Origin of the sequence: Bacillus sp. HY001 (assembly GCF_007558965.1) — a bacterium.
GTDB lineage: Bacteria > Bacillota > Bacilli > Bacillales > Bacillaceae_G > Bacillus_A > Bacillus_A mobilis.
Genome location: NZ_VLTE01000097.1, coordinates 1 through 57671, shown reverse-complemented (window position 1 = coordinate 57671; position 57671 = coordinate 1). Strand labels below are relative to the sequence as shown.

The window sequence follows — 57671 nt, the reverse complement described above, 5'->3', positions numbered from 1 at the left end:
CAGAGAAACTAAGTAGATATGTAGAAGAATGGTTCGTAAAACATAAAGTTACTATTATACGAAACTCTAACATTACAAAAGTAGAACCAAACATTGTGTACAACCACGATGAACCACTTGAATGTGATGCAATTGTCTGGACAGCTGGTATTCAAGCAAATGAAGTTGTTCGAAACCTTCCAGTTGAACAAGATGGTAGCGGACGGGTTGTTTTAACAAAATATCACAATATTCCAAATAATGAGCACGTGTATGTTGTAGGAGATTGTGCAGCACTTCCGCACGCTCCATCTGCCCAACTTGCTGAAGGTCAAGGAGAACAAATTGTCCAAATATTATTAAAACGTTGGAATAATGAACCACTTCCTGACGAACTACCTGTTATTAAATTAAAAGGTGTTCTCGGTTCTCTTGGGAAGAAGCACGGCTTCGGTTTACTAGCAAACCAACCATTAATGGGACGTGTACCGAGATTATTAAAATCCGGTCTTCTTTGGATGTACAAGTATCATAAGGGTTAATACTTTACAGGCTGTCTACTACTAAGCAGGCAGCCTCTTTTATTCGTTACAATATAATTATCAGACACATCTTTCTCAATATGAATAATGATTTATTTTTCATTTTTATATTAAAAACTATTGATAAACAGTGTATGCTATTTATAAGTTGTTTTATTTCCTTTAAGACCGAAGTCATTCGGTCTTATTTTTTGTGTTGTAAATACTTTTACAGGAGGCATTCCATTTCACTTATGAACGTAACGAAACTAAACGATCGAATAGAAGCGAAGAAGAAAGAATTGATCTATCTCGTTGAAAAGTATGGATTCACTCATGATAAAGTGATTTCTTTCAGCCAAGAATTAGATCGTTTACTTAACTTATTAATAGAACTTAAGACGAAGAAAAAACGTTGCTCTTTATAACCGTTATCCTCCCTTTTTTGATACGATATAACTAGAATCAGAAAGGAGCCATCTATGTTTATATTAAAAGACGTTACATACAAAGATATACTACACATTCCTTATTTACAGATTCAAAAAGAAAAAATCACATGTATTATCGGTGAGAGTGGGAGCGGAAAAAGTACATTGCTTCGTATGCTAAATGATTTGCAATCACCAACCTCTGGTACAATTGAATATAACGGAAAATTAATTTCTGACTATCCCCCTATTCAATTACGACGTGATGTAATCATGCTTGGACAAACGCCACCTATTTTTGATGGAACGATTAAAGACAATCTATTAATGGGACTTCGTCTTTCTGAAAAACCATTTCCAAATGATAATGCTCTGCGAAGCGCATTAACGACTGTTAGCTTAGAAAAAAATTTAGAAGACAATGCCGATTCATTATCAGGCGGGGAAAAACAACGACTTGCTTTTGCACGTATCGTACTTATGGATCCACCTGTTTATTTATTAGATGAACCAACATCGGCGCTAGATAGCGATACAGAACGCCGCGTTATGAAACAATTTACTATACTAGCAAAAGAAAAGAAAAAAACAGTTATCTTCATCACACACTCACAACAACTTCCAGAAGAAATTGCAGACGATATTATTGAGATTAGTAAAGCAAACGGTGCAACTAGAAAGGAAGTGCTCTCAGTTGAAGGGCGTTATTGAACTCCAAATTTGGCAACTTGCCGCTGCATATATTTTTATTCTTATATTAATTGGACTTGTAAAATTAAAAGGGATTCCGCGTGAGAAACAAATTGCGCTCGCAACATTCCGTATGACGATTCAGCTCGTACTTGTTGCATATGTCCTTACATACGTATTTGAAAATAGTAATCCATTTTATACAATTGCTCTCATTACTTCTATTACTACCTTTGCCATTTTTAATATTTATAAACGAGTTAACATCCCAATGTCAAAAGACTTAAAACGAGTAGCCGCTCTTTCCATGGTTGCCGGATCGATTGGGCCACTTCTACTATTTATCTTTGTTATTATCGGTCACGACCCTTGGTATGCGCCGCAATACATCGTTCCGATTACAGGAATGTTAGTTGGGAACGCAATGACAGGCGTTTCTCTAGGTGCCAATACGTTCTTAAACAACATGAAATCGCAAAGAGGTCAAATTGAAGGTGCCCTTATGCTCGGAGCAGCACCGAAAGAAGCCATTGCTCCGCTCATCCGTGACGCTTTTGACTCTGCTATTTTACCAACGATCAACTCTATGGTCGGAATGGGAATTATAAGCTTACCAGGCATGATGACAGGGCAAATCTTATCTGGTGTATCACCATTTACAGCTATTCAATATCAAATTGCTATCATACTCGGTATTTCAGGAAGTACTGCCTTTGCTGTTATTATCTTTTTACAGCTTGGATATAAAACATTCTTTAATAAGCGGTGTCAGTTGAAAGAGATTGATTATAGTGCACGGTAAATGGTAAATGAAATTATATCGACGATTTTTCGAATATATCTATCGTAACTCAAAATATATCAACGATTTTTGAAATATATCGACGATTCGACAAGGAATATCGACTTACCGACAAAAAATGACAATAAAAAAAAGGAGGCTAATCGCCTCCTCTTTTTTATTACTTACGCCTTCTTAACGAATTGTGATTTTAACTTCATAGCTCCGAAACCGTCGATTTTGCAATCAATATCGTGATCGCCATCAACTAGACGGATACTCTTTACTTTCGTACCGATCTTCACAACTGAAGAAGTCCCTTTTACTTTTAAATCTTTAATAACAGTAACAGCATCGCCGTCTTGAAGAACGTTTCCGTTCGCATCTTTTACAACTTTTGCACCATCATTATTTTCAGCTTCTGCTTCTTGGCCCCACTCATGGGCACATTCTGGACATACGAAAAGAACGCCATCCTCATACGTATATTCTGAATTACATTTTGGACAATTTGGTAAAGTAGCCATAAATTCATTTCCTCCGTTCATTATTTATACGTAAAAATCAAAATTGATGTTTACATCTCGATAAATAAAATTTGTACAGCATTTCTTTATAGTGCCACAGTCTTACGTTATTGACAAGCCTACCTCAAATTCTCATTTTTTATTGTATTTTACAAAATTTCAATTCGTATGGTGTTTTATGTTCACCTTTTTCGTTAATTCGCTTATTCGACATGTACTTCTTCCATCCAACTGCTCGTCTTAGATTTCACTACTATTAAGTGCTCATTTTCCCATTTTAGTTTGCCTAAAAATCTAGAATAGACTACTTCATTCCCTACTTCTTCTACGAGCAATTTATTTACCACTCTTAGCCCTTTATCATTATACACTTCACACATTAGCTGAAATCCTTCCGAACGGTGAATTCCTTTTAATATAGCTGTTTTCTTTCGGCTTGGGCTCTTCTTCGGTGTTTTATCCACTAAAAACACAATCTCATAATTCTCTTTCTCTATTTCTTGAAGCGCTTCATTCACATACTCTTTAATCGTTTCTAATGATAGATTTGAATATTTTTCAATAGCTGGTACGACATAGAGGTAAACCAACTCACAAAAATGCTTATACTTCTCCTCAACTGATTCCAAATTTAAAAATTGCATATAATCATAAGGTACGAATATACAAATTTCTCCCAGTGTCTCATGTAGTTCATAAGAAATATCTTTATTAGGGTTTGCTAGGCAATATATATCTATATGTTCTACAGTTCCTAATCCAAGATTCACCCTACTTAATTCCTTTGAGAAAATCAATTCAAAAATTCTCATTTCATGTAATCGATTATAATGTTTTTTAGGACGTTTCTTAGCCCAATCATAAAAATAAACATCCATCATACGACCTTTCCCTCCTAACATATAAAATGAAGAACCTTCACAAGATTCTTCTTTCCAAAATGAACGAGTTCTCACTAGAACCCCCAACCATTCTCTTCAATGTAAAATTGATACTCTTCTAACTCTTCTTCACTTAACTTCTTATTATTCTCATATACCTCTTGCCACTCGAAATAATCTTCATCGAAATAAACAGCAAATTTTATTTTCACATTTTTCTTCTCTGTATAATCATAACCAGTAAATTCTACTACATCATAATCTTTTTCTTTCTTTACAAGCTTCCACGTTGGATTATCCGTCATAATCTCTAAAGTAAAACCTTCATCACTTGAACGAACAACATTTTTAATGTTCGGCTCAGTTGGTAAAAGGGAAAGTCCAAACATAGCTCCACCAAATACTATCGTCACTATAACTTGTAAACCAATCATGCCAGCAAAACTAGCGCCACCCTTTGATTGTAAGTAATACGCCTTCTCATGATCAGGCATATTTTCTCCCTTATGTAAAATACGGACAGCGTGCTTATAATATAAACGGTTTCCTTGCCATCCAGTAAATATCATCATTCCTAATTGAAAAACTAAACCAATTGATAAAAAAATCCCATCGGGAATGTCTATAAAAGGCGGTATAAGTATACTAGGAACCGAGAATAACATAAGTATAATAAACAACTTATACATTTTACGATAAGCTAACCAAAAAGGTGGGAAGAAAAAGGCTACCCAATTCCACGTATTCCCTTGCGCTGGATTTTCTACTTTGCCCCACTTAAAGTCATAATACGCCGTATTCTTTTGAACGACTGTATGTAACTGTTGCGGAGAAATTGTTTCTTGTAAAACAGTGTCCTTCACGTACATCATCCTTTTCTTCTTTCTATATACATGTATTTTATAGAAAGAAAAAGAAGGATTCTAACAAAAAGTACATATATTTCATAAAATTGAACAGAAATCGAATATATTCCGACAATTATCCGTTTATTATTCCATTTTACTTTTAAATATATTAGAATACTTATGAATGATAGGTTTAATACACTAAGTTAAACTTTTTATATATTTAATACTAAAAATGTTTCACATGAAACTATCTATATTTCTTATTATCTTGCTATCATTTTCGATTTGCTACAAACATCGATCCCATATAAAAAGCTAGTAGGAAACACAATATAATTGCACTTCCCGCTAGACCTTTATCACACTTTTTATATCCCCCTACAACGCCCAAGTAATATTCATCTCTTCAAACGACTCCTTACTAACTTCCAATCCTTCACTATCATCCGTTCCGATCATCACTACTTCTTCTTTAGATAACATAATTTCCTCGTTTGGATTTTTGATTTTTCTCTCATACACGAGTTGTAAAAGCTCTATTTGCTCTTCTGTCAGCTCATATTCTTCTTCTAATCTTTCTATTGCTGATTGCAGATCAAGTAGCGGAATTTCTAATAAGAATCCGCCATGCTCTTCCATCTCTTCAAATGAATCAATTGAATACGCACCACTATCCTCAATCCAAAATGCAGTTGTAATAAAAGGAACTGTTTCGCCTTCTACTTCTTCTAATACGTATTGAAGTGCTTCTTCTTTCGCAATGTCTATCACTTCCGAAGGTGCCCCTTCAAAATAATTTGCCGCATCAATCCATTCATCAATTCTTTCACTATTCACATCCTGCAGACATACGATCGTGTAATTCGGATGAAACGTAATTGTCCCTTGTCCGCCTTGAGTATCTTGCATACTATAGTTAAATCCGTCCCATGAACTTTCATGTGAGAAATCTGGACAATGCGCTACATTAATTGCATGGGCAATCGACTTTAAGATGCACCCTTTCCATAGTTGTTCTTTATTTATATGTAATTTATATTTACTCATCATCTTCCCCCATACACATATTTTTTCTATTATCTTTCCTCTACATAATACTTGTAAAGCCTTTTCTACCTACTACAAAATAAGAAAGACGCCCTTTTCAAAAAGGCGTCTTTTTATAGCTGGAAATTCACCAATAAATAAAATGAATTGTTTAATACATGAATTCCAATTGGAACGAGTAAATTATTTGTTTTTTTATATGTGTAGGCTAAACATACACCCATACCAAAAATATATAAAACACTCCCTACCGTAAGGGGATGACCTAAAGTAAATATAGAAGCACTTATAACGGCACTACTAAGTGTAGAAAAGCGCTGAGATAATTTCATAAAAAACATACCTCGGAATACAAGCTCTTCCCAAATCGGTGCAAAAATCGTGAGTACAACTACGTATAAAATGATTTCACTTTTAGTAGGCTCTATTACTATATTAGATTCATCCACACGAAGTCCATGTGGTAAAACTAAATTTAATACCGCAAGATATATAAGCAGTACGATCATCGTCATTACTATCGTTACATAATGTTTAAAATTATTGAACTGTATTGATTTTACTAACTGCACACAATAATTTCTTGCTGGTGAGTATATTAAAATAATAGTAAGAAATGTTAAAGGCGGAATAAGATGATCTACATACCATGGATATAAGGAAGAGTCATATGTAATGTTTAAAAAACCAATTCCATGCATGACCCCAAAAATAATTATTATCATGCTAATTACTTCGCGCATACTCATTACTACATTCTTTTCTTCATAAGAAGCTAATTCTGTATTCACCCTACCCCCTCCAGTATAATTAAACCTTTTAAACCATTATATACCAATTTCAACAGAAAAACAGACGATACAACCTAATGTATCGTCTGTTTTTCTCCTACCATTTCTCTCTACATGTTTCAATTAAATGCAGTAAGTACTTCCTCGTCATATCTGCTCTTCTCCATCTTGAGAGCATTCGCTTTTCTTTTGGATTCTGCCGTATCCTCGCTACTTCTTTTAATAAAATCTCCCATTCTTCCCCTGAACGTTCTAACAAGTATTGCAATCCTCTATCTTTTGAAACGATTGTTTTATGATCCAGTGTATATAAAATACGGCCCATCGTAACGACAGCTGATTCTACCCACTCTTCTACGAAAAATAAATATGGCTGCTTCGCTTTTTCATTCCAGTATTGTTCTACGTTGTATTTCATCGTATTGACTACATCATCCCACCTTATTTGAAACGGAAGATCTTCCGCTTCTTTCCCGGTAACTGTAATACCTTGATTTTTCAATGTCCACCATGTGACCGCATTAATATCCCAATGACCTATATCTGCTTTACCATCTGCACAATACACGTACTCATTCATTTCATCATTGTATTTCCCTAAATCAGCAAGCGGAATATACATACCATCCATTCTTTTACCTAACATACCATCACTAAGTTTCTTATGAAGTTCTACAAGTTGCTGTTTTTCAGCTTCATTCACAGAATCACTTATTACTGTAACAAAATCAACATCGCTCGTTTCTGCATGAAATGCACCGAGTGCGATGGAGCCGTAAATATATACCCCGACTATTTTTTCATCCAAAAAAATTTCTTTTAATTCTACGGTGTACCGCTCCATTAACTGTTGTACTTCTGTTGGTAAAGCATGTTTCACTCCATTTTTCACATCTATCCCTCCATTAAAAAAAGCCTTCGCAAATTCGCAAAGGCTTCCTGTTTTATAAATATTTCTCGATTTCTTCGTAAACATCCTTCAAACGAGGATTTCCTTCTCCAACAATTTCTCCATTTACAAGAACGACCGGATAAAATAGATCTTCCTCCACTACGCGCTCTGCGAATGCTTTTTTATCCTCATCTTCTTGTTTTTCTTGAAAATCAATATACTCGAAATTAAATTTATTTTCTTGTCCTTCATATTTACGACCAATCGCCGCTTGTAGCCACTCAAACGTTTCTGTTGAAGATGGCATTCCAACGCAGCTCGCACAAATTACTTTCGTCCCATACACTTGCACATTAACCATTTCTTCTCCCCCGCCTCTTGTTTCAACAGCATATTAAGATGTCTTATTACATAAGCACATCATTTTACAAACTTATTCCCTACCCCTATACTGAAAAAACACGATAAAATATTTCGACAATAAAACAAGAAGAGAAAAAATAGATTTTCCCCTCTATCTTGATTATAATAAAACTGATGAAAGGAGTCGATAAAAATGGAAAACCCACATATGGAAGAACAAGTATTAGAAGTATTAGATAAATTACGTCCATTCTTACTTCGCGATGGCGGAGACGTTGAATTAGTAGACATTGAAGAAGGTATCGTAAAATTACGCCTTATGGGTGCTTGCGGAAGCTGCCCAAGTTCTACAATCACACTAAAAGCTGGTATCGAACGCGCATTACTTGAAGAAGTACCAGGCGTTATTGAAGTAGAACAAGTATTTTAATTAAAAGCGGAAGCGGCTCGTTCAAAATGTGAGGAGGATGGAGCTTCTGACATAGAGGCGCTTTTTGCCTCGGCGGAAGAAGCGAAGCCACCGAACATTTTAGCCGCTGGAGCTAGATATTAATCTAAAAGCGGAAGTGGCTCGTTCAGAATCGCTTCCTAGAAAGAGACCCAAATGGGTCTCTTTTTTTATTCAAATAGCACCTCTCCTTTAACATCATAAAACAAAATTGGAAATCCTTCTCAAAAAGTGAGATAATTAATACTATAGAATCGTTCACACATATACAGAAAAAAACATAGGGGGACGACACATGCCAAGAATGGGAAACACTTTTTTAACAATTCAAGAACTAGAAAAGAAAAAAGAGTATTTATTAGATCTTTCATCCGTTATACCAACGTGGAATGCGAGCTACCAATTTTTATTTAAAGAAATCCAGCAAGAATTATTGAGTAAAGTAAATGAAAAAATCGAACAACATCAATTCATTTTAAATATATGTGCAGATCAACAGGTAGGGGCATAATGTATTACATACAATTGTAGTATAAAAAAAGAGACCTCAATCGGTCTCTTTTTTATTTTAAGATAGCCAATCTAATTTTTTAATCCCTAACTTATCAACTGGTAAACGAAGTGAGCCATAAAAGTGCTTCATAAATTGCTCAGAGCGGTTCACATCGTGTAAAATGGCTTCTAAGCGATCTCTATATATGCTTTTTTGTTCTTCATTTCCAGTTTGGTAATATCGTTCGACTGTTTCAAAGTAGTGAAGTGGGAACAGGAGCCTTGCAAATAATAAGCGCCAACCAAATGAGGATAGCGAATAATTTCGTTCGTAATCTGTAACAAATTGAACGATTGTTTGCTCCCAGTCTTTCTTTTTTTCTATCATCATATAGCGAATTAATTCTGCCATATCTCGAGTTGGGTGATCATACACCCAGTCAAAAGGAAGTTTGAGGCGCTTCGTTTGATGCCATAATAAGGGTGTGAATCGTTCTTGGCAAATTGTTGCCGCATCAGTTAGTTGAGGCGTATCATCCATCTCTGTATCGACAACATATTGAATTGCATTTTCTGCAACTCCTAAGTAATACGGGAAGGATTCAATAAACAATTGATCGAATACGTCTGTAGGGTGATTCATCACTTGTGATTGCCAGAACTTTTCTAATTGATCGAGCCTTTTTTCCCATAACGCTTTCCATTCACCGATGCGACTTAATTGCTCGATTTCTTCTGGAAAGAATGCGCCTCGTTTATGGAATATAGAAAGCTCACTTCCTAATGATGTAGCATGTCGTTCTAACGCACGCATACCTTTTAATAAGCAGTAATTTTGTTCTTCTATCTCGCTTACATAGTAGCCGTGTATAGTCGGAACGAAAGTCGCTACAGTTATATCCCCTTGCTGGTTCATATAGTCACTGAGCTTTTTCATCTCTACAAGTACTTCTTCCTCCATTTCTCCAATTGGAACAAGTACATAAATTTTGTTGCGAATCCAAAAGCTTTTATAGGGGCCAAGGGGGATTAATTCTTTAACATGCATGTGATAATGCTCATAAATATGATGAATCATCGCAGTCGCCACCTATGGTTTTTCTATATATATATGAGCTTGTGCTCGCCTTTCATTCCTATGCACATGATAAAGCAAAGAAACGTATACAAATACTAAAAAGAAAAAAAGGTGATAAACATGAAAGAATCAAATCAACTACAAGAAAGAGCATTACAACTATTACAAGAGCGCGGTGTAACAATTGACGATATTGCTGAGCTTGTTCATTTTCTTCAAAAAAAATATCATCCAAATTTAGAGATGTCAGAATGCCGTTATAACGTTGAGCGTGTATTATCAAAACGTGAAGTACAAAACGCACTGATTACAGGTATCGAACTCGATGTTCTTGCTGAAAAAGGAATGTTAAGTGAGCCGTTACAAGATATCGTAAAACGTGATGAAGGCTTATACGGAATTGATGAAGTGATCGCACTTTCTATCGTTAATGTGTACGGCTCTATCGGTTTCACGAACTTTGGATATATCGATAAATTAAAACCTGGTATTTTAGAATACTTAAATGATAAATCAACTGGAAAGGTGCACACATTCCTTGATGATATCGTTGGTGGAATCGCTGCCGCTGCTTCAAGCCGTTTAGCGCACCGAGCTGATCATTCGGAGTAAAATACGAAAGACCGTCAGTTTCATACTGACGGTCTTTCATATTCCATAATCATAAATTCTCTTCCTCGGCTCAAAAAAATAGGACCTTGCTGAAAACCTATATTTTTATATAGCGTAATCGCTCTTGTATTAAATGTCGCTACACTAAGTCGAAACGTCTTCGGCTTATATTCTTTCGCTGCAAAGGCTATCCCAGTTTGAAAAAATATTTTCCCCAGCCCTTTCCCTGTTAACGCTGGCTTCATGCCAAGTCCGATATCAATTACATCTTCTCCACCATATAAATGAGCATCTCTTCCCCCTGGTACTTGTGCATTTTCCCCAAAACAAAAATAGCCGATAAACTCCCTATTATCGTCACAACAACCATAATATGTTCCATCTATTAATTCTTCTATTGCTTCTTCCTCTCCTGAAAAACTATACAAATCATAAGGTTTCTCATACGTCCACGTATTTATCTCATTTGCTTCTTCTACCGTTAACTTATGTATATCCATCCTTCTCTCCCCTTATCAAATATTCTATATATAATCATTCATTTTTCAAACCTCATTTCCCTCCAATCGAAATATGCATAATTGCATACGCACACCTATGAAACAAATGGTACAATTTTATTTGAATCGCTGTTGCTACACTTCTTGATCAAAGAAAAGGCGTTAAAACGGATATTAGCGCCTTATCAAACTCAAGCAATTGGCACATTTTGTCATCATGAAAGACACTCGAAAGAGTGTCTTTTTTTTATATCTCACGAGGACTTACTCATTTCAAAATATAAACACATAAAATAATGTAACTCTTTACATGCATGAATCCTTTCCTCAAAGTTTTGAAGCAGATTCAAAATAAAAAGCACTCTTGGCTAGAGTGCTTTTTACTTTCACATAAGGAGGTTCCATAGTATGGATAGTACTCTCGTATTTAACTTCGGCATTGGTATTGTTATCATTTTATTTGTTTTCTTTGTTCTTTGTATGAGCGGGGTATAGAAAGACGTTTTTAACTGTCTTTTTATACATACATATGTATCATTTGACTTCAATAACAGAAGTAACCATAATAGTTACATAAATAAAAAAACTATTCACATATCCACAAATAGGAGGAAGAAGAATGAAACATGTAATCGTTTATGCACACCCAAATACAGAAAGCTTCAACCATGCAATTTTAGAAACAGTAAAAAGTGAATTAGAAGAAAAAGGTCATGAAGTACGCGTTCGCGATCTATACGAATTAAACTTCAATCCAGTATTAGGCGCTTCCGATTTCATCTCATTTTCTCAAGGAAACACACCAGAAGATATTAAAGAAGAGCAAGAGCATATCTCTTGGGCGGATAGCATTACATTCATTTATCCAGTTTGGTGGGCGGGGCTTCCTGCTATTTTAAAAGGATACGTTGACCGTGTATTTAGCCACGGCTTCGCTTATGCTTACGGTGAAAATGGTATTGAGAAGTTATTAAGCGGTAAAAAAGGCTTATTATTATCTACAATGGGAAATACAAAAGAGGCATACACAGCAGGCGGTATGTTTGAAGCAATGAAGAAAACAGCAGATGTTGGTATCTTTGAATTTACAGGCATTGAAACAATTGAGCATACATTCTATACAAGTGTTCCTTCTGTGGATGATAATGTGCGTAAACAATATCTTGAAGAAGTTAAAGATGTTGTGAATCGTGCATTCTAATAAAAAAACTCCGGTTGTTAAAACCGGAGTTTTTTATTTCATCATTAGTTTCGGAATATATCTTTGAAGAATGCTTTCTAACTCATTCATATCTTCCTGTCTAATAAGTAAATTCACATTGTCATTCATTTTTTCTCGCCCACGATATAAAAATATATTTTCTTTTGGATTTTCCCATGTCGATGTTTTATAGCCTTTTAATTCTTCATATGAATAAAAGTTTAATCCGTCTACTACACCTTTTTCATATATTTTTACACTTTTAATAAGATGGATAGCTATTAAAGTCATAAAACAACTTGCTACAACATAACTACCCGACTGAATAAGAAATTGTTCAGCTGTATCAATATCGTCATTTACGTACTGAGCATATATATACATACATTGTCCAAAGAAATATGCTGGCCCAAGTAACGCGATCCACCGTCTCTTCACTCGTGGATATGTTGCAATAAGTTTTCCCGCACTTTTTTTCATTTCATTTATTTTATATATCTTCCATAGAACAAAAAACAAAACACATAATGTAAAAACAAACATAATACATGACATCCAGTACACTCTTATTCCCTCCCCCTTTGCATCATTACATATAAATTTTACATTTTATATAACAACAACGAATATGCAATTATGCATAAAAAAACAGGTAACCTATTCCGGTTACCTGCATTTCATTACATCTTCTCAATCCACTCCGTCAAGTTATGCACAACTTGCGTTGGTTGTACTTCATATTCTGTTAACTTCTCCACAGTTGTGACTCCAGTGTGGACAAGAAGCGTATGCATACCAGCATTTACTCCCGCCAAAATGTCTGTATCGTAGTTATCCCCAACCATTAATGCTTCATCTTTTCCTATACCAAGCACTTTTAACGCTTGTTCCATAATGATTGATTCTGGTTTTCCGATAAAGATTGGATCCACACCTGTTGATACTGCTACAACTGATGTTAATGAACCGTTACCTGGTAATAATCCGCGCTCAGTCGGAATAGCAATGTCTCCATTTGTAGAAATAAATGTTGCGCCGTTACGTACAGCAAGACAAGCTTTTGCTAATTTTTCATATGTGATGTCACGATCTAAACCGACAACAACGAAATCAGGATTTTCATCCACAAGTTCAAATCCTTTTTCCACAAGCGCATCATGTAAGCCCTCTTCACCAATCATATATACAGTTGCGTCTTGTTTGCGTTCATAAATGAAGTTCGCAGTCGCCATGCTCGTTGTGAATATTTGCTCTGCTTTCGCTGGAATATCGAAACGAACAAGTTTTTCTGCCACCTGTTCTGGTTTACGCGTTGAGTTATTCGTAACGAATAAATAAGGAATGCCGCGCTCTCCTAATGCTTTTACGAAGTCGCTTGCTTCTTCAATTTGTTCTTCTCCGCGATACATCGTACCGTCTAAGTCAATTAAGTAACCTTTATACATCGATTATGTCTCTCCTTCTATGCTAACGTTCTCACCTATCATACCACTCTTATATTACCCGCTTTTTCCAAAGAAAAAAACGCTTTACCTTAAAGCGCCCCATAACGTTCATTTTTTCTCTTTTACTTGGTAAGAACAACTACAATCGCCCTCACACATGTTTGCTAACGTCTTTACATCTGCACCTGCAAATAAACGATTATACATCTCTTTTTCATCTTCACATACTTGCGGGAATCTCTCTGCAATTTCCTTTAACGGACAATTTTGTTTTTCAATTATGAAAGAGTTTTCTCCATCTCTCTTTATTTGAACCATATAACCATTTTTCTCTTGCATAGCTGCTATCTCTTGCACTTTATATGCTAAATTCTTTTGATTACTCACTCGCTTTTGCAACTGTTCTTCCATTCGCTTCGTTCTCTCTTTTAAAACGTGACGAAGTATTTTTTCATCACCCATCCGAGCTAAATCCTCTAGCATATCAATCGCAAATTGCTTATACTCCTTCGGGAATGTATCTTCTCCCTTTTCGCTTAATCCATACAAATAAGTTGGTCTTCCGACATGTTGCCTTACCATCTTGGAATAAATGAAACCATCTTTCTCAAGATTACTTAAATGTCTTCGGATCGCCATTTCTGTAATCTCTAAAACGTCAGCTAGTTCTGCTACTGTATGCTCTCCCTTTACTTTCAACAATTGCACAATTTCATCTTTCGTCGTACGTGCTTCCCCCATGTTTCAACCTTCTCCCTTTTCTTTCTCACATACAATATAAGATCCCCAAAAGATAGTCCCGGGGATCTTATAAGCATAATTATTCTGGTACAAATGCAGATACAGGTCCTAATTCCTTCTCTAAATAACTGCGAATATTTGCTGGGTATTTCTCTACCACGGCAATATGTTTTTGAATCGTCTTATATAATTCATCGTGATTCATTTGAATATAATCTTGCGTAAGCATTTTTCGAAGAAGAATCACTTCTTTCATGCCTTGTCCTTCTTCTGCACTTATCACTCGCTCGTCCATCAAAATATCGATAATATCTTCATAACTTCCTGGATCGCGCATAATAAATCCATCAATCATCGCATTCCCTACATCTAATACACTATCAATAATTAGATGAGTTATGCGTTCTAATGCGTAAAATTCAAACTCGGTTTCATATATCTTTTTCTCTTGAAATGTACTTGTTGCTCGTTCTAAACATACTAGCATTTGTTCTATTTTCTTTCTGTCTACAAAATACATGAATGTCACCTACCTGGAAATTAAAGCATTTACATTTTAATTGTAACGCTTTCTTCTGAAAAAATCGACAATTTTTCGAATTCACCTTTTCTCCGTTATTTGTTATAGTTATATTTGTATGATTTTTGAAATTGGAGGAATGGAATCTTGGAACGTGAACTCGCACTAGAAATTGTCCGTGTAACAGAAGCAGCAGCATTAGCATCCGCACAGTGGATGGGCCGCGGAAAGAAAAACGAAGCAGATGATGCAGCAACTACAGCAATGCGTGATATGTTTGATTCAGTAAACATGGCAGGTACAGTTGTAATTGGTGAAGGAGAACTTGATGAAGCACCGATGTTGTATATTGGTGAAGAACTAGGAACAGGTAACGGTCCAGAAGTAGACATCGCCGTTGACCCATTAGAAGGTACAAACATCGTTGCAAAAGGCCTTGCAAATGCAATGGCAGTTATCGCAATCGCAGATAAAGGAAACCTTCTTCATGCTCCTGATATGTACATGGAAAAAATCGCGGTTGGTCCAAAAGCAGCTGGTAAAATTAGCTTAGATGATCCAATTGAAAAAACAATTGAAATTGTAGCAGAAGCTAACAATAAAAAGATTCGCGATCTAACAGTTATCGTTCAAGAACGTGAACGTCATCAAGATATTATTGACCGTGTTCGTGCAAAAGGTGCACGCGTAAAATTATTTGGTGATGGTGATGTTGGTGCGTCAATCGCAACAGCACTACCTGGAACGGGTATTGATTTATTCGTAGGTATTGGTGGAGCTCCAGAAGGTGTTATTTCTGCAGCAGCATTAAAATGCCTTGAAGGTGAAATGCAAGCTCGCTTAGTTCCAATGAACGAAGAAGAAGAAGCTCGTTGTCGTGAAATGGGATTAGAAGACCCTCGTCAACTTCTTATGTTAGATGACTTAGTATCTGGGGATGATGCAATCTTCTCAGCAACTGGTGTATCTGCTGGTGAGTTATTAGACGGTGTGAAATTCCTTGGCGGAGATTTAGCTGAAACATATTCTATCGTTATGCGCTACAAAACAAGAACGGTACGATTCATTAAAACGCATCACCATTTAGATCATAAACCACACTTAAACTTAGATATTTAATAAAGGAGCCATGTGTATGGAAGAACGTTTCTTTCTGTACGACGATACAGTCGCTACAAGAACTCGTTTCGTTAGCTTTATGGGAGAAAATGAGCGTCATGATTTAGCGCTTTTATACTCCGATCGTCATTACGGTAAAACAATTGTCCTTGATATGCAGCGCAATAAATTTGCAATCATCGGTCCTGACGATTTAAACGAACCAGGCTACTTAGAGCATGCATTTTCTATGACTGAAGAAATTGCAGAAGAACTACGCTCATTTTTATTTGAACTTATATAATTTATCGTATGCACCAGCTATTTTAGCTGGTGTTTTTCCACTTTAAGTATTTTGAATTTTCAAACCAATATGTTATAATTAAGAATAAATCTATTTGGATAGAAAGGACGTTATCTACGTATGCCAACATTTACTTTGTAATGGACCAGCAATTGGATAGCATTACTCTCAAAAAAGCACCTCGCTTTTTCAAGGGAGTAGTCTGCCCATTCCCATTACAAAGGAACGTAACGCATCTGTAGTATGATGTTTACGGAGGTTCCTCTTTGGGGAACCTCCTTTTATTTTTATCTATTTCTCATGTCTTCATACTACAAGACATCCAAATAGCTGTATTACGTTTCTTTGCCACTACTATAAGAGGTGAAGAAAAATGCAGAAAGTACAACTTTCTTGGAGTTTATATGAAAATGAGCAAAACACAATCGAAAAGTATTGTAAAAATTGCAGACGCACTACCCTATTTACTGACACGAATATTCGTAGGCATAACGCCAATGGAAAAAATATATACCGCTTTGCCATTTACAAATGTCCAAAAGATCATACGTGGAATCAAAAACTTCGTATTTATAAAGCATTTACTGATCACGTTGAAACAGTCGATATGCCGCAGCAAGATCAAACAGAAACAACTACTACCATTTCCATTACGCAACATAAAGAAAACGGTATAGCCGAAATCACGATCGTATTAGATATCGTTTTCGGTTCACACCGAATGGATAAAGCTTTATCCACATATATTTCCGACTGGAGCCGTACACGTATTGTGGATAAAATTAAAAATGGGGATATTCAATTGAACGGGCAACACATGAAACCAAACGCACTACTTTCTGAAGGCGATTCTATTTCAATTTGTTTGTGAGCAAGTAAAAAAACCTCTTACAATCGTAAGAGGTTTTTTTATTTCTTCACTTTTCGTAATACGAAGTGTGCACAACCGAAGTTACAGTACTCGTATAAATACTCTGATAAAGTACTAATTTTCGTATCATATGTCGAACGTTGATTACTATCATCAAAGAAACCGCGCAATCTAAGTTGCTCATAACCCCAGTCCCCAACGATGTAATCATATTTATTTAAAATTTCTGCATAACGCTCTTTAAATGCTTCTTCACTAAAACCATCACGAAAGTTTTTAATTACTTCGTACTGAACATTATTAATGCTCACCGTAGCATGCATCTCTTGCTCTTGCTTTTGCTCCATCATTAACTTCCTCTCTAAGCATTCTTCTTTTTATCGTATCACAAAGCATACCAACCAACAATTTCAAATACAAAAAATTGAAAATTAGTGCATGCTATGGAGAAGGAGGTGATACATCGTGAAAAAACAAATTATACTCTCTCTCCTCACTCTTTCCTTATTTGCAGGCTGCCAATCAACGAATAAAGCCGAAATGGAACGTGAAGAAGGAAGCCGTGTTCTTGTTTCCAATAAAAACGACATGTATCATACGGAAAATACAAATACACGATTAACGAGAGTCGGTTATTCATCTAAACAAAAGCATGAAGTATCTAACAAACAAGTAGGAGCCATTAACCGTGAGAAAGTCGCTGAAATGATTACAAGCATGACAGTCAAACTTCCTGACGTTACAAACGCTGCTACGCTCGTTACCGATGATGAAGTATTTGTTGTATACCGTGCAAACACAACGGATCCAAAACTCGTAGCAGATCAAGTATATAAAGCTGCTTTGTCCATCGTCCCTCGCTATTATAAAGCATATGTATCAACAGACCAAAAGTTGATTTCTCAAATTCAAGGCCTTCAATCTGGCGCTTTAAATGATACAGAATATACACAGAGCCTCGACATGCTAAAACGAGAAATGAGTAAAAATCCTCATTTAAACAATACAGGGGATCAGACTTTGAGTGATATGATTAAAAAATAAAGAAGATGGAGAAAACCTCCACCTTCTTTATTTTTGACTATTTCTTACGATCCGCATAAACCTCCATCGCATCACACATAAACTGTGCTAATCCTTCGCCAAACTTATCAATATTTTTCGTGAAGCGCTCATCAGCGACGTACATTTGACCGAGTCCCTTAAAAGCATCTAATGAATATTCTCCGAAGTTTTGCAAGTAATCGTACCATACTCCTATTGCTTCCTGTGCCTCTTTAGAATCTGGTGCGTCGTGTCTAAGCGCCGCTAAATTTCTGTAAATCGTATTGAACTCTTCTTGATTATCTTTTGACATACCTTTCGCATATTCATTCGCTTTATCTACAGCTGCGTCTCCCCATCTTTCACGCGCTTCTTCTTCGTACGGATTATGGCTGAAATCGAAGCCTTCAAATTTCTCTTTGTTCGTCATTTCAATCTCTCCTTTTGTATGTTGAATTGTTTTATCAATCGTCGCAATCACTTTATCTAACCTGGCACGCTTTTCAATAAGCATTTTCTTATGAAGCTGTAGCGCTTCTTCTCGGTCAAATGATGGACTCATGATAATTTCTTTAATCTTCTTCAAAGGGAAGCCTAGTTCTCTAAAAAATAAAATTTGCTGCAATTTCTCTAAATTTTCATTGGAATACAGACGATACCCAGACTCTGTCGTCTCGTCTGGGGTTAACAACCCAATTTCATCGTAATGATGCAGTGTGCGCACACTAATTCCAACTAAATTAGCTACCTCTTTTACCTTCATTGTCATGTGTATCTCCCCCTTAGTACATACGATAAAGTATGACGCAACGTTAGAGTCAATAAGTACATTCATTTTTTGTTAAAAGTTTCATCTCCACTATATTTCATGCATAATAGATATGTACATATATTAGAAAGCGGTGAAAGTATGGTTTCAAATACTGTAATTGCCAGCATCACAATTCAACTTGTGCTTTCGATTCTGGTACCTATTATTGCGTTTGTTTATTTTCGTAAAAAATATCATATTAATTGGAAAGTAGTCGGCGTTGGTGTTCTTATTTTTATTGGGTTTACTCAAATTCTCGAGACACCGTTCCACCTATTTATGCGCGGAAATCCGGCAATCGCTCCAATTTTAGAAAATCCATTTGTCTTTGCGCTTTATGGCGGTCTAACAGCTGGTATTTTTGAAGAACTAGGTCGTTTCGTTGCCTTTTACTACTTATTAAAAAAATATCGTGAGTATACAGACGGTCTTGCATACGGAATTGGACACGGCGGTATTGAATCAATTTTAGTCGGCGGATTCGCCGGGCTTCAAAATCTTACCTTTGCAACATCGATTAACAACGGTAGCTTCGCTCAAATGGTTGATCAATATCCACAGTTAATCCACATTAAGGACTTGTTAATAGAGCAACCTGCCTATTTATACTTATTTGGTAGCCTAGAAAGAATTATGGCTCTTGTGTTGCAAATTGCCTTTACGATGCTTGTCTTATACGCAGTAAAACAGAAGAAATATATCTTCCTTGTTTACGCTATATTATTCCACGCATTTGTAGACTTTTTCGCGGCGCTTTACCAAACACAAACAATCAACATCTTCGTTGCAGAAGGAATCACCCTTCTCTTCACAATTGGTGCTATCATTCTTATTCGTAAAATGAAAGAGAACTTAATGAGTGTACCAGAGTAAAAAATAACCCACCAGTTGGTGGGTTATTTTTTATAAGGATTATCATAATGACGATAGTTTTTCCCCGCTTGCAGCTCCCTCTTTGTTTCTGCATCTATGACGATGTACTTATGAAACTCTTCTACTTCATTTTGAAAAAAGGACGCAAAAAAATAAACTTGGCGATCAGGGTGAATAAACGAATCTTGAAACACCACACTACCCCGACAACCAGCGGCTGTTTTTTGTAGGAAAGAAAATTCTTCATCAGGCACTTCTTTAAATAAGATCTTTTTTCGAACGCTATATGCTGCATTGTTGTATTCTTTATAGATTTTCTTATCTAACTGTTTATAAAATACATCTTCACTCACAAACGATTTATTTCGGTTGCTTGGATAATTTAATTTTGTATTCGATTCTGCATATGTTGTGGACAAGTGCAGAAAAAAACAAAGACTGAATATAATACATATCATTTTTTTCATAAGTGCACCTCAAATGTTCATTATCCACATTACTTTTCCACATAATTAAATCATTATGCCGTTTCCAATAAAGTGAAACTTTAATCAGTGGGGATTTTCTTCATCCCCCACTGATTATTAGCCCTCACCAATCGGACTTTTATGGGCAGTTGATCCCCCCTAACTTCTTTGCTTTCGCTGAATTTTGAGGTGGGGGTCTTACTGCCCATTAAAGCGGGATAAAAAGGAATTTTTTCCACATTTGTCGAAGTATATAGCGTCAACTTGAAAGATGGGGATGAATTATGAAGAAATTGATTGTAATACGACACTGTTCAGCAACTGGACAAGAACGTGATGCCGAATTAACGATTGCCGGAAAAAAACAAGCAAACACCCTTGCTACATTCCTCTTAGAAAACCAACTACAAATAGATCATATTATTTCAAGCCCATTTGTGCGAGCAATTGATTCTATCCGGCCCTATGCGCTCCAAGCTAACTTATCTATCCAAGAAGATGAACGATTAGCTGAACGCATATTAAGCGACGTTCCAATGGACGATTGGATGCAAAAACTAGAAACTACTTTTACAAATATAGATATTGCCTTTTCAGGCGGAGAGTCGACAAAACAAGCAACGGACCGTGCTATATCTCTTATCCAAGACGTTTTAAAATTAAATCATACTACAACAATACTCGTTACACATGGAAACTTACTTACGCTCATTTTAAAGCACTTTAATCATACGATTGGCTTTAATGAATGGCGAGCTTTAACGAATCCTGATATTTACGACATTACAATTGATAAAGAATGTACCCTAAAACGATTATGGGAAGCACCGTCCAAGTAATATCTCTTTCCAACACATTCAGTTGACGCCACGAGAAGAAACTGTACTAACAATAGAAAGGGGTATCACTCCATATGTACGAAGATGTACTTGCTTTACTACATAAAACAAATGCTTCTTACGAAAAGTTTGAACACGAACCAGTACTCGATTATGAAACAGATCGTATCGTACGTGAAAGGCTTGGCTTACACGGCACTCCAAGTAAAAGCTTATTTTTAAAAGCAAAGTCTGGAGATTATTACGTATTTTTTACGTTAGAGGGCACAAGGCTCAACCGAGGAGAGATGAAGGAAATAACAGGAGCAAGCTTATCTCTCTGTTCTCCTGATGAGCTAAGAGAAGAAACTGGCTGTACGCCAGGATGTGTCGCTCCTTTCGGTTATTCACAACATGTAACGATTATTGTGGATCGTGCAATTTATGCTTACGACAAAATTTTAATCACACCTGGTGTACCTGAATTTACAATTGAATTATCCACAGAGGAATTAAAGAAAATCTTATTAACATGCCCAAATGCTGTTTTAGAGTATAAGAAACAAGAGAGCTTATAATAGCTCTCTTGTTAATGTGCACCAGAACCTGACAAATTCAATACAACAACTCCGCCTATAATAAGTATTAATCCCGCTGCAGTTTGCCATGTAAAAGCATCTTTCCAAACAAATACACCAATGAGTGCTGTTAAAGCAGTTCCCACTCCTGCCCATATTGCATATGCCGTACTAAGTTGCATATGCTGCAATGATTTAGATAGGAAGAAAAATGCTGAAGCGAATCCAATTACTACCCCTATACTCGGTAACAATTTTGTGAATCCATTCGATACCTTTAACATTGATGTCCCGAATACTTCGCTTACAATTGCTATCGTTAAGAAGATAAAAGCTTTCACATTCATACTCCCCTTCTATCATTTTTAAAAGAAAAAAACTCCTTCCTAGTTTTAAACTAAAAAGGAGTTTTTTATTATTTTGCTTCTGCTGTTTTTTCTTTTGCAGAACGAACCTGCTCGTCCGCATGGTAAGAAGAACGCACAAGTGGACCAGCTTCACAGTGGCTAAAGCCTTTGCTAAGTGCAATTTCTTTAAGCTCTGCAAATTCTGCTGGTGGGTAATATTTAAGAACTGGTAAATGCTTCTTAGATGGTTGTAGGTATTGTCCAAGAGTTAAAATATCCACATTGTTTGCACGTAAGTCATCCATTGCTTCAATTAAATCTTCTCTCGTTTCACCTAAGCCCACCATAATGCTCGATTTAGTTGGAATATCAGGCTGCATTTCTTTCGCTCGACGTAAAAACTCTAATGAACGGTCATATTTTGCTCTAGCGCGAACTCGGTTAGATAATCGACGTACTGTTTCAATGTTATGGTTTAAAATATCTGGTTTTGCATCCATTAACATTTTTAAGTTTTCTTCTACTCCACCCATATCAGATGGTAATACTTCGATTGACGTAAATGGATTTTTACGACGTACAGCGCGTACTGTTTCAGCAAAAACAGCTGCTCCTCCGTCTTTTAAATCATCACGTGCAACCGCTGTTATAACAACGTGCTTTAAGCCCATCTGTACTACAGAATCTGCTACGCGTTCTGGCTCTTGTAAATCAAGCTCAGTTGGTAAGCCTGTTTTAACCGCACAAAAACGACAAGCACGTGTACAAACCGCACCTAAAATCATAAATGTTGCTGTTTTTCTTACAGCCCAGCATTCATGAATATTCGGACATTTCGCTTCTTCACAAACTGTATGAAGATTCTTAGAACGCATCATTTTCTTTAAGCCTGTATAGTTTTCATTCGTGTTTAACTTAATTTTCAACCATTCGGGCTTGCGCTTATATTCTGTTTGTTTTGTCATGGTTATCAACTCCGCACAATATGAAATAGTTTACCGTGTTCGCTTCTTTCAATGTAACATATCTATTCTAACGTATGAAAGCGATTTGCTCAAATGAAGATTCTAAGATTTTTTCCAATCGTTCCCTATAATGAAATACTCCGTATATCCCACACTAAAAAGAGTGATGTTGTGAAAGGAGTCTATTTCATGCTTCGAAAAATTTCTCTTTTGCTTTCGATTTGCTTTCTTCTCCACCAAAACATCGCTTACGGTGAAGATAATCAGCAAAGCATATACGAAAAGCGCATGGCACTATATAAAGAAACCGAGCAATCTTCAGGCATTCCGTGGTATTACTTAGCTGCAATGGATCAATACGAAAGAAATATACGGAGCGTAAGAAAAGATATTCCGAAAAAACCAGATGCCATCATTTCCCTTTATTTCAAACCAGAAATATGGGCTGGACCCGTTAATGGTAACGACACTCTCCCCCATACAATTTCTCTATTTGGCGGATTAGGTTTAGATGGTGACAAAGATGGATTTGCAAATGCAAATAACGACCGTGATCTTTTGCATACAGCAGCAACGATTTTAAAGAAACAAGGAACGTCCGAAGACCGTGTTCACATTATGCTTTGGGAATATTATAGACGTGCGAAAACAGTTGAATTAATTACCGAATACGCCCAAATCTATAAACATTATGGACGTATTAATTTAGAAGGAAATGCTTTCCCACTTCCAATTCGTAGCGACCATAGCTACCGTAGTACTTTTGGCGCTGGAAGAAGTTTTGGGGGAAGAAGAGTTCATGAAGGCACTGATATTTTTGCAGGCTATGGCGTACCAGTAAGATCCACTTGCTATGGCATCATTGAAACAAAGGGCTGGAACCGCCTTGGCGGATGGCGCATCGGTATTCGTGACCTTCATAACAATTACCATTATTACGCTCATTTAGGCGGATTCTCAAAAGAAATACAGCTTGGACAAATTGTCGAACCAGGAAAAGTAATCGGATTTGTCGGTAGCACCGGTTACGGACCTCCCGGCACAGCGGGAAAATTCCCTCCTCACTTACATTTCGGCATGTATAAAGACAATGGTTATACAGAATGGGCTTTCGATCCATACATGCATTTAAGTCTTTGGGAGCGAAAAGAACGCGCGAATACAAAACGATAACCGTAGCAATATGCTACGGTTATTTTTTATATTCGGCTAACTATCCGTTTTCTTTTTATCAGGTACAACAACACTCCCGCTTCCGTAATAAGTAGGCACTTCCCCTTGAACAATGCGCGTTGCAATCGGAACATCTTGTTTTACTTTTATTTCTTTCGTATGGAATGGAATAATCACTTGTAACGTGACTTCCATCTCCATAATAATTTGAATCGCTGTCGTATTGATTCCGTGCGGTTCAATTTTTTGTTTAATATCTGTATTCACATGACCAATCGTCGTGAAATCAATTGGAATATCAGGTCCTATATTTCCAAGAAGCGCATTATCCGTTACACGACCAAAAGGAACTGCCATCGTTGCTCCATTTTTTTCAGAAATACCTAGCCCCTTCAAATCACCTTGTTCTACTTGCTGTAAATATTTTTCTATGTATGTGGTCGTTGACGTTACGATTTCATTTACTTGCTTCGTATTTAAATTAATTGTGGATACTTTCCCGTTTTTATCATTTTGTACTTTCATTAATGAATCGACATCAAAACCTTCATTAATTCTATCTTTTACCGCCTTCGTCATAATCGCTGTCGCCATTTTATGCGTCTCTACTTCTCCATATTTAAGTAATGTCGGCTGAATGCTACTATTCACAATCCATAATCCTTGCACGAGTAATATAACAAAAAGAATAAACGACATAAGCAGTATATGCCGAAAGGAAATAGGCCCCCTTCGAAACCGCGAATTTTTCGAACGAAATATACTCATAAAAAAACCTCCTTCTTATATCATTTCTATGCAAGAAGGAGGGACGATATATGCTTATCTCATTTTTAATAATGCTTCTTTTCCGATTGTGCCGGCCGTAATACCTAAAGCTTCGGCTTCAATCGTTACTGATTCTAGCGGTGCTTCAAGAAGTTGTTCAATCGTTCTTACACCAACCGCGCGGCCAGCAATAATACCTCGATCCCCTAACTTCTCATTTAAAAGACCTACATCTAATGCACCACACATAATATATCCTTTATCGCTCATTACAGCTAGCAAATTTGTCTTTGGAAGTTTGACGCTAACCGCAATAAACGTATAATTATCGATTATAATTGGCTCCACATTAACCATAGTTCACACTCCTCTCTTTCTTATCTGTATGACAAGAGAAAAATGAGTGTTACAAGTAACTAGCCTATAGTTTAACGGAAGATGTATGAGTTATCAACACGTCTGTTAACACATCTCTGAGTAACTCTGGCATATAATATTGTTTGTCAGAAAGTGTGGATAGCTCTGGGTATAAGTAGCCGAATGTAAACATATCAATCGTTCCTACTGTATATACACGATCTAATTCCAGCGATTCCCCGTTAATCAATACATCTTCGAGTAAAATTTTATTCCCAGGAATCGTATCTGGAATGACCTCGACACCAGCGTAAATCATTTTCCCCATCACTTTCCCGCGAAATCCAAATCCTTTTACCTCAAGATTCTCCATATTTGGACGGCGCGCTTTCAAAATAACTTCTCGTAACGTTTTCCCTGGTACTTTTAATAAGCATGGATTAATGGGATGTGGACAAATTCTGTGAATATCTCCGCGCGTCACAACACCTTCATTTAATCCCTCTAATAGCACACCAGCGTTCACCATTCCAATTTCTGCACCACACCACGTTTTCAGCGCATTTGCTAACATGCGCGAAAATGATGTCTCCTGAAACCAATCGACCGGTAATGCTTCCTTTAAATGAACGACAGGCTCGGCCATAATCTGTTTACTTTCTTCCTGCAGCAATTCAATTGTGGATAACGGTTTGCTATAAGCACCTAAACGGTCTGTCTTAATCGCTCTACCGTCCTTTTTCAACAGCTTCTTCGTCTCTTTATCCACAGTAAGCTGAACGTGCCCAACGTAACGTCCCCACTTCTCACAACAACAAAGTAACGTATTATTCATCAGAACACCACGCTCAAATAAATGGTGCGTATGTGCACCTAAAATAACATCTATATCATAATGCTCCGCCATATACTCATCCATGCTTTTTCCAAGGTGAGAAAGGACAACCGTAATATGAGCTTCATCTCGCACTTCTTCTAAAATAGACTCTAAATGGATAAGCGGATCTTCAATATGCCAATCGAGCATATGATAAAACTCTGGATACGCTACCGTTAATCCGATAAAAGCAATCGTAATCCCATCTGTCGTTGTATGTAATTTATAAGGCTTTGCCCACTCCGGACGTACCCCTTCTTTTTCAAATAAATTCGCGACGAGCACCTCAAATCCAGCATCATCATATAGACGATTCAAATGCTCCTTCGCTAACGTAATTCCTTCATTATTTCCGATTGTTACATAATCATATAGCGCCTCATTCAAAAGCTCCGTATTGCCAAGTCCATTCGTCGCTTCCGAAATACTATGAAAACGATCCACATGATCGCCGATATCAACCGTCAAAACGGTCTCTCCCGCTTCCTGTCTTCGCTTTTTCTCTCCTTGTACAAACCGAGAAATTTGCGGCCAATTTTCAAAATGACTATGTATATCGTTTGTATGATAAAGGTGGATGATTGTTTCTTTATTTATATTCAGAGAAAAAACCTCCTCTCAGTTCCTTACTGCCATTTACGCTACGCGTACGCAATAATCCTGTAAATACTTTTCGTCTTTTCTTGCTATTTTACATTGTACTCGCATTGAGGGAAAAAGCAAAAGATTGCCCTTTTTGATAGGAAAACTTTTTCTAGTTTGTGGAAGGGTTTTAGGTGGGGGAGGTGTTTTTTTGTGGTTGGGGTTCGGGAGGGGGGGGATTTGTCAAAAAGTTTAACCGAGTTTTTTATGTTTGTTTTTCTGAGTGGTTTAGCGAGCAATTTGGTGGATTCTCCAATGGGGTTTGTCAGTATCTTCGCCTTACTTCCAGTCGTTCTCTTTTCATATAAAATGTTGCGGGGTATATGAAGAATTTCTTTTGTCTTACTTTGTCAATAAGTCGATATTCCTTGTCGAATCGTCGATATATTGAAATAATCGCCGATATATTCCGAGTTATCGTCGATATATTTGAAAAATCGCTGATATATTTAACTGAACACCCACCTGGGTATCCGACCCTGAACTAACCTAAACTGAACCCAACCCAAGCACAACATAAAAAAGCGCCCTGCATAGCAGGGCGCTTCCACTTTATATATTATCCAGTTCCAGCGGCTAGAATGTTCGGTGGCTTCACTTCTTCCTATGAGGCAAAAAGCGCCTCTACGTCAGAAGCTCCATCCCCCTCACATTCTGAACGAGCCGCTTCCACTTTAATTAAATATTAACCAATAGAACCTTCCATCTCAAACTTGATTAGGCGGTTCATTTCAACTGCGTATTCCATTGGAAGTTCGCGAGTGAATGGCTCGATGAAGCCCATTACGATCATTTCTGTAGCTTCTTGCTCAGAAATACCGCGGCTCATTAGGTAGAATAATTGTTCTTCTGATACTTTCGATACTTTCGCTTCGTGCTCAAGTGAAACGTAATCGTTTTTGATTTCGTTGTAAGGAATTGTATCAGATGTAGATTGGTTATCCATAATTAACGTGTCACACTCGATGTTAGAGCGAGAGTTTTTCGCTTTTGGTCCGAAGTGTACGATACCACGGTAAGTTACTTTACCACCATGCTTCGCAATCGATTTAGAAACGATTGTTGAAGACGTGTTTGGTGCTAAGTGAATCATTTTCGCACCAGCATCTTGGTGTTGGCCTTTACCAGCAATCGCGATAGATAATGTTAAACCACGAGCGCCTTCGCCTTTTAAGATAACTGCTGGGTACTTCATCGTTAATTTAGATCCGATGTTACCGTCAATCCATTCCATCGTTGCGTTTTCTTCACAAACCGCACGTTTTGTAACTAGGTTGTATACGTTGTTCGCCCAGTTTTGGATTGTTGTATAACGGCAATATGCATCTTTCTTAATGATGATTTCTACTACCGCACTGTGAAGTGAGTTAGTCGTGTAAACAGGTGCTGTACAACCTTCTACGTAGTGTACGTGTGCGCCTTCGTCTACGATGATAAGCGTACGCTCGAATTGTCCCATATTTTCAGAGTTAATACGGAAATACGCTTGAAGTGGTGTATCCACTTTAATACCTTTTGGAACGTAGATGAATGATCCACCAGACCAAACTGCAGAGTTTAATGCAGAGAATTTGTTGTCTGTTGGTGGGATTACTTTTCCGAAATGCTCACGGAAAATATCTTCGTTCTCTTTTAATGCGCTATCTGTATCTTTGAAGACGATTCCTAGAGCTTCTAGGTCTTCTTTCATGTTGTGGTATACAACTTCAGATTCGTACTGTGCAGATACACCAGCTAAATATTTTTGCTCAGCTTCTGGAATACCTAATTTATCAAATGTTGCTTTAATTTCATCAGGCACTTCATCCCAAGACTTCTCAGATTTCTCAGATGGTTTTACGTAGTACGTAATTTCATCGAAATCTAAGTCGTTTAAGTCGCCGCCCCATTGTGGCATTGGCATTTCATAGAACTTATCCAGTGATTTTAAACGGAAGTCTAACATCCACTGTGGTTCTTCTTTCATACGTGAAATCTCTTCAACGATCTCTTTTGTTAAACCGCGTCCAGCACGGAAAATCGAAACGTCTTTGTCTTTGAAACCATATTTATAATCGCCGATATCTGGCAGTTGCTTCGCCATGTTGGTGTGTCCCTCCTTAGATAACCTCGTTTTTAGGAACCTTTAACATTACTTATCTTCGTTTAAGCCCTTTTCTAACGCTTTCCACGCTAATGTTGCACATTTAATACGTGCCGGGAACTTGCATACGCCTTGTAATGCTTCAATATCTCCTAAATCAATGCTGTCATCGTACTCTTTTCCTAGCATCATGTCAGAGAAAATTTTAGAAAGCTGAAGTGCCTCTTCAATTTTCTTACCTTTTACTGCTTGTGTCATCATGGAAGCTGAAGACATTGAGATGGAACATCCTTCTCCTTCAAACTTCGCTTCTTGCACAATACCTTCTTCTACTTTCATCGTAAGTTGAATACGATCGCCGCAAGTTGGATTGTTCAAGTTAACTGTAACACTATCTTCTAACACGCCATTGTTACGAGGATTCTTATAATGATCCATAATAACTTGACGATATAACGTATCTAAATTATTAAATGACATTTGTGAAATACTCCTTTGTCTTAATTAGCGATTCAACAAATGTATCAATTTCTTCTTTTGTATTATATAAATAGAAGCTCGCACGTGCTGTAGAAGAAGCTTTCAGCCACTTCATAAGCGGTTGTGCACAGTGGTGTCCTGCGCGAACCGCAATGCCTTCTACATCTAATACTGTCGCTACATCGTGAGGATGTACGTCTTCAATGTTAAATGTAACAAGACCAGCGCGATGCTTTGGACCATAAATTGTAACGCCATCTACTTCTGATAGTCTTTCTAAAGCATATTGCGCTAATTCATGTTCATGCTTTTCAATATTATCAAGACCGATTTCTTCTAGGAAATCAATTGCCGCTCCAAGTCCGATTGCATTACCGATAATCGGTGTTCCTGCTTCAAACTTCCACGGAAGCTCTTTCCAAGTAGATTCTTGTAAATCTACGAAATCAATCATTTCACCGCCAAATTCAATTGGCTCCATATTGTTTAGCAATTCTTTTTTACCATATAATACGCCGATACCTGTAGGTCCGCACATCTTATGAGCAGATAATGCGTAGAAATCACAGTTCAAATCTTGTACATCCACTTTCATATGAGGTGTACTTTGTGCACCGTCAACGACCATAATTGCGCCATTTTCGTGTGCGATTGCTCCGATTTCTTTTACAGGGTTAATCGTTCCAAGCACGTTTGAAACTTGCATAATAGAAACGATTTTTGTATTCGGTGTAACTGTTTGACGAACATCTTCTAAAGAAATTGTACCGTCTGGTTGAAGCGGAAGGTATTTTAAAGTTGCACCAGTTTTCTTCGCAACTTGTTGCCACGGAATGATGTTACTATGGTGCTCCATGTAAGAAATAACGATTTCATCGCCTTCTTTTACATTTTCAAGACCATAGCTAGCCGCTACTGTATTTAATGCAGTTGTCGTTCCGCGCGTGAAAATAATCTCTTCCATTGATTTCGCATTAATAAACTTGCGAACTTTCTCGCGTGCACCTTCATACGCGTCGGTAGCTTTCGTACCGAGCGTATGAACACCGCGATGCACGTTAGAATTATATTCTTTATAGTAACGTTCTAACGTTTCAATGACTTGAATTGGTTTTTGAGAAGTTGCTGCACTATCGAAATATACAAGTTGTTTGCCGTTCACTTTTTGATCAAGAATTGGAAACTGTTTGCGTATTTCATGAATATTCATTAGCGAACTTTCCTTTCAATTACCTCAACAAGCTGTGCTTTTACTCCTTCAATTGGAAGCTCATTTACTACAGGTGCTAAGAATCCATGGATGACTAAACGTTCTGCTTCGCGTTTTGGAATACCACGGCTCATCAAGTAGTATAATTGGTACGGATCTACGCGGCCTACTGAAGCTGCGTGACCTGCCATTACATCATCTTCGTCGATTAAAAGAATTGGGTTTGCATCCCCACGAGCTTTCTCATCTAACATAAGAACGCGAGAAGATTGTTGTGCATTTGATTTAGATGCACCGTGTTCAATCTTACCAATTCCGTTAAAGATAGATGTTGCACTATCTTTTTGTACACCGTGTTTTAAAATCCAACCTTCAGAGTGTTTACCGAAGTGAACAACTTTAGTTGTAAAGTTTTGTGTTTGGTTACCACGGCCAATTGTTACTGTTTTCGTATCAGCATATGAACCGTCGCCCATTAAGTTTGTAACGTTCTCTGAAATTGTGTTTCCGTCATTCATAAGGCCTAAAGCCCAATCAATGCGGCCGTCGCGTCCTACAACACCGCGGCGGTTAACGTAAGTTGTTACGTCTTTTGCTAATAGATCAACCGCACCGAATTTCACTTGTGCGCCTTGTTCCACGATTACTTCTGCTACGATATTTGCAATACCTTTAGCATTTTCATTTGCAACGTAGTTTTCTACATAAGTTGCAGTACTGTTCGCATCAGCTACGAATAATACGTGGTTATATACGTTAGCTTCTTCGCCGTCTACTAAGAATACAGCTTGAAGTGGAGTTTCAAGAACAACGTTTTTCGGAACATATACGAATGCACCGCCGTTGATTAATGCAGCATGAAGTGCAGTTAAACGATGCTCGTCTACTTTCACGCCGTCTTTCATTAAATACTTTTGTAATAGTTCAGCATGCTCTGTTGCAGCTGTTACGATGTCTGTAAAAATAACACCTTTTTCTTTTGCTTCGTCTGCTAAAGAAACGAATGCAGTTGTACCAGTACGTTGTACCAATACGCTGTTATTTTCATCGATTAAGTTTTTCACTGCTTCTGGAAGCTCTGTTAAAGAACTTACAGGCTCTTGCTTAGCAGCGTCGCCTTTTCCGATAAAGTCCCATTTCTCAATTTTCGTTTTATCAGGCGTTGGCATTGGAAGTTCAGTTGCTTGTGCAAGAGCTTGTAAGCGGAACTCAGTCAACCAAGCAGCTTCGTTTACTTCGCTTGCGCGTTGACGGATTGTTTCTTGATCGAAAGGTAATGTACCGATTGTCATGTTTATGCTCCTCTCTTACGCTTCTTGCTCTGTTGTTTCGTCTTCAATACCTAATTCTTTTTTAATCCAGTCATAACCTTCAGCTTCTAGACGTTGTGCAAGCTCAGGGCCACCAGATTTAACGATACGACCGTTCATCATAACGTGAACGAAGTCTGGAGTGATGTAGTTTAATAAACGTTGGTAATGCGTAATCATTAGGCAACCGAACTCTTCGCCGCGCATTTGGTTAATACCTTTAGATACAACTTTTAATGCATCGATATCAAGACCTGAGTCGATTTCATCTAAGATTGCGATTTTTGGCTCAATCATCATTAATTGAAGAATTTCATTACGTTTTTTCTCTCCACCAGAGAAACCTTCGTTTAAGTAACGTTGTGCCATTTCTGGATCCATTTCTAGGAATTCCATGTTTTTATCTAATGTACGGATAAATTTCATAAGAGAAATTTCATCGCCCTCTTCACGACGTGCATTAATTGCAGAACGTAAGAAGTCAGCGTTTGTTACTCCGCTAATTTCACTTGGATATTGCATTGCTAGGAATAGACCTGCTTGTGCGCGCTCGTCTACTTCCATTTCTAATACATCTTCACCGTCGATGATGATGCTACCTTCTGTTACTTCATACTTTGGGTGACCCATAATCGCAGAAGATAAAGTTGATTTACCTGTTCCGTTAGGTCCCATAATTGCGTGGATTTCTCCACCTTTTACTTCAAGGTTTACACCTTTTAAAATTTCTTTGCCATCAATTGATACGTGTAAGTCTTTAACCGTTAATGTAGAACCAGCCATCTCAATACCTCCATTAATCCTATATATACATTTTAAAAATTCCTAAAACGTTCATATTCTCATTTTATTCTCATTCTAATCTTATATCAAATAAAATGATATCGCAAACGACGAAAAAAAGTAACAATTTTTTCACAAATGTATATAAGTATTTCCTTCACATCTTTCTATGATACACCTTTCTTCTTATTTATATAAAGAAAAAAGGACTGGTAATTTTCCAGTCCTTTCCTCATATTTATTCACTTACCGGAAGTACAGCACCTTTATATTCTTTAGTAATAAAGTCTTGAATTTCTTTTGAATGCAGTACTTCTACTAATTCTTGAATTTCTTTTTTCTTCTCGTCACCTTTACGAACTGCAATAATATTTGCATACGGAGAGTCTGATCCTTCAATCGCAATTGCATCCTTTGTTGGATTTAACTTCGCATCAATTGCATAGTTTGAATTAATGAATAAAGCATCGCCTTCATTATTTTCATACAGCTTTGGTGACAATCCAGGCTCTACATCTGTTTTAAACTTTAAGTTTTTCGGATTTTCTACAACATCTTTCACTGTTGCTTGAACAACATCTACGCCATCTTTTAATTTAATAACGCCGCCTTTTTGTAACAATGCGAGCATACGGCCGCGCTCCGCTACGTTATTACTCATAATAACTGTTCCGCCATCTGGAAGTTCTTTTAAACTTTTATATTTCTTAGAATAAATACCCATTGGCTCTAAATGGATTTTTCCTGCGTTTACAATTTTATATCCCTTTTCTTGAATTTCTTTATCTAAGTAAGGAATGTGTTGGAAGTAGTTCGCATCAATTTCCTTATCTGCTAACGCTTTATTCGGCAGAATATAATCCTGGAACTTTTTAATCTCTAATTTAATACCCTTTTTCTCTAGTATCGGCTGTGCCTTTTCTAAAATAACAGCATGCGGTACGTTAGAAGCCCCCACAACAAGCTTATTCTCTTCTTTCCCCCCGCAAGCAGCTAATGTAAATACAGACAGCGCTGTAACAACTGACAGTAGAATCTTTTTCATATGACGTCCCCTTCTTCCTATATTTATGTAGTAAAAAAGAGCCGGCATACACCAGCCCTTTTCAGCAATTATTCTTTTACAGGAACAACTGCCCCTTTATATTCTTTAGTAATAAAGTCTTCAATTTCTTTAGAATGTAATACTTCTACAAGCTCTTTAATTGCTTTTTTATCTTTATCACCTTTACGAACCACTAATACGTTTGCGTATGGAGAATCATCGCCTTCAATTGCAATTGCATCTTTTTCTGGGTTTAATTTCGCATCAATTGCATAGTTCGAGTTAATTAAAACAGCGTCGCCTTCTTTATTGTTATACACTTGTGGTAACAAACCAGGCTCAATATCCGTTTTGAACTTTAAGTTTTTCGGATTATCTGCAATATCTTTTGGAGTTGCACTAACTGGATCTACTCCGTCTTTAATTTTTAAAATGCCTTCTTTTTGTAAAATTGCTAAACCACGTCCATGGTCAGTAACGGAATTACTCATAATAATTGTCGCCCCGTCTGGAAGCTCTTTTAAGCTCTTATATTTTTGAGAATATACACCAATTGGTTCTAAATGAATTTTTCCTGCAATTTCAAAATCGTATTTTTTATCTTTTATTTCTTTTTCTAAATACGGAATGTGCTGGAAGTAGTTTGCATCTAAATCCTTATCCGCTAACGATTTATTTGGTAACACGTAGTCTTGGAATTTTTTAATTTCTAAATCAATTCCTTTTTTCTCTAATAAAGGTTTAGCCTTTTCTAAAATAACCGCATGCGGCACGTTAGAAGCCCCTACAACTAGTTTCTTTTCATCTTTATCTTTCCCGCCACAAGCTGCTAACCCAAAAATTGAAGTTGAAATAAGTGCTGTAAGTAATAATTTTTTCATTTGAAACATCCTCCCGTTTTTTATTATCGTTTATCTATTCGAACCGTTACACGATCACCAATCCACTGAATGAAAAATACAACTAGTAATACACAAATTGTCGCAACGATTGTTACATCGTTATTTCCTCGTTGGAATCCTTCTAAATATGCAAGTGTTCCAAGGCCACCAGCACCAACAACTCCCGCCATTGCTGTATAGCCTACTAAAGCAATTGTCGTAACTGTAATGCCAGATACTAATGCTGGTAATGATTCTGGAATTAGCACTTTTAAAATAATTGTGCTTGTTTTTGCTCCCATCGCTTTTGAAGCTTCGATTACACCTTTATCAATTTCACGAAGTGCAATTTCAACCATTCTCGCGTAGAATGGTGCCGCTCCAATAATTAAAGCCGGCAGTGCTGCACTCGCTCCAAGAATTGTTCCAAGCAGAATCTTTGTGAATGGGATTAATAAAATGATTAAAATGATGAACGGTATTGAACGGAATATATTTACGAACGCTCCAATCGCTGTGTTAACCGTCTTGTTTTCCCATAAATTATCTTTCGCTGTCATAAAGAGTAACAATCCTAAAATTAGTCCTAAAACAAATGTCGCAAGAGCTGCGATTGCCGTCATATATAACGTTTCACCAGTTGCTTCTAACATTTGATTCCAATCAACATTTGCGAGTAATTTATCCATGTGCAATCACCTCCAGCTCTACTTGATCTTGATGTATTCCCTCTATCGCTTGCTGGATCGCTGTTTCCTCACCATTTAAATGAACAACTAAAGTACCGTAAGAGCCGTTATTCGTTTGTGCGATATTTCCTTGCAAAATGCTAACTTCTATATCACTGCGTTGCATTAATCTTTGAAGTACTGGTCTTTCTACAGCCTCACCGATAAACTGCAAACGAACGACTTTACCATCTGGATACTTTTCAATTAAACTTTCAATCGTTTCATTTGTATCTTCAGAATCCGTTAACTGCTGTACAAATCGTTTCGTAATGTCTTTCTGCGGATTGCGGAATACATCAAGTACTGGACCCGTTTCTACAATCTTTCCTTTCTCCATTACCGCCACTCGATTACAAATCTTTCGAATCACATGCATCTCATGTGTAATAAGTACAATTGTTAAACCGAGACGCTTATTAATATCTAATAATAAATCTAAAATTTGATCTGTCGTTTCTGGATCAAGAGCTGATGTTGCCTCATCACATAAAAGCACTTGCGGGTTGTTAGCTAACGCTCTTGCAATACCAACGCGTTGCTTTTGTCCTCCGCTCAGCTGAGATGGATACGCGTCTCCTCTTCCTTCTAAACCAACGAGATGAATTAACTCATCAACGCGTTTTCTTCTCGCTGCCCTATCAACACCTGCAATTTCAAGTGGGAATTCAATATTTTCACGTACAGTTCGTGACCAAAGTAAGTTGAAATGCTGAAAAATCATTCCGATTTCTTGCCTTGCCTTACGAAGTTCACTTCCTGTAATTGCTGAAATCACACGATTTGCAATTGTAATTTGGCCTGAAGTTGGTTTCTCTAGCTGATTGAATAATCTGATTAACGAACTTTTCCCAGCCCCACTATATCCGATAACACCAAATATTTCGCCTTTCTCTATTTTTAAATTGGCATTATCTACAGCAGTGACATCACCGCTTTTTGCTTTATATATTTTCTTTACATTCTCTAATAGAATCATGGTGTATCACCCCTTTTTTATTTGGATCGACTCCGCAATTTTTTATGTTTAATGCGTGTAGTCCACCGTTATCACTACTTTTATTATTTGAATGTCCTCCACATTCAAACAATAAAAAAACCTTTCCGCTTTAGAGAAGCAGAAAGGTTTATATGCGTATATAACAACATTATCCCTCTCTCTCATCTCTCAAAGCATTTGCTTTGCAGGAATTGGCACCATTTCAACATAAGTTGACGGTTGCCGGGCTTCACAGGGCACAGTCCCTCCACCTCTCTTGATAAGAGAAATCAGATTACATTTTCGTCTGATTTGTAATTTATGAAATTGTCTATATTTTATGAATTGAATTGTATCAATATCCGCACACCATGTCAACAGAAATTTTCGTAAAAAATGAACCTTCAGAATTTTAAGCACCTACTGACATCGGTTTACATATATGAAACATCGATTCGACTAATAGCATCGTTCGGTATGTTCCCGAATATTGCACACGTCCATCGTTCATTAACATTTGCAACCTTACATTGCCGTTCACCAATTGTTTTACATCTTCTTCATCTACACAAACGATTTGCTCCGTTCCTCTTTCCTCATGTAGCAGCTCTATATAATCCCTTGAAATTTGTAGCGAACAACTTTCATCTCCAAAACGGAAATTAACCGTTTTTTCTCCTTGTCTTAAAAGCGGCTCTAAATGATATTGACCATTAGCGTAATTTACAAATGATTGTAGCAAAGAATATAATTTCACCCTAAATCACATCCTTCATATCACTTTCTATTACACATACCATTCCCTCTCACTAAAGAGCAATCCTGTTACTTTCGCTCGACAAATACTGTAACCACACTGCCTCTCGACATATTTCCCGAGAAATATGTCGAGGCGGCAAAAACTTTGCCGCCTACTTTAATTCCGTATATAAATATTCAACCGAATGAAATGCATATATCTTCTTCATGAGTGTCCCATTTTCAAAAACAAGTAAACACGGTACACTTTCGATTCCATACTCTTTCGCTAAATGCGGAGCATAATTTAAATCTAACATTCCAATTTGGAGGTCTCCAATTGTCATCTCAACGACTGTTAACATCTTTTTTGCTAATTGGCATGTTCCACACATTGGAGTATATACATATAACACTGTTTTTTCTTCGTTCTCTATTAGGGCTGTTGCTTCGGCTCCTGTCCAGTCAATCACTTCTATCATTCCTTACCGTAAATATTCTGTATAAACGTCAATGTCAGCTCCCCATAATACATTTGCTAAGTGTGAAGATGGCGCAGTTGCCACTTCTCGGTACGAGCGATCAATATAAATATGCTCTGCTTGCGGAAATTCTTTTCGAAACTGTTTCCTTAACTTTTCTCCAGCATCATCAGCATCCACTAGTACATACACTTCCTTATCAAAAAACTGATCAACGAGCTCATCCATTTTCGACAAACCAATTGTACCATTTGTACAAACAATTTCCACCGGTTCCCGAATAATAGATTCAATCTTTCTTCTATCTGATGTACCTTCTACAATAATGACTTTTTCCACATAAATCATATGTCATCACCCGATCACCATATACTATACAACCTTTAACTTAGTATATAGTATATTCGTTATTTTCATGTTGTTTCCTGTTTATTTTTGCAAAAGAAAAGCGGAAGCGGCTCGCTCAGATTGTGAGGGGGATGGAGCTTCTGACGTAAAGGCGCTTTTTGCCTTGTAGGAAGAAGCGAAGCCACCGAACAATCTAGCCGCTGGAGCTAGACAATGAAAAGCGCAAGCGGCTCGCTCAGAACAAGAGGGCATTGAAACTCCTGAACTAGAGGCGCTCTTTGCCTCAAGTGAAGGAGTGAAATGACCGACTGTTCTAGCCGCTGGAGCTAGATCAAAAAGAAAAGCGGAACCGACTGTTTAGCCATGAAGGGCTAGGAGATGGAGCTGGACAATAAAAACTTAGACGAAAAAGTTTTTTCAAAAAACGTTCTCCTACACAATAATTAGTATATGATTCTACATTCATTATTTTACATCAAATAAAAAAGGACAGCACAAAGGCTGTCCTTTAGTAGACTATAATTAGTCTTGGTTTGTCATTTCTGCATATTTTTCAGCAGTTAATAACTTCTCAACTTGGCTTGCATCAGAAAGTTCAACTTTAACCATCCATGCACCCTCGTATGGAGATTCGTTAACAAGTTCTGGTTGGTCACTTAATTCTTCGTTTACTGCTACAACTTTACCACTTACAGGTGCATATAACTCAGAAACTGTTTTAACAGATTCTACGCTTCCGAATGGCTCGTCAGCTTCGATTGTTGCACCTACTTCAGGAAGTTCAACGAATACGATATCGCCTAGCTCACCTTGTGCAAAGTGAGTAATACCGATAACAACTTCATTACCTTCAGTTTTTACCCATTCGTGTTCTTCAGAGTAACGTAAATTATTTGGAATGCTCATGACTGTACCTCCAGTGAATGTATTAATTATGTAAAAATACCTTATTGGTACTTTTTCCACACACTTTCAAACTGCTCTTCGTTAAAACCAAGTGTTACATTCGTTCCATTTGTTACGATTGGACGTTTAATCAACATGCCATCAGATGCTAAAAGTTCGTACATTTCGTCTTCACTTGCATCCTTTAACTTATCTTTCAGACCAAGTTCGCGGTAACGCATTCCACTTGTATTAAAGAATTTTTTTAATGGTAATTCACTTTTTTCATGTAAATTACGTAAATCTTCTTTTGATGGTGGATTTTCAACAATATGAATCATCTCATATGCTACATCGTTTGCCTCAAACCATTTCTTTGCTTTTTGACATGTGCCACACTTTGGATATGAATAAAATGTTACTGTCATAAATTCACCTACTTTTTTACTAACCTTTACCTTTATCATATAGAAAACGTTTTATTATTTCAAACGATTATTCGCTAAACTTTTACTTATTTCGTGATAATTTTTAATAATCCTGCAAATTTTTCTTATTTTTCCGCCATTTGTTAAGAAAAAATAAATATATAATTTTTTTGATTCTTCTCTTATCACTCGCCGAACATATATCTTAAACAAACGTTTGATTAACTCCCTATTTTTCTTTATTAGCCCTTGATCCGCATCGATTTCTTCCTACCGAACATACATCTTAAACAAACGTTTGATTAATCCTCATTTTTTCTTTGTTAACCCTTGAGCTGTATCGATTTTTCCCTATCGAACATACATCTTAAACAAACGTTTGATTAATTCAACATTTTCCTTCATTAACCCTTGGGCTATATCAGTTTCTTCCTACCGAACATATATCTTAAACAAACGTTTATTTAACCACTTCATCCTATAGTCACAAAATCTGGAAACACTTTACATGACAAAGGCGTACAGATGAAAGAAACTAACGATTTTGGCCGTAATAATGAGAGTATTCCATGATGTTGAAGAAATTACTGCAAAGAAAAGAGACGCATTTAAATGGATGCGTCTTTTGGCGATGTTTCTTTTGTAAAATCATATAAAGCAATTGCGCCTAAAATAACCAATATACTTTCAGGGGCATCTAACAAAATAGTTCTCCAAGTTTCTGAGACTACCCATTTAATACCTGCCGCTGATTCAAGATATGTTTGAAAATAACTAATTGTAAAATCAATTACAAATAAACATACAAGTAATGTTAGACCAAAACGAATTAATTTCTTGTTTTTAAACATACAACACCTCTCAAAGTTCATTGGATATTTCTGAGTTCAGTTCCCTACATATAAAAATCCTTATATTTAATTTTAACATACAAAATATCCAAATAAATACAATATGCATATTTGCATATTTCTTGCATATTGAGGAATTACTGTTAATAAAAAGGCCCTACTAGTAACCTCATAACAATGGAATCATTTGAACCACTATATAACCGATTCCTGCATGCGAAATAAAGGAGAAGCCTCGTTTACAGGCTCCTTCATCATCTATTCAAGTAATCGGCAATTGTTTGAAATACGACGATATACATATTATGAATACTTTCTTCCGTATTTCCACCATTCGATAAACCAACTGCCCATTGTTGTCCTTCACCACTTCCGATATTCGCAAAGCCTTGCGTATACATAGCATTTACATCTTTTCGTGCACTGTTATAATCTATCCCTTTTGTAATAAACGTTGAATATGATTTATCTTGCAAACCGATAAAAAACACTGGTTTCTTTAGCGATGAAAATACACTTTTATACTGCTCAGTTGAGGCCTCTTGAAAGTGATCTTTCATTATGAGAAAACCATCCACTTCCTTAGATTTCTTTTCCAGTTCCTCTAACTTTATTTCCTCAAACTTTATATTCCTAAACGTATCTTTCGGTTTCTCTCCAACAACTCCAATTACGAGTGCTCTTCCGTTATATTCTAATTTCTCTCCTTCTTTATCCTTTGCACACCCAGCACTCACTAGGCATATCAATATAAAAAATAAGAAATACGATAAACGCTTCATATAGCACCCTCCCCTTCTTTTCAGTCAAGTGACAAAAACGTAAGGTTCATTCAAGAAAATGTAAGTAAAATCGATAGCTCAAATTACGTTTCTATATTATAATCAATTGAATTTACTTACATTACTAAACATAGGAGATTATCATGAAGAAATTTAAACTTTCATCTTTTCTTCCGTTAAGTTATATACTTCTACTCGTACTCGTAAGTCCCCTTTACGATGTATTAAATAAATCGGCTGTTCACGCAGTAGATGTCACAACTGTAGTAGATGATTGGATTCCATTTGTGAAAGCATTTATTATTCCTTATTTACTTTGGTTCCCTTACTTATACGGCGCACTTATTTATTACTGCTTTGCAGATCGAAAACAATATTATGTCACTTTAAGTAGTATCATTCTTGGAAAACTTGCTTGTTTTTCTATTTATTATTTTTGGCAGACAACTGTACCACGTCCAACAGTCGTTGGATCAGACGTATTTTCCGAACTAGTCCGCTATATTTATAGTATCGATCAACCGGTAAACTGTTTCCCTAGCATTCACGTACTTACTACCTTCATCATTATGCTAGCTGCCTTTAGACGTAGAGAACAACATGCTTTTGAATATTATATCCTTATGTTCTTCGGTACGCTTATTATTTTATCAACACTATTTACGAAGCAACACGCGTTTGTAGACGCCATCTCTGGCATGACGCTTGCAAGCATACTTTACTTCGGCGTTCAGTTATTATTAGCAAAAGAAACTGTACGTGTTCCAGTAAAACAAAATCATAAAATGTAACATAACAAAAAAGCAGACTGTGGCTTCTACAGTCTGCTTTTCTCTATATAAAGGGAGATTTTCAATTTAAGATTGCGGTACAGTCATATCACCAGAGTGAATACGACCTGCTTTTTTAAGAGCAATGTAAAGTATATAAGAAACAGCTACTGGAATGATGATATAAGTGATTACCATCGCTGGGACAACTTCCCATCCTTCGCTGGAAATTAAATTAATTGGTGCGATAAGAGAGCTTAATCCAAGACCTGCAATTTCTTTTCCTGCTTCCAGTTGGAAAATTAATGCGGATACAGGACCAACTATAGCACTGGCGACAACAGTTGGGACGAGAATCATTGGATTTTTAGTGATATTTGGCAACTGTACTTTCGGAGTACAAAGAGCCTGAGCTAATATACCGCCTAAATTATTTTCTTTCGCTGAGATAACAGAGAATCCGATAAACTGAGCAACGCAGCCGGCAAGAGCAGCACCACCTGCAACACCGTCTAAGCTAAGTGCGATCGCTAACGCAGCTGATGAAGCTGGAGAGATAAGTAATAGTCCCCAAACGACTGCAATCACGATAGAAGCAATGAACGGGCTACCAGCTGAGCTATCTTTAATAAATGCTCCAATTGTATTTAAAACAGGAGTAATATTATGAGATAACCAAATACCGACTAAACCAGAACCTAATATGGCCGCAAATGGAACGAGCATCATATCTAATGCAGTTTTCCCGCTTAAACGTTTACCAATATATACAGCTAAAGTTGCTGTTAATAGTGCACCGATTGGCTCACCTGTTTTAATGATTAGACCTGCTTCAGTAATTGAAATGGATCCGGCACCAATCGCTCCAGCTACCATAGCCGAGAAGATTACAAGACCGTTTGCACCGAGCATAAAAGCAATTCCGGCACCAATGGCTGGTGCCATAAGTGATTTTGCAACAACTCCGATTGTAATCAGCAATGGAATATCAACAATTCTTCCTATATTTTCGATTAGTAAACCAATTCCAAGGGATACGAAAATACCTTGTGCGATTCCAGCTGATGCTTTAAATACACGAGACATTATATATTCCTTCATTTGTTTCACCTTCTCCTATAAGTTAGTAACCAATTGTTTTCATATAATCACGTAAAATATCGTTTGATTTTGCGAATCGAGATTCTTCATCCTCTGTTAAGTTTAGTTCTACAATTTCTTTTATACCGTCTCTAGTAATAATAGCTGGTACTCCTGTGCAAATATCGTATTCACCGTACTCCCCATCTAAAATGGCTGATACAGCAATGACACGGTGATCATCGTTAAAGATTGAGCTCGCAATATATGCTAGAGAATTTCCGATTCCGTAATAAGTAGTACCTTTTCGTTTATAAATTTCCCATCCAGCTTTTGCAGTCTTCTCAACAATTTCATCTAAATCTATTTCACCAAATTTGTCTTTTTTCTCTTCTAAAATTTGTAGAATTGGCTTTCCACCAACAGTTACGTGAGACCAAGCAACCATTTGGGAATCACCATGTTCTCCTAATGAATACCCATGAATACTACGAGGATCTACATGTAACATCTCAGATAAAATTGTTCTTAAGCGAGAAGAATCTAGTGATGTACCAGTACCGATCACACGATTTCTAGGTAATCCAGATAATTTCCACACTTGATATGTAATAATATCAACTGGGTTCGATGCAAGTAAGAAAATACCATCAAATCCACTTTCCATTACGCCGCCAACAATACTTTCCATAATCTTCGCACTCGCTCCTAAAGTATCTAAGCGACTTTGTCCAGGCTTTGGTGCCGGTCCTGCTGTAATAATAACGATATCCATATCTTTGCAGTCTTCATAACTTCCTGCATATACTTTTGTTCTTGTATTTGTAAAGTTAATGCAGTGTGATAAATCCATTGCTTCCCCAACTGCACGTTCATGATTTATATCAATTAATAATAGCTCTTCGCAAATGCCTTGATTCACAATGGAATATGCACAACTTGATCCAACTAATCCAGTACCGATAATTGCAATTTTTCTTGTATTTCGTTTCATAGCAATCTCTCCTAATTGATCATATAATCTATTTCTTTTGTTCTTTACACTCCTAATTATAGAGATTCCCACGATATAAACCATGGATACTTTGTGAAATATTGAGCAAACTTTTGTCCTTTTTGTGAATTGTTATATTCCATTTTCGTCATATTTGTTACAACTGGAAAAATATTTATCATGTATATATTGACATGCCCAAAACAAAAAAACGAGCGACTTCATTCGCTCGTTTTTTCATCCCATTATTCCGCACTTAATTGGCTTTTTAATTGCTGGACAATCATTGGATTCGCAGGTGCAGCTGGTTTATAATAACTTTTTTGCTTTGCGTACTCATACATATTACGTTGACGCATCTCATCTTGATTACGAATTTGAATTAACGTTTGATGCAACTGTTCGTTATCAGACTGAGAAATATAATTTGCATAACTTGTTAAACTTGCATTTAACCCTGCCAAATAATCATTTACCATATCTTTTTCATTCATCTGTCGCTTCCTCCTATCCTAGGAAAGTCATTAATTGTTGTTTCGTATTTCGTGCATCTTGCGCATCCTTTTGTAACATTTGTTTCAATTGTGGATCTGTACACGTCTGTGCATACTGCTCCAACTTGTTAATAATTGTTGCATGTCCACCGATTAAATGACGTAAATTTTCTACTTCAAGCTCTGTTAAGTTTTGCATAGAATACTCCTACCTTTCTTTGTTCGTTCACTGTTAGTATTTAGCTATTTTTTGATTGTATTCATTAAAAAATTTCTTACATTTCAAATCAATCACATCTATTTATACATACAAAAAATGTTATAATTACATAAAAATACAAATCAAAAAACATAGGAGGAAGGTATGCTTATGCAAAAATATTTTAAAGTTATCTTCTTTATCGTTTACGCAATCCTATATGTAAAATTATTAATTGATATATTAACTTCAAAACCACTGTTCACTTCTATACCTTTGCATATTTTATTTCTCGTTTGTTTTCTATTTATAGCACTTAACAATTATAAAAATCGTAACACTACCTTTTTCCTAGTATTTATTAGTGCCACCCTATTAGTAAGTGTTAGTTTCATTAAAAATATTCTTATATAAAGGAGCAATGAACATGAAAACACATGACTTCCTTACAGAAATCCAGAAGGGTTCTGAGCCTAGTCCATATCAAGATCCCATCGCATTCAGTTTCGTTTGCTTTTTCTTAGCGATATATACATTTTTCAAACCTGCAAAATGATATCCTTTAACGAGAAAAAGCCTACCGTTCTTTTAAAATCATATGTACTAAAAAACCTTAGAATCACTTCTAAGGTTTTTGTTTGCCTTGCTTCTTATTCACGTAATCCTTTAATAAACGTTTCCAATAATACATGTAAACTTGTATCTAAATCTAATGGCAGACCAAATCCACCTTGCTGTTCAATCGACGCAAATCCATGACAAATACTTCTGAATCCACGTGTCGCATGAAGTGCATTCTCTCCTTCTAAGCCGTACTGTTGTAAAACATGAAGACAAAGATTTACAATTCCGTCACCTGCTTTTCTTACTTCTTCATCTCGTAAAAAAGTTGCTTCATACAGTCCAGGATGTTTGCGTACGAATGCTACATACGCTTCTCCTAAAGCATGAATTGCTTCATCCATACGTTTACCCTCAGCCGCTTCTTCCAGTCTGTTATGCAGCTGTTTGATTCCGTACATACCAAGATTTTTCCGTACATCTTGTAAACCTTTCACATGATTGTATAGCGAGGGTGAACGTACCCCTAATCTTTGCGCTAATGAAGCTAACGTTACTTCTTGTATTCCATTTTCATCCGCAATTTCTACCGCTGTTTCTACAATTTTCTGTAATGTAAGTCCGATTCTCGGTGACATCAATTACCCCTCTTTTCTACTTTCTATATTTTGCTTAGCTTCCTTAATAGCAATTTTTATTGCAGTGCCTGGGTCCTTTATCATTTTTCCATGTCCTGCCGCAAGCAAGGAAGGCTCATATTCGCTTAACTTCTCTGCACTTTGTAATGATATTTCTTTGCTCCACGTTGCCATCGCAGGAAACGGAAACCAAAATTTCATTTGTCCCGAAACAGCCATACCTCCTCTTGTTTGGAATGCATCCCCGACAATAAGAACTTTATTCCGTACATCAAGAAACGACATGGAGCCTGGCGTATGTCCCGGTGTCATAATCGCAAGAAGCGATCCAACTCGGTCGCCATCTTCCAATAACACATCAGGGACCGTTTTTACTTTTTTAGGTACACCACCTTTTATCGGTATATTCGGTTCATCCTTTTGTAACGTCGTATCTCCTTCTAACAGCTTTGCGTCCCGCTTAGAAATATAGACTGGAACATTAGGAAGTACTTCCTTTAATGCGTCTAATGCACCGATGTGATCATCATGCGCATGCGTTAATACAATCTTAGTAATGGGTTTCCCTATGTTCTCAGCCGCCTGTAAAATACCTTTTGCGCTATATGGCAAAGCCGCATCAATTAAAGTTAAACCATCTTCTTCCTCCACAAAGTAACAATTCACAGGAAACACTCTTGGTAAAAATGACAATTGATATACCGTTTTTTCATGTATCATTCTCATATTTCCATCTCCCTTTTCACGAAAACTAATACCATTAGTTTTATTATACTAATGGTATTAGTTTTTTGTCACTAAAAATTTCATTTTTACAAAAAAAAGAAAAGTAGCCGTTTATACGACTACTTTTCTTTACAGCTATTAAACTGTGTAACGCTCATCTTCTAAAATTTTCGCAGCGATTTCACGTTTCTTCGGAATTACGTTAAGTGGTGTGTGGCGAGTTAATTTACGTAATGATGATAACATCATGCGCAGCATGTCGCCGTTTTCAACTGCGATAAGTGTTTCTTTCGCATCTGCTTCGATTTCGTTGAATGCTTCTTGGCAGAATACTTCAGTGTATAACACTTTTTGCTTATTCTTTTCAAGACCAGTTGTTTTAATCGCTTTTTCTGTACGAAGAACAGCTGACTCCATTGCGTATAGGTTGCTTACGATGTCAGCGATATTCACAAGAATTTCTTGCTCTTTATCTAATGCTTTACCGTATTTTTGAGCAGCTAATCCAGCTACCATTAAACCAATTTTCTTCGCGTTAGTTACTAAATATTTTTGAAGTGCTAATGGCTCATCGCCTACTTCTTCTGGCATCATCATCATTAACTCTTCTTGTAATTTTTGTGCTTTTTGAAGAAGTGGTAATTCACCTTTCATCGCTTTACGTAAGAACGTACCTGGTACGATTAGGCGGTTAATTTCGTTCGTTCCTTCAAAAATACGGTTAATACGAGAATCGCGGTACATTCTTTCAATCTCGTACTCTGCCATAAATCCGTAACCACCGTGAATTTGAACACCTTCATCTACTGTATAATCTAATACTTCAGAACCGAATACTTTATTTAAAGAGCACTCGATTGCATATTCAGCGATAGAAGCTGCTACTGCTTTACCGTCCTTTACTTCTTCTTCAGATAATGTGCTCATGCGGCTTTCAAATAAACCTACTGTACGGTATACAGAGCTTTCAGCTGCATATGTTTTCGCTGCCATATTCGCAAGTTTCTCTTGAATTAATGGGAAGCGAGCGATTGGTTGTTTGAACTGTTGACGTTGGTTTGCATATTGTGCTGAAATTTCTACTGCACGTTTCGCAGATCCAACTGTACCAACACCTAATTTATAACGGCCGATGTTTAAAATGTTGAACGCGATAATATGACCTTTACCGATTTCACCAAGTAAGTTTTCTTTCGGTACTAATGCATCTTCTAAAATTAACGTACGAGTTGATGAACATTTAATACCCATTTTCTTTTCTTCTGGGCTTGTAGATACACCAGCATATTCTTTCTCTACGATAAATGCTGAGAAGTGCTCTCCATCAATTTTTGCGTATACAATAAATACGTCAGCGAATGCAGAGTTTGTAATCCACTGTTTTTCACCATTTAATACGTAATGTGTACCTTCTGCATTTAAACGTGCAGTTGTTTTTGCACCTAATGCATCAGATCCTGAACCTGGCTCAGTTAATGCGTATGCAGCTAATTTTTCACCAGTTGCAAGTAATGGTAAATACTTTTTCTTTTGCTCTTCGTTACCGAATAATACGATTGGTAAAGATCCGATACCTACGTGAGCACCGTGAGTAATTGCAAAACCACCAGCGCGAGAGAATTTCTCTGCGATTAACGCTGAGCTTACTTTATCAAGGCCAATTCCGCCGTACTCTTCTGGTACGTCAGCGCCTAATAAACCAAGTTCCCCAGCTTCTTTTAAAAGACGAACAGAACGATCAAACTCGTGTTGCTCTAAATATTCAAGCTCTGGAAGAACTTCATTTACGATAAAGTCCTCTGTCGTTTTCGCAATCATTTTATGCTCAGATGAAAAATCTTCTGGCGTAAACACTTGATCAATTGTAATCTCATCAACTAAAAAGCTACCGCCTTTAACCGCACTTCCTACTGTTTTTTCCATGAAAATTTCCTCCTTCATATTTTCATGAGCTGCTTCTCTCATTTTGAAAGAAGCTAGCTCTCCCTTTTGTTTTTATAAACCTTTGTCGCTTCCATTCTTTATAGTCCAGTTCCAGCGGCTAGAATGTTCGGTGGCTTCGCTTCTTCCTGCGAGGCAAAGAGCGCCTCTACGTCTGAAGCTCCATCCCCCTCACATTCTGAACGAGCCGCTTCCACTTTTTTTCATAATCCAGTTCCAGTGGCTAAAACAGTCGGTCGTTTCACCCCTTCCTGTGAGGCAAAAAGCGCCTCTTCGTCAGGGCTTCCAACGCCCTCCTGTTCTGAGCAAGCCACTTCCACTTTTTATAGTAATTCAAACACTCCCGCTGCTCCCATTCCGCCACCGATACACATTGTTACGATACCGAATTGTTGGTTGCGGCGTTTCATTTCGTGAATAAGAGATAGTGTTAGTTTTGCCCCTGTACAGCCAAGTGGATGTCCAAGTGCGATTGCACCGCCGTTTACGTTTACTTTTTCTTCATCTAAACCAAGTTCGCGAATAACTTGGATCGATTGTGAAGCGAACGCTTCGTTTAGTTCGAACAAGCCAATATCAGATAGCTCTAAACCAGCTAATTTTAATGCCTTTGGAATTGCAGCGATTGGGCCGATTCCCATTACTTCTGGTGGTACGCCAGCTACTGCGAATGAACGGAATTTCGCAAGTGGTTTCATGCCATCACTCACTGCTTTTTCACGATCCATTAATAATACTGATGCTGCACCATCACTCATTTGTGAAGAGTTACCAGCTGTTACAGAACCGCGAACGTTAAATGCTGGACGTAATTTACCTAAAATGTCTAGCGTCGTTTCTGCTCTTACACCTTCGTCTTGTGCGAAAATGATTGTTTCTTCTTGCAGTTTGTTGTTTGATCCAACAGTACGTAACGTTACATCTACAGATACTGTTTCATCAGCAAAGTTTCCTGCAGCTAATGCTTGCGCAGCACGTTGATGACTTCTTACTGCAAATGCATCTTGCTCTTCACGAGAAATTCCATATTTCACAGCAACTTGCTCTGCTGTATGTCCCATGCCCATATAATATTCTGGAGCCGCTTCTACAAGGCGACTATTCGGACGAACAACGTGTCCCATCATCGGAACTAAACTCATTGATTCCGCTCCGCCTGATAATACCGCTTCCGAATGACCAAGCATAATGCGCTCTGCTCCGTAAGCGATACTTTGTAAACCTGAAGAACAGTAACGGTTAATCGTAATAGCTGGAACATCGTAAGAAAGTCCCGCTAATCCGCCGATATTACGAGCCATATTTAAACCTTGCTCTGCTTCTGGCATTGCACAACCGAAAATTAAATCATCGATTGGTCCTTCATAATTCGCACGCTTTAACGTTTCTTTTACTACTAACGCCCCTAGATCGTCAGGACGAACTGTTTTTAATGAACCCCTCTTTGCTTTTCCAATTGGTGTTCTTGCTCCCGCAACAATGACAGCTTCTCTCATGAACGATATCTCCCCTCGTTATTAGTTACGTAATGGCTTTCCTTTTACAAGCATGTGCTGCATTCTTGCTTGTGATTTCATCTCACTTACTAAGCTAATAAATGCTTCACGTTCTACATCTAATAAATACTGCTCATCAACTTCTGTTCCGTACGGTACTTTTCCGCCCGCAATGACATATGCAAGTTTCTTCGCAATGTGAAGATCATGTTCAGAAATGTAACCTGATAAATGCATTGCTTCTGCACCAAGTACAAGCGTTGCATAGCCTGTTTCACCAACAACTGGTATCTTTTTGCGAATCGGTGCTTTATAACCCGCTTCATATAAAGAAAGTGCTTTTTGTTTCGCATCATATAGTAAGTGATCACCATTCACACTAATACCGTCTTTATCGCCTAAGAAGTTGTTCGCTACAGCTTCTTGTGCTGATGTAGAAACTTTCGCCATCGCTACAGATTCGAATACTTTATTCGCAACTTTTTGCAGATCAAACTCTACACCGTTTGGCATTTTGTTTAAGTGTTTAATGTATAGCTCTTTATTACCGCCTCCGCCAGGGATTAAGCCAACACCAACTTCTACTAAGCCCATATATGTTTCACTAGAAGCTTGAATGCTCGCTGCTGGTAAGCATACTTCTGTACCTCCGCCAAGCGTCATACCATATGGAGCTGCTACAACTGGCTTAGAAGAGTATTTAATTTTCGTCATTGCATCTTGGAAGTTTTTCACAACCCACTCAATTTCAAAGTAGTTGTCATCTTGTGCTTCCATTAAGATCATTGCTAAGTTCGCACCAACGCAGAAGTTCTTCGATTGGTTACCGATAACAAGACCTTTATAATTTTTTTCTACTTCATCAACAGCGTAGTTAATCATTTGCGTAATATCCATACCAATTGCATTGCTCTTCGAATGGAATTCTAAGCAAAGGATGCCGTCACCTAAATCAATTAAGCTCGCTCCGCTATTTTTCTTTAATACACCATTTTTCGCTTTTAATTGTTTAAGCGAAATTGCCTTTTTATTACGTTCGATTAGCTTATATTCGCCATTATCGTAATAGTAGCTATCTCCGTTATCATGTTTGTAGAAAGTAGTGAAACCTTTCTCTACCATTTCTTTCACCCAAGTCGGAACAACTACGCCGTTTTCTTCCATCTTTTGAACGGACTTTTCAACGCCGATTGCATCCCAAACTTCAAATGGTCCTTGCTCCCAGCCGAAGCCCCACTTCATCGCTTGGTCAATTGCAACGATATCGTCAGCAATTTCTTTATGAAGTTTTGCAGAGTATAAAAGAGTCGGTGTAATGATATTCCATAACAACTCTCCTGCGCGGTCTTTCGCGTATACAAGCGCTTTCAATTTATTCGATAAACCTTTTTCTTGTTTACTTAACTCGATAGATGCAGCTTTTAATTTTTTGCGTGCTTCATATTCCATCGTTTCAGGATTTAATTCTAAAATTTCTTTTCCTTGTTTTAAGAAGAAGCCTTGACCTGTCTTGCTTCCAAGCCATTTTTTATCAAGCATGTCATGCATGAAAGCTGGTACTTTAAATACATCACGCTCTTCTTCTTGTACGTTTTCATATACGTTATTTGCAACGTGTACGAATGTATCTAAACCAACAACATCTAATGTACGGAACGTTGCGCTCTTCGGACGACCAATAAGTGGGCCTGTTACAGAATCAACTTCCCCAATGCTATAGCCGCGTTTTATCATCTCTTGAAGAGTTACTAATAAACCGTACGTACCGATGCGGTTTCCAATAAAGTTTGGTGTGTCTTTTGCGATAACAACGCCTTTTCCAAGAACGTCTTCGCCAAATAATTTCATGAAGCTTAATACTTGTGGATCTGTTTCTTTCGTCGGTATTACCTCTAGAAGTTTTAAATATCGTGGTGGGTTAAAAAAGTGTGTACCTAAGAAGTGTTTCTGGAAGTCGTCTGAACGACCTTCTGCCATTTTTTCTACTGAAATGCCTGACGTATTCGAGCTTACAATAGAACCCGGTTTACGAACAGCATCTACTTTTTCAAATAGTTTCTTTTTAATATCTAAGTTTTCAACTACTACTTCAATAATCCAATCAACATCAGCTAGACGCTCAAGATCATCTTCTAAGTTACCTGCTTCAATCAGTGCTAGATTTCCTTTCACTGTCAGAGGAGCTGGTTTTTGCTTTAATAGTTTTTGTACAGCCGTATTACTAAAACGATTTCTCACACTTTTATGTTCTAATGTAAGTCCCTTCGCTTCCTCTTCTTTTGTTAGCGCAGGTGGTACAATATCAAGCAATAATGTCGGAATACCAATATTAGCTAAGTGTGCCGCAATCCCTGAACCCATTACGCCTGAACCTAGAACAGCAGCCTTTTTAATTTGGAACATCCAATTCTCCCCCTATTCTTGAATGAATGCTCATTCAATTTTTCGACATAAGTCGCAATCAATGAGTGAGCCTCTACTAATAAATATATGATACAGTTTGAATTTTCGCAATATATTTATTGATAAAATTTTCTGAAATAAATATTTTTCTTTTATTTGCCCATGCTATATGTATGTATTTTCTTCACTCAAATACACTTTTCCTTTTTATAATCTGACGAAACTGGAGGAATATATATGGCAAAACTTAAGAAGAACCCTTCAAAAGCTGGAATTAGCGCAGCAAGTGTAACCGGAAATGCAGGTCCTCATAATCACGGTGTGGAAAAGGGCCGTCAAGGTAATAACCAACAATACAAGAAGCATAATATGGGCGAAAAATAACGGTATATTTTTGGGCAGAAAACGTGGCATAATGGGTAATGGCTGCTTTTTCTGCCCAATTTATTTGTACATATGGAAAACAAAAGAGGGAACGATGATGAAACGAACAATAGTTATGATTGTAATGATTGCTACACTATTTACAGGGATGATTTTCTTCTCTTACGCCCAAAGACAACAAGCTGTAAGAGCCGATCAACCTAGCATCACTGGACAATACGCCATTACAATCGATGCAGACACAGGTGAAATTTTGTATGGAAAACGAGAAGACGAACGCTCTTATCCGGCTAGTATAGCCAAAATGATGACAACCCTTCTTTTACTAGAGAATGTAAAAGAAGATGAAGAAATTACGATTACAGAGAACGCAATAAAAACAGAAAGTCAAAGTAAGAAAATTAAACTTCGTGCTGGGGAAAGGTTAAAGCGTGATGAGGCATTAAAACTGATGCTTATCATTAGTGCAGACCCAATAGCCGAATCCATCGCAGAACATATCGCAGGATCAAAAAATGAATTTGTAAAAATGATGAATGCTAGAGCGAAGGAACTTGGTACAAAGCATGCGACTTTCAAAAATGCAAGTGGCGCTGATGCACTCGGAAATAAAGTATCACCATATGACATTGCTATGATTACGAAAGAAGCATTAAAGTACCCAGTTGTTTTAGAATATATGAATTCAACACGTACAACTCTACATACTTCAGAACGCTCTCCAAACATCGCAAACTATGGACGGGAAGAACTATATGACGATCCATATGCAATTGGAAGTAAAAGCGGTCTGTCAGCACTCGGAAAATATACGGTCGTAACAGTGGATGAAAAAGACGGTAAACGCGTCATTAATGTTGTATTATCTTCTACTCGTACGCAACTATATCCCGATACGAAGAAAATGGCACATTACGCATTTCAGCAATTAAAATAACCAAGGAGTATTTTCTCCTTGGTTATTTTTTAACCATACCTTTTAATACGAACGCAACGTTTGCTGGACGCTCTGCTAGACGACGCATGAAGTAGCCATACCAGTCGTTTCCATAAGGTACGTAAACACGCATCTTGTAACCTTCTTTTACTAGCTCAAGTTGACGCTCATTACGAATACCATATAACATCTGGAATTCAAATTGGTCTCTTGGAATATTGTGTTCTTCGGCAAGTTTTTTCGTATATTCAATAATCGCTTCGTCATGTGAAGCAATTGCAGTATAATTTCCATTTAATAAGTGCATTTTAATAATTTTTTTATAGTTATCATCTACATCTTTCTTATCCGGGAACGCTACCTCTTCAGGTTCTTTATAAGCTCCTTTTACAAGACGTAAATTCGGACTATAAGCATTTAATTCTTCCATATCTTTTTCTGTACGATAAAGGTAGGCTTGAATAACTGTACCAATATTATCGTATTCAGATTTTAATTGTTTAAAGATCTCAATTGTTTTCCCACAGCGCGTATAGTCTTCCATATCAATTGTAATAAACACACCATTTTCTTTTCCAGCTTCTAAAATACGGCGCATATTGTTCATTACGATTTCATCAGAGATATCTAATCCCATAGAAGTCATTTTTAAAGAAAGCTGTGAATTAAGACCTTCTCTTCCAATTGCACGAATCGCTTCAATCGATTCGCTAGCCATTTCATTTGCTTCCGCTTCGTTATCAACGAATTCACCTAAATAATCGATCGTTACACAAAGACCTTGCTTATTTAATGCTTTAATTGCAGCTGTCGCTAATTCAATCGTTTCCCCTGCGACAAAGCGACCTGCACCAAAGCGTAAACCGTACTTTTTAGCCAGTTTTGTTAGCGCTTTATTTTTTGACAAGAAAAGAAACGAATTTCGCATTAATTGTTCCATGTAATTCACCCCTATGACTGTGATTTATCTGTTTTTTACCCCTCTTCAAAATTATATCATTGTTTAAAATTATTGGATACAAATAATTATTTAGATAATTTATAAAATACTATAAAAACATTTAAAACCCTATATTTTCGCTTATAAATATGTAGGAAATATTTTTCGACATTTAGAAAAAACGAATTTACTAGGCACAAAATAAGCATGTCGAAAATATTCGACATGCTTATAAAACCCTTTATATTCCATGTAAATTATATAAGGATATTAATGCAGAAAACTTAAGATTATATTTATCTCAAGTTTTTTTATTGCTCATTTCTCTTCTCTTCATTCAGCCTTTTAATATCTGTAATTAACTGTACCATCTCTTCTTTCGCATCAGGGTAAGTCTCATTCCAATGCTTCACTAAAGCCGGCATCGTCTTAGCTATGTAAGAATACAGTGCCCACTTCTGCACCTGTTCTTTTCTCTCTTCATTGCTCTCTCCAAGTAATAGTTCCGTGTATTTCTCTAACAACCCATCAAATTGTTCGTTAAATTTTTCACTCATCTTATCTACCTCCTATATGAAAAAAGCAGCGGAGGTCGCTGCTTTTTCTTATAATTTTGATCGAACAGAGTTTAATTTCTTCTCCATTGTGCTTACTTTATCACGACGATCATCGATACGAATTGTTGTCGCAACGCGCTGTGCACCTTTCGTATATGGAACTTCATGCATTTGTTGAATAACTTCTAGAATGACAGGAAGATCTCCTTCAATAATTGTATTCATTGGTGTTAATTGATATTTCACGCGATCTGCATTTTTCTCTAACACCTTTTGTACTTCTGCTACATATTCACTAACACTTGGATTACCCGTTCCTACTGGAATAATCGATACGTCAACAATTGCCATAGTAGTCTTCCTCCTATTACTTGCTTCTTATATATCCATTGTCTATTTTACCGAAATACTCATCATTTTACTAATTTGTTATTCCTGTATTTTAAATTGCTCAACTAATCTTTCTAAGTCTCTCATGTGCTCCGTCAAACTTTCCATCGTATGAGCTACCTTTTCTAGATGATTCACTTGAGATTCAGTTGCAGCATTTACCTCTTCCGAAACAGCTGCGCTTTCTTGACTCGTACCAGCAATTGTATGCATTACCGTTGTAATTTCTCCTTGCTCATGACCAATGTTATATACCTCTTCTACAATTTGTTCCACTGAAGTACTAATTGTATTTACAACTGACATAATTGTACGGAATTCCGTTTCTGCCTCTGTCGTCACTTTATTTTGTATATCCGCAATGTCTTTCAACTTACTTACAACTTCTACAACTCGTCTTACCTCTACTTGTACATCACCAATCATCGTCGCAATTTCTACTGTTGCATCTTTTGATTGTTCCGCTAATTTCCGAACCTCTTCAGCAACAACAGCAAAGCCTTTACCTTGTTCACCTGCACGTGCCGCCTCGATTGAAGCATTTAAAGCAAGTAAATTCGTTTGATCCGAAATACCTTTTATAAGCTCTACAACATTTTGAATCGATCCAACTCTTTGCTCTAACTTTCCGGAGGCTTCCTCTGTATGAACAACAATCGAAGATGACTGGCCCCTTGTACGAACTAAATTACGCATCGTATTTAATCCTTGCTTAGATGCCTCTTCAGCTTTGCCAGCCACTCCTTTTATTTCACCAACGGATTGATTCATTTGTTCCACTGACTGCGCCATATTCTCGAGCTGCTCTGAAACTTCATCTACACTATTAGCAAGAGTAGACGCTCCTCCGCTCACATCATCCATTGCACCTGACACTTCTCTACTAGCAGCTACAGTTTCAGTCGTTAAATAATGTAGATTATTCGTTGATTGCTGCACTGTTGATACACTATTTTTAATTTTGCTTACCATTTCATTCATTTGCTCAACCATATGATTAAAGTGATTCGTCAGCTCTCCAACTTCATCCTTACTAGTCACTTTCATTTGCAACGTTAAATCACCTTCTGCTACTTTTTGAACGTGATTCGTTAATAGTTGCAACGGTCTTGCTAACCTTCTTGAGAACAAGTATGAAGCTATGATTCCAACTAATAAGCTAATACATGCCATTATAAGGACTGTATTTCTCGTACTATTTAATAGCCCATCAATCGTTTCTTTCGGATAAAAAATTCCTATTTTCCATTTCATCAAATCAAATGACTGGCTATAAACAACTACATCTTCACCCTTTAATGTAGTGACAGCATATTTTGTTACCTCTTTATTTAAACTCTTCACAAGTGGCTCTTTCGAAACATCTTTCCCTATTTTCTCTGGGTAAACAAGAGCCATACTTTTATCATTTATAATAAACATTTCTCCGCCATTATTGTATTGAATATTATGAAGTAACTTCTGAATTGTTCCAAGTGATACATCCATCGCAACAACACCTAATACAGATCCATCTTGAGCTGTAATTGCTTTAGAAACTCCCACGCTTAACTTACCTGTTGCAATTTCATACATAGGTTGTCCCCAGTGAACCTTTTTCACATCAGCTTCTGAGTCTTTATACCATGGTCTTGTCGTTGGATCATATCCTTCTGGCACTTGTCCACCTTCAGCAAGATTGGCACTTAATGTTTTTTTATCTTTCGTACCAATATATAAGTCTAAAATGCCAGGATGATTCTTTTTGTACTCCGAAAACTCTTTCGTCAAAAACGCTTCTTCTTCTGGAGTAACTCCGTCTTGAAGTATATTACGAACCATCTCACTGTTCGCATAATATCCCATATCTTCATCCGTTCTTTGAACAAATGTCGTAAGTTGCTCTGTCACAAGATCCATCGTATTTTGAGAATACTGGTCTAAGGAGCGCACTTCCTTCTCTTTCTGTAATTGATACATAGCTGTACCTAATATTACAAACATCATAGAAATAAGCACCGAAAATACTACCGCAATTTTTAAACGTAAACTTCTCAACATCTTCCCCCAAGCATCCCGATACGATAAACTTAACTAAATCTATACAATTCAATCAAATTTACACAAGTTAGTGCTTCAAAGTGTTCTCGCAACCCCGAAGGGACGAGGGGTATAACACTCCACACGAGGCAGTATCGTTACCTCCTATTATCAAGCAATTATTTTACCCATCTTGATAAATTTATCGAAGCATTCAAATCTCTATCGTGATGGCTATTGCAGGAAACACAACACCACTCACGTATTTTTAAACTCCACTGTCCTTCTGGTTGAACTGAATGGTCGTATTTTACTCCGCAACATGAGCAAATCTTGCTTGAAGCG

General features: G+C 37.1%; 70 protein-coding genes and 1 riboswitch (1 of these 71 running past the window's edge). Of the genes, 19 read left to right on the top strand and 51 right to left on the bottom strand.

Going from position 1 to position 57671, the window contains the following annotated elements:
• The 4 genes from FOT98_RS28015 to FOT98_RS28000 all read left to right on the top strand — a co-directional run.
• On the top strand, positions 1-521 hold the end of the coding sequence (locus FOT98_RS28015) for an NAD(P)/FAD-dependent oxidoreductase (protein ID WP_060488143.1). 550 nt of this gene lie to the left of the window's left edge; the window shows 521 of its 1071 coding nt (coding positions 551-1071); the start codon falls outside the window, past its left edge; its stop codon occupies positions 519-521.
• Between the two features lie 233 nt (positions 522-754).
• Entirely contained in the window at positions 755-928 is a 174-nt protein-coding gene (locus FOT98_RS28010; protein WP_063260526.1) for an aspartyl-phosphate phosphatase Spo0E family protein, read from the top strand.
• 54 nt (positions 929-982) lie between these two features.
• Positions 983-1642 carry an ABC transporter ATP-binding protein gene (locus FOT98_RS28005; RefSeq protein ID WP_063260525.1) on the top strand — a complete coding sequence of 220 codons (660 nt, stop codon included), beginning with the start codon at positions 983-985 and terminating at the stop codon, positions 1640-1642.
• Positions 1626-2423, top strand: a complete 798-nt coding sequence (locus FOT98_RS28000; RefSeq protein ID WP_063260524.1) for an ABC transporter permease — start codon at positions 1626-1628, stop codon at positions 2421-2423. Before FOT98_RS28005 ends, FOT98_RS28000 begins: the two co-directional genes overlap by 17 nt.
• Before the next feature lie 164 nt (positions 2424-2587).
• On the opposite strand, the gene phnA is transcribed toward FOT98_RS28000, so the two are convergent.
• The 7 genes from phnA to FOT98_RS27965 form a co-directional block, all read right to left on the bottom strand.
• Positions 2588-2929 (bottom strand): alkylphosphonate utilization operon protein PhnA, encoded by a 342-nt coding sequence (phnA, locus tag FOT98_RS27995; protein ID WP_000212737.1) that lies wholly within the window; start codon positions 2927-2929, stop codon positions 2588-2590.
• Between the two features lie 203 nt (positions 2930-3132).
• Positions 3133-3810 (bottom strand): hypothetical protein, encoded by a 678-nt coding sequence (locus FOT98_RS27990; RefSeq protein WP_063260553.1) that lies wholly within the window; start codon positions 3808-3810, stop codon positions 3133-3135.
• 74 nt (positions 3811-3884) lie between these two features.
• Entirely contained in the window at positions 3885-4679 is a 795-nt protein-coding gene (locus tag FOT98_RS27985) for a DUF2628 domain-containing protein (protein WP_063260523.1), read from the bottom strand.
• A 360-nt stretch (positions 4680-5039) separates the two neighbouring features.
• Positions 5040-5708: a hypothetical protein gene (locus tag FOT98_RS27980; RefSeq protein ID WP_063260522.1), complete on the bottom strand. Its 669-nt coding sequence runs from the start codon at positions 5706-5708 to the stop codon at positions 5040-5042.
• 113 nt (positions 5709-5821) lie between these two features.
• Positions 5822-6499, bottom strand: a complete 678-nt coding sequence (locus tag FOT98_RS27975) for a CPBP family intramembrane glutamic endopeptidase (protein ID WP_063260521.1) — start codon at positions 6497-6499, stop codon at positions 5822-5824.
• 97 nt (positions 6500-6596) lie between these two features.
• On the bottom strand, positions 6597-7391 hold the full coding sequence (locus FOT98_RS27970; protein WP_063260552.1) for a nucleotidyltransferase domain-containing protein: 795 nt from the start codon (positions 7389-7391) through the stop codon (positions 6597-6599).
• A 52-nt stretch (positions 7392-7443) separates the two neighbouring features.
• Complete coding sequence (locus FOT98_RS27965; protein ID WP_061679584.1) at positions 7444-7752, bottom strand: YuzD family protein; 309 nt, start codon at positions 7750-7752, stop codon at positions 7444-7446.
• Between the two features lie 195 nt (positions 7753-7947).
• On the opposite strand from FOT98_RS27965, the gene FOT98_RS27960 reads away from it, so the two are divergent.
• Both FOT98_RS27960 and FOT98_RS27955 read left to right on the top strand, forming a co-directional pair.
• Positions 7948-8184 (top strand): NifU family protein, encoded by a 237-nt coding sequence (locus FOT98_RS27960; protein ID WP_000431158.1) that lies wholly within the window; start codon positions 7948-7950, stop codon positions 8182-8184.
• Positions 8185-8497: 313 nt separating this feature from the next.
• Positions 8498-8713, top strand: a complete 216-nt coding sequence (locus tag FOT98_RS27955; RefSeq protein ID WP_001137787.1) for a hypothetical protein — start codon at positions 8498-8500, stop codon at positions 8711-8713.
• Positions 8714-8770: 57 nt separating this feature from the next.
• Here FOT98_RS27955 and yutH read toward each other — a convergent pair whose 3' ends face one another.
• Complete coding sequence (yutH, locus tag FOT98_RS27950; protein ID WP_063260520.1) at positions 8771-9772, bottom strand: spore coat putative kinase YutH; 1002 nt, start codon at positions 9770-9772, stop codon at positions 8771-8773.
• Positions 9773-9892: 120 nt separating this feature from the next.
• On the opposite strand from yutH, the gene FOT98_RS27945 reads away from it, so the two are divergent.
• Positions 9893-10384 (top strand): phosphatidylglycerophosphatase A family protein, encoded by a 492-nt coding sequence (locus tag FOT98_RS27945; RefSeq protein WP_000665102.1) that lies wholly within the window; start codon positions 9893-9895, stop codon positions 10382-10384.
• Between the two features lie 20 nt (positions 10385-10404).
• On the opposite strand, the gene FOT98_RS27940 is transcribed toward FOT98_RS27945, so the two are convergent.
• Positions 10405-10884, bottom strand: a complete 480-nt coding sequence (locus FOT98_RS27940) for a GNAT family N-acetyltransferase (RefSeq protein WP_063260519.1) — start codon at positions 10882-10884, stop codon at positions 10405-10407.
• 619 nt (positions 10885-11503) lie between these two features.
• Between FOT98_RS27940 and FOT98_RS27935 the strand changes: the two genes are divergently transcribed.
• Positions 11504-12085, top strand: coding sequence for an NAD(P)H-dependent oxidoreductase (locus FOT98_RS27935; protein ID WP_063260518.1), 582 nt, complete (start codon positions 11504-11506; stop codon positions 12083-12085).
• Between the two features lie 33 nt (positions 12086-12118).
• On the opposite strand, the gene FOT98_RS27930 is transcribed toward FOT98_RS27935, so the two are convergent.
• The 4 genes from FOT98_RS27930 to FOT98_RS27915 form a co-directional block, all read right to left on the bottom strand.
• Positions 12119-12649, bottom strand: a complete 531-nt coding sequence (locus FOT98_RS27930; RefSeq protein WP_063260517.1) for a hypothetical protein — start codon at positions 12647-12649, stop codon at positions 12119-12121.
• Between the two features lie 116 nt (positions 12650-12765).
• Complete coding sequence (locus tag FOT98_RS27925; RefSeq protein ID WP_063260516.1) at positions 12766-13530, bottom strand: TIGR01457 family HAD-type hydrolase; 765 nt, start codon at positions 13528-13530, stop codon at positions 12766-12768.
• A 108-nt stretch (positions 13531-13638) separates the two neighbouring features.
• Positions 13639-14271 (bottom strand): helix-turn-helix transcriptional regulator, encoded by a 633-nt coding sequence (locus tag FOT98_RS27920; protein WP_063260515.1) that lies wholly within the window; start codon positions 14269-14271, stop codon positions 13639-13641.
• 79 nt (positions 14272-14350) lie between these two features.
• Complete coding sequence (locus FOT98_RS27915; protein ID WP_061678031.1) at positions 14351-14791, bottom strand: DUF86 domain-containing protein; 441 nt, start codon at positions 14789-14791, stop codon at positions 14351-14353.
• Positions 14792-14938: 147 nt separating this feature from the next.
• Between FOT98_RS27915 and glpX the strand changes: the two genes are divergently transcribed.
• The 3 genes from glpX to FOT98_RS27895 all read left to right on the top strand — a co-directional run bounded on the left by glpX (position 14939) and on the right by FOT98_RS27895 (position 17064).
• Positions 14939-15910 (top strand): class II fructose-bisphosphatase, encoded by a 972-nt coding sequence (glpX, locus tag FOT98_RS27910; protein WP_000439090.1) that lies wholly within the window; start codon positions 14939-14941, stop codon positions 15908-15910.
• Positions 15911-15926: 16 nt separating this feature from the next.
• The gene (locus tag FOT98_RS27905; protein WP_000392615.1) at positions 15927-16193 is read left to right on the top strand and encodes a DUF3055 domain-containing protein; all 267 of its coding nucleotides are present in this window, start codon (positions 15927-15929) and stop codon (positions 16191-16193) included.
• A 373-nt stretch (positions 16194-16566) separates the two neighbouring features.
• Entirely contained in the window at positions 16567-17064 is a 498-nt protein-coding gene (locus tag FOT98_RS27895) for a hypothetical protein (RefSeq protein ID WP_063260514.1), read from the top strand.
• Positions 17065-17102: 38 nt separating this feature from the next.
• Here FOT98_RS27895 and FOT98_RS27890 read toward each other — a convergent pair whose 3' ends face one another.
• A complete protein-coding gene (locus FOT98_RS27890; RefSeq protein WP_002003766.1) occupies positions 17103-17414 on the bottom strand; it encodes a YutD family protein in 312 nt (103 codons plus the stop codon).
• 115 nt (positions 17415-17529) lie between these two features.
• Between FOT98_RS27890 and FOT98_RS27885 the strand changes: the two genes are divergently transcribed.
• The gene (locus FOT98_RS27885) at positions 17530-18108 is read left to right on the top strand and encodes a YhcN/YlaJ family sporulation lipoprotein (RefSeq protein WP_063260513.1); all 579 of its coding nucleotides are present in this window, start codon (positions 17530-17532) and stop codon (positions 18106-18108) included.
• Positions 18109-18145: 37 nt separating this feature from the next.
• Here FOT98_RS27885 and FOT98_RS27880 read toward each other — a convergent pair whose 3' ends face one another.
• Positions 18146-18877 (bottom strand): MerR family transcriptional regulator, encoded by a 732-nt coding sequence (locus tag FOT98_RS27880; protein WP_063260512.1) that lies wholly within the window; start codon positions 18875-18877, stop codon positions 18146-18148.
• A gap of 99 nt (positions 18878-18976) precedes the next feature.
• Between FOT98_RS27880 and FOT98_RS27875 the strand changes: the two genes are divergently transcribed.
• Positions 18977-19792 carry a YhfC family intramembrane metalloprotease gene (locus tag FOT98_RS27875; RefSeq protein WP_063260551.1) on the top strand — a complete coding sequence of 272 codons (816 nt, stop codon included), beginning with the start codon at positions 18977-18979 and terminating at the stop codon, positions 19790-19792.
• A 23-nt stretch (positions 19793-19815) separates the two neighbouring features.
• Here FOT98_RS27875 and FOT98_RS27870 read toward each other — a convergent pair whose 3' ends face one another.
• Positions 19816-20259, bottom strand: a complete 444-nt coding sequence (locus tag FOT98_RS27870; protein ID WP_063260511.1) for a hypothetical protein — start codon at positions 20257-20259, stop codon at positions 19816-19818.
• A 284-nt stretch (positions 20260-20543) separates the two neighbouring features.
• On the opposite strand from FOT98_RS27870, the gene FOT98_RS27865 reads away from it, so the two are divergent.
• Both FOT98_RS27865 and FOT98_RS27860 read left to right on the top strand, forming a co-directional pair.
• On the top strand, positions 20544-21098 hold the full coding sequence (locus FOT98_RS27865; RefSeq protein WP_063260510.1) for a histidine phosphatase family protein: 555 nt from the start codon (positions 20544-20546) through the stop codon (positions 21096-21098).
• Between the two features lie 74 nt (positions 21099-21172).
• Positions 21173-21655: a YbaK/EbsC family protein gene (locus FOT98_RS27860; protein ID WP_063260509.1), complete on the top strand. Its 483-nt coding sequence runs from the start codon at positions 21173-21175 to the stop codon at positions 21653-21655.
• 11 nt (positions 21656-21666) lie between these two features.
• Here the strand turns inward: FOT98_RS27860 and FOT98_RS27855 are convergent, their stop codons facing one another.
• Positions 21667-21996, bottom strand: a complete 330-nt coding sequence (locus tag FOT98_RS27855) for a DMT family transporter (protein ID WP_063260508.1) — start codon at positions 21994-21996, stop codon at positions 21667-21669.
• A 74-nt stretch (positions 21997-22070) separates the two neighbouring features.
• Entirely contained in the window at positions 22071-22967 is an 897-nt protein-coding gene (lipA, locus tag FOT98_RS27850; RefSeq protein WP_000166375.1) for a lipoyl synthase, read from the bottom strand.
• A gap of 189 nt (positions 22968-23156) precedes the next feature.
• On the opposite strand from lipA, the gene FOT98_RS27845 reads away from it, so the two are divergent.
• Positions 23157-24140: a M23 family metallopeptidase gene (locus FOT98_RS27845; RefSeq protein WP_061678025.1), complete on the top strand. Its 984-nt coding sequence runs from the start codon at positions 23157-23159 to the stop codon at positions 24138-24140.
• 36 nt (positions 24141-24176) lie between these two features.
• Here the strand turns inward: FOT98_RS27845 and yunB are convergent, their stop codons facing one another.
• The 19 genes from yunB to FOT98_RS27745 form a co-directional block, all read right to left on the bottom strand.
• A complete protein-coding gene (gene yunB / locus FOT98_RS27840; protein WP_063260507.1) occupies positions 24177-24908 on the bottom strand; it encodes a sporulation protein YunB in 732 nt (243 codons plus the stop codon).
• Between the two features lie 54 nt (positions 24909-24962).
• Entirely contained in the window at positions 24963-25265 is a 303-nt protein-coding gene (locus tag FOT98_RS27835) for a YunC family protein (protein WP_000248463.1), read from the bottom strand.
• A 64-nt stretch (positions 25266-25329) separates the two neighbouring features.
• Positions 25330-26721: a bifunctional metallophosphatase/5'-nucleotidase gene (locus FOT98_RS27830; RefSeq protein WP_080467535.1), complete on the bottom strand. Its 1392-nt coding sequence runs from the start codon at positions 26719-26721 to the stop codon at positions 25330-25332.
• 748 nt (positions 26722-27469) lie between these two features.
• Positions 27470-28867 (bottom strand): Fe-S cluster assembly protein SufB, encoded by a 1398-nt coding sequence (gene sufB / locus FOT98_RS27825; protein ID WP_001118824.1) that lies wholly within the window; start codon positions 28865-28867, stop codon positions 27470-27472.
• A 48-nt stretch (positions 28868-28915) separates the two neighbouring features.
• Entirely contained in the window at positions 28916-29347 is a 432-nt protein-coding gene (gene sufU / locus FOT98_RS27820) for a Fe-S cluster assembly sulfur transfer protein SufU (protein ID WP_000009525.1), read from the bottom strand.
• Positions 29337-30557 carry a cysteine desulfurase SufS gene (gene sufS, locus FOT98_RS27815; protein ID WP_001020767.1) on the bottom strand — a complete coding sequence of 407 codons (1221 nt, stop codon included), beginning with the start codon at positions 30555-30557 and terminating at the stop codon, positions 29337-29339. Before sufS ends, sufU begins: the two co-directional genes overlap by 11 nt.
• Positions 30557-31849, bottom strand: a complete 1293-nt coding sequence (gene sufD / locus FOT98_RS27810) for a Fe-S cluster assembly protein SufD (RefSeq protein ID WP_000152177.1) — start codon at positions 31847-31849, stop codon at positions 30557-30559. The genes sufS and sufD overlap by 1 nt, the downstream gene beginning before the upstream one ends.
• Positions 31850-31864: 15 nt before the next feature.
• On the bottom strand, positions 31865-32650 hold the full coding sequence (gene sufC / locus FOT98_RS27805) for a Fe-S cluster assembly ATPase SufC (protein WP_000929163.1): 786 nt from the start codon (positions 32648-32650) through the stop codon (positions 31865-31867).
• A gap of 238 nt (positions 32651-32888) precedes the next feature.
• The gene (gene metQ / locus FOT98_RS27800; RefSeq protein ID WP_063260505.1) at positions 32889-33695 is read right to left on the bottom strand and encodes a methionine ABC transporter substrate-binding lipoprotein MetQ; all 807 of its coding nucleotides are present in this window, start codon (positions 33693-33695) and stop codon (positions 32889-32891) included.
• A gap of 68 nt (positions 33696-33763) precedes the next feature.
• A complete protein-coding gene (gene metQ / locus FOT98_RS27795) occupies positions 33764-34576 on the bottom strand; it encodes a methionine ABC transporter substrate-binding lipoprotein MetQ (RefSeq protein WP_063260504.1) in 813 nt (270 codons plus the stop codon).
• Positions 34577-34599: 23 nt separating this feature from the next.
• The gene (locus tag FOT98_RS27790; protein WP_061678021.1) at positions 34600-35265 is read right to left on the bottom strand and encodes a methionine ABC transporter permease; all 666 of its coding nucleotides are present in this window, start codon (positions 35263-35265) and stop codon (positions 34600-34602) included.
• On the bottom strand, positions 35258-36283 hold the full coding sequence (locus FOT98_RS27785) for a methionine ABC transporter ATP-binding protein (protein WP_063260503.1): 1026 nt from the start codon (positions 36281-36283) through the stop codon (positions 35258-35260). The genes FOT98_RS27790 and FOT98_RS27785 overlap by 8 nt, the downstream gene beginning before the upstream one ends.
• A gap of 179 nt (positions 36284-36462) precedes the next feature.
• Positions 36463-36570: riboswitch (SAM riboswitch) on the bottom strand.
• A 125-nt stretch (positions 36571-36695) separates the two neighbouring features.
• Complete coding sequence (locus FOT98_RS27780) at positions 36696-37040, bottom strand: hypothetical protein (RefSeq protein WP_000781217.1); 345 nt, start codon at positions 37038-37040, stop codon at positions 36696-36698.
• A gap of 154 nt (positions 37041-37194) precedes the next feature.
• A complete protein-coding gene (locus FOT98_RS27775; RefSeq protein WP_080467534.1) occupies positions 37195-37503 on the bottom strand; it encodes a thioredoxin family protein in 309 nt (102 codons plus the stop codon).
• Positions 37504-37506: 3 nt separating this feature from the next.
• Positions 37507-37851, bottom strand: coding sequence for a toprim domain-containing protein (locus tag FOT98_RS27770; protein ID WP_000640869.1), 345 nt, complete (start codon positions 37849-37851; stop codon positions 37507-37509).
• 522 nt (positions 37852-38373) lie between these two features.
• On the bottom strand, positions 38374-38757 hold the full coding sequence (gene gcvH / locus FOT98_RS27765; RefSeq protein WP_000026896.1) for a glycine cleavage system protein GcvH: 384 nt from the start codon (positions 38755-38757) through the stop codon (positions 38374-38376).
• 41 nt (positions 38758-38798) lie between these two features.
• Positions 38799-39164, bottom strand: a complete 366-nt coding sequence (locus tag FOT98_RS27760) for an arsenate reductase family protein (protein ID WP_000218969.1) — start codon at positions 39162-39164, stop codon at positions 38799-38801.
• 608 nt (positions 39165-39772) lie between these two features.
• Positions 39773-40015, bottom strand: coding sequence for a DUF3937 family protein (locus tag FOT98_RS27755; protein ID WP_063260502.1), 243 nt, complete (start codon positions 40013-40015; stop codon positions 39773-39775).
• Positions 40016-40269: 254 nt separating this feature from the next.
• Positions 40270-40797 carry a hypothetical protein gene (locus FOT98_RS27745; protein ID WP_063260501.1) on the bottom strand — a complete coding sequence of 176 codons (528 nt, stop codon included), beginning with the start codon at positions 40795-40797 and terminating at the stop codon, positions 40270-40272.
• A gap of 143 nt (positions 40798-40940) precedes the next feature.
• Between FOT98_RS27745 and FOT98_RS27740 the strand changes: the two genes are divergently transcribed.
• Positions 40941-41588, top strand: a complete 648-nt coding sequence (locus FOT98_RS27740) for a phosphatase PAP2 family protein (protein WP_063260500.1) — start codon at positions 40941-40943, stop codon at positions 41586-41588.
• A 66-nt stretch (positions 41589-41654) separates the two neighbouring features.
• On the opposite strand, the gene FOT98_RS27735 is transcribed toward FOT98_RS27740, so the two are convergent.
• From FOT98_RS27735 to FOT98_RS27690, 9 genes are all read right to left on the bottom strand, one after another.
• Positions 41655-42668 carry a PTS sugar transporter subunit IIC gene (locus FOT98_RS27735; protein ID WP_000666174.1) on the bottom strand — a complete coding sequence of 338 codons (1014 nt, stop codon included), beginning with the start codon at positions 42666-42668 and terminating at the stop codon, positions 41655-41657.
• Positions 42669-42690: 22 nt separating this feature from the next.
• Positions 42691-43641: an L-lactate dehydrogenase gene (locus FOT98_RS27730; RefSeq protein ID WP_063260499.1), complete on the bottom strand. Its 951-nt coding sequence runs from the start codon at positions 43639-43641 to the stop codon at positions 42691-42693.
• 245 nt (positions 43642-43886) lie between these two features.
• Positions 43887-44135, bottom strand: coding sequence for a spore coat protein (locus FOT98_RS27725; RefSeq protein ID WP_001002992.1), 249 nt, complete (start codon positions 44133-44135; stop codon positions 43887-43889).
• A gap of 13 nt (positions 44136-44148) precedes the next feature.
• Complete coding sequence (locus tag FOT98_RS27720; RefSeq protein ID WP_001180555.1) at positions 44149-44334, bottom strand: hypothetical protein; 186 nt, start codon at positions 44332-44334, stop codon at positions 44149-44151.
• A 650-nt stretch (positions 44335-44984) separates the two neighbouring features.
• A complete protein-coding gene (locus FOT98_RS27710; protein ID WP_063260498.1) occupies positions 44985-45533 on the bottom strand; it encodes a TetR/AcrR family transcriptional regulator in 549 nt (182 codons plus the stop codon).
• 3 nt (positions 45534-45536) lie between these two features.
• Positions 45537-46259 carry an MBL fold metallo-hydrolase gene (locus FOT98_RS27705; protein WP_063260497.1) on the bottom strand — a complete coding sequence of 241 codons (723 nt, stop codon included), beginning with the start codon at positions 46257-46259 and terminating at the stop codon, positions 45537-45539.
• Positions 46260-46397: 138 nt separating this feature from the next.
• Positions 46398-48182 carry an acyl-CoA dehydrogenase family protein gene (locus FOT98_RS27700; protein WP_000416298.1) on the bottom strand — a complete coding sequence of 595 codons (1785 nt, stop codon included), beginning with the start codon at positions 48180-48182 and terminating at the stop codon, positions 46398-46400.
• 341 nt (positions 48183-48523) lie between these two features.
• Positions 48524-49696 carry an acetyl-CoA C-acetyltransferase gene (locus FOT98_RS27695; protein WP_063260496.1) on the bottom strand — a complete coding sequence of 391 codons (1173 nt, stop codon included), beginning with the start codon at positions 49694-49696 and terminating at the stop codon, positions 48524-48526.
• Between the two features lie 21 nt (positions 49697-49717).
• A complete protein-coding gene (locus tag FOT98_RS27690) occupies positions 49718-52099 on the bottom strand; it encodes a 3-hydroxyacyl-CoA dehydrogenase/enoyl-CoA hydratase family protein (RefSeq protein ID WP_063260495.1) in 2382 nt (793 codons plus the stop codon).
• 237 nt (positions 52100-52336) lie between these two features.
• Between FOT98_RS27690 and FOT98_RS27685 the strand changes: the two genes are divergently transcribed.
• Both FOT98_RS27685 and FOT98_RS27680 read left to right on the top strand, forming a co-directional pair.
• A complete protein-coding gene (locus tag FOT98_RS27685) occupies positions 52337-52483 on the top strand; it encodes a YuzL family protein (protein ID WP_001096344.1) in 147 nt (48 codons plus the stop codon).
• Between the two features lie 97 nt (positions 52484-52580).
• A complete protein-coding gene (locus FOT98_RS27680) occupies positions 52581-53420 on the top strand; it encodes a D-alanyl-D-alanine carboxypeptidase family protein (protein WP_063260494.1) in 840 nt (279 codons plus the stop codon).
• A 22-nt stretch (positions 53421-53442) separates the two neighbouring features.
• Here the strand turns inward: FOT98_RS27680 and FOT98_RS27675 are convergent, their stop codons facing one another.
• From FOT98_RS27675 to FOT98_RS27655, 5 genes are all read right to left on the bottom strand, one after another.
• Positions 53443-54360 (bottom strand): proline dehydrogenase family protein, encoded by a 918-nt coding sequence (locus FOT98_RS27675; protein WP_000436767.1) that lies wholly within the window; start codon positions 54358-54360, stop codon positions 53443-53445.
• A 311-nt stretch (positions 54361-54671) separates the two neighbouring features.
• Positions 54672-54917 carry a YusU family protein gene (locus FOT98_RS27670; protein ID WP_001290594.1) on the bottom strand — a complete coding sequence of 82 codons (246 nt, stop codon included), beginning with the start codon at positions 54915-54917 and terminating at the stop codon, positions 54672-54674.
• 48 nt (positions 54918-54965) lie between these two features.
• On the bottom strand, positions 54966-55268 hold the full coding sequence (locus FOT98_RS27665) for an MTH1187 family thiamine-binding protein (protein ID WP_001018860.1): 303 nt from the start codon (positions 55266-55268) through the stop codon (positions 54966-54968).
• A gap of 78 nt (positions 55269-55346) precedes the next feature.
• Positions 55347-57347, bottom strand: a complete 2001-nt coding sequence (locus FOT98_RS33595) for a methyl-accepting chemotaxis protein (RefSeq protein ID WP_063260493.1) — start codon at positions 57345-57347, stop codon at positions 55347-55349.
• 158 nt (positions 57348-57505) lie between these two features.
• Positions 57506-57671: zinc ribbon domain-containing protein (locus FOT98_RS27655; protein WP_144291191.1), on the bottom strand; the 166-nt coding region annotated here is incomplete at its 5' end.

Coding starts and splice junctions, on each gene's coding strand:
- FOT98_RS28010 (WP_063260526.1), top strand. CDS start 755: ATGAACGTAACGAAACTAAACGATCGAATAGAAGCGAAGAAGAAAGAA.
- FOT98_RS28005 (WP_063260525.1), top strand. CDS start 983: ATGTTTATATTAAAAGACGTTACATACAAAGATATACTACACATTCCT.
- phnA (WP_000212737.1), bottom strand. CDS start 2,929: ATGGCTACTTTACCAAATTGTCCAAAATGTAATTCAGAATATACGTAT.
- FOT98_RS27990 (WP_063260553.1), bottom strand. CDS start 3,810: ATGATGGATGTTTATTTTTATGATTGGGCTAAGAAACGTCCTAAAAAA.
- FOT98_RS27985 (WP_063260523.1), bottom strand. CDS start 4,679: ATGTACGTGAAGGACACTGTTTTACAAGAAACAATTTCTCCGCAACAG.
- FOT98_RS27980 (WP_063260522.1), bottom strand. CDS start 5,708: ATGAGTAAATATAAATTACATATAAATAAAGAACAACTATGGAAAGGG.
- FOT98_RS27965 (WP_061679584.1), bottom strand. CDS start 7,752: ATGGTTAATGTGCAAGTGTATGGGACGAAAGTAATTTGTGCGAGCTGC.
- FOT98_RS27960 (WP_000431158.1), top strand. CDS start 7,948: ATGGAAAACCCACATATGGAAGAACAAGTATTAGAAGTATTAGATAAA.
- FOT98_RS27955 (WP_001137787.1), top strand. CDS start 8,498: ATGCCAAGAATGGGAAACACTTTTTTAACAATTCAAGAACTAGAAAAG.
- yutH (WP_063260520.1), bottom strand. CDS start 9,772: ATGATTCATCATATTTATGAGCATTATCACATGCATGTTAAAGAATTA.
- FOT98_RS27945 (WP_000665102.1), top strand. CDS start 9,893: ATGAAAGAATCAAATCAACTACAAGAAAGAGCATTACAACTATTACAA.
- FOT98_RS27940 (WP_063260519.1), bottom strand. CDS start 10,884: ATGGATATACATAAGTTAACGGTAGAAGAAGCAAATGAGATAAATACG.
- FOT98_RS27935 (WP_063260518.1), top strand. CDS start 11,504: ATGAAACATGTAATCGTTTATGCACACCCAAATACAGAAAGCTTCAAC.
- FOT98_RS27925 (WP_063260516.1), bottom strand. CDS start 13,530: ATGTATAAAGGTTACTTAATTGACTTAGACGGTACGATGTATCGCGGA.
- FOT98_RS27920 (WP_063260515.1), bottom strand. CDS start 14,271: ATGGGGGAAGCACGTACGACGAAAGATGAAATTGTGCAATTGTTGAAA.
- FOT98_RS27915 (WP_061678031.1), bottom strand. CDS start 14,791: ATGTATTTTGTAGACAGAAAGAAAATAGAACAAATGCTAGTATGTTTA.
- FOT98_RS27905 (WP_000392615.1), top strand. CDS start 15,927: ATGGAAGAACGTTTCTTTCTGTACGACGATACAGTCGCTACAAGAACT.
- FOT98_RS27895 (WP_063260514.1), top strand. CDS start 16,567: ATGCAGAAAGTACAACTTTCTTGGAGTTTATATGAAAATGAGCAAAAC.
- FOT98_RS27890 (WP_002003766.1), bottom strand. CDS start 17,414: ATGATGGAGCAAAAGCAAGAGCAAGAGATGCATGCTACGGTGAGCATT.
- FOT98_RS27880 (WP_063260512.1), bottom strand. CDS start 18,877: ATGACAATGAAGGTAAAAGAGGTAGCTAATTTAGTTGGAATTAGTGTG.
- FOT98_RS27875 (WP_063260551.1), top strand. CDS start 18,977: ATGCATAATAGATATGTACATATATTAGAAAGCGGTGAAAGTATGGTT.
- FOT98_RS27870 (WP_063260511.1), bottom strand. CDS start 20,259: ATGAAAAAAATGATATGTATTATATTCAGTCTTTGTTTTTTTCTGCAC.
- FOT98_RS27865 (WP_063260510.1), top strand. CDS start 20,544: ATGAAGAAATTGATTGTAATACGACACTGTTCAGCAACTGGACAAGAA.
- FOT98_RS27860 (WP_063260509.1), top strand. CDS start 21,173: ATGTACGAAGATGTACTTGCTTTACTACATAAAACAAATGCTTCTTAC.
- lipA (WP_000166375.1), bottom strand. CDS start 22,967: ATGACAAAACAAACAGAATATAAGCGCAAGCCCGAATGGTTGAAAATT.
- FOT98_RS27845 (WP_061678025.1), top strand. CDS start 23,157: ATGCTTCGAAAAATTTCTCTTTTGCTTTCGATTTGCTTTCTTCTCCAC.
- yunB (WP_063260507.1), bottom strand. CDS start 24,908: ATGAGTATATTTCGTTCGAAAAATTCGCGGTTTCGAAGGGGGCCTATT.
- FOT98_RS27835 (WP_000248463.1), bottom strand. CDS start 25,265: ATGGTTAATGTGGAGCCAATTATAATCGATAATTATACGTTTATTGCG.
- sufB (WP_001118824.1), bottom strand. CDS start 28,867: ATGGCGAAGCAACTGCCAGATATCGGCGATTATAAATATGGTTTCAAA.
- sufU (WP_000009525.1), bottom strand. CDS start 29,347: ATGTCATTTAATAATTTAGATACGTTATATCGTCAAGTTATTATGGAT.
- sufS (WP_001020767.1), bottom strand. CDS start 30,557: ATGAATATTCATGAAATACGCAAACAGTTTCCAATTCTTGATCAAAAA.
- sufD (WP_000152177.1), bottom strand. CDS start 31,849: ATGACAATCGGTACATTACCTTTCGATCAAGAAACAATCCGTCAACGC.
- sufC (WP_000929163.1), bottom strand. CDS start 32,650: ATGGCTGGTTCTACATTAACGGTTAAAGACTTACACGTATCAATTGAT.
- metQ (WP_063260505.1), bottom strand. CDS start 33,695: ATGAAAAAGATTCTACTGTCAGTTGTTACAGCGCTGTCTGTATTTACA.
- metQ (WP_063260504.1), bottom strand. CDS start 34,576: ATGAAAAAATTATTACTTACAGCACTTATTTCAACTTCAATTTTTGGG.
- FOT98_RS27790 (WP_061678021.1), bottom strand. CDS start 35,265: ATGGATAAATTACTCGCAAATGTTGATTGGAATCAAATGTTAGAAGCA.
- FOT98_RS27785 (WP_063260503.1), bottom strand. CDS start 36,283: ATGATTCTATTAGAGAATGTAAAGAAAATATATAAAGCAAAAAGCGGT.
- FOT98_RS27775 (WP_080467534.1), bottom strand. CDS start 37,503: ATGATAGAAGTGATTGACTGGACAGGAGCCGAAGCAACAGCCCTAATA.
- FOT98_RS27770 (WP_000640869.1), bottom strand. CDS start 37,851: ATGATTTATGTGGAAAAAGTCATTATTGTAGAAGGTACATCAGATAGA.
- gcvH (WP_000026896.1), bottom strand. CDS start 38,757: ATGAGCATTCCAAATAATTTACGTTACTCTGAAGAACACGAATGGGTA.
- FOT98_RS27760 (WP_000218969.1), bottom strand. CDS start 39,164: ATGACAGTAACATTTTATTCATATCCAAAGTGTGGCACATGTCAAAAA.
- FOT98_RS27755 (WP_063260502.1), bottom strand. CDS start 40,015: ATGTTTAAAAACAAGAAATTAATTCGTTTTGGTCTAACATTACTTGTA.
- FOT98_RS27745 (WP_063260501.1), bottom strand. CDS start 40,797: ATGAAGCGTTTATCGTATTTCTTATTTTTTATATTGATATGCCTAGTG.
- FOT98_RS27740 (WP_063260500.1), top strand. CDS start 40,941: ATGAAGAAATTTAAACTTTCATCTTTTCTTCCGTTAAGTTATATACTT.
- FOT98_RS27735 (WP_000666174.1), bottom strand. CDS start 42,668: ATGAAGGAATATATAATGTCTCGTGTATTTAAAGCATCAGCTGGAATC.
- FOT98_RS27730 (WP_063260499.1), bottom strand. CDS start 43,641: ATGAAACGAAATACAAGAAAAATTGCAATTATCGGTACTGGATTAGTT.
- FOT98_RS27725 (WP_001002992.1), bottom strand. CDS start 44,135: ATGAATGAAAAAGATATGGTAAATGATTATTTGGCAGGGTTAAATGCA.
- FOT98_RS27720 (WP_001180555.1), bottom strand. CDS start 44,334: ATGCAAAACTTAACAGAGCTTGAAGTAGAAAATTTACGTCATTTAATC.
- FOT98_RS27710 (WP_063260498.1), bottom strand. CDS start 45,533: ATGTCACCGAGAATCGGACTTACATTACAGAAAATTGTAGAAACAGCG.
- FOT98_RS27705 (WP_063260497.1), bottom strand. CDS start 46,259: ATGAGAATGATACATGAAAAAACGGTATATCAATTGTCATTTTTACCA.
- FOT98_RS27700 (WP_000416298.1), bottom strand. CDS start 48,182: ATGGAAAAAACAGTAGGAAGTGCGGTTAAAGGCGGTAGCTTTTTAGTT.
- FOT98_RS27695 (WP_063260496.1), bottom strand. CDS start 49,696: ATGAGAGAAGCTGTCATTGTTGCGGGAGCAAGAACACCAATTGGAAAA.
- FOT98_RS27690 (WP_063260495.1), bottom strand. CDS start 52,099: ATGTTCCAAATTAAAAAGGCTGCTGTTCTAGGTTCAGGCGTAATGGGT.
- FOT98_RS27685 (WP_001096344.1), top strand. CDS start 52,337: ATGGCAAAACTTAAGAAGAACCCTTCAAAAGCTGGAATTAGCGCAGCA.
- FOT98_RS27680 (WP_063260494.1), top strand. CDS start 52,581: ATGAAACGAACAATAGTTATGATTGTAATGATTGCTACACTATTTACA.
- FOT98_RS27675 (WP_000436767.1), bottom strand. CDS start 54,360: ATGGAACAATTAATGCGAAATTCGTTTCTTTTCTTGTCAAAAAATAAA.
- FOT98_RS27670 (WP_001290594.1), bottom strand. CDS start 54,917: ATGAGTGAAAAATTTAACGAACAATTTGATGGGTTGTTAGAGAAATAC.
- FOT98_RS27665 (WP_001018860.1), bottom strand. CDS start 55,268: ATGGCAATTGTTGACGTATCGATTATTCCAGTAGGAACGGGTAATCCA.
- FOT98_RS33595 (WP_063260493.1), bottom strand. CDS start 57,347: ATGTTGAGAAGTTTACGTTTAAAAATTGCGGTAGTATTTTCGGTGCTT.